The 57,094-nt window shown below is 43.0% G+C and carries 59 protein-coding genes and 1 pseudogene (2 of these 60 cut by a window edge); 14 read left to right on the top strand and 46 right to left on the bottom strand.

Annotated features, from left to right (window positions below; all coding sequences use genetic code 11):
- A protein-coding gene (locus CTT30_RS07970; protein ID WP_252036625.1) for an MBL fold metallo-hydrolase crosses the window boundary here: on the bottom strand, positions 1–618 show its 5' portion. 252 nt of this gene lie to the left of the window's left edge; 618 of the gene's 870 nt are visible here — the first part of the coding sequence; the start codon lies at positions 616–618; its stop codon lies off the left edge, out of view.
- Positions 619–727: 109 nt separating this feature from the next.
- On the opposite strand from CTT30_RS07970, the gene CTT30_RS07965 reads away from it, so the two are divergent.
- The gene (locus CTT30_RS07965; protein WP_239875843.1) at positions 728–1,600 is read left to right on the top strand and encodes a LysR family transcriptional regulator; all 873 of its coding nucleotides are present in this window, start codon (positions 728–730) and stop codon (positions 1,598–1,600) included.
- Positions 1,601–1,666: 66 nt separating this feature from the next.
- On the opposite strand, the gene CTT30_RS07960 is transcribed toward CTT30_RS07965, so the two are convergent.
- Entirely contained in the window at positions 1,667–2,740 is a 1,074-nt protein-coding gene (locus CTT30_RS07960) for a M23 family metallopeptidase (RefSeq protein WP_252034531.1), read from the bottom strand.
- A 468-nt stretch (positions 2,741–3,208) separates the two neighbouring features.
- Positions 3,209–5,098 (bottom strand): methyl-accepting chemotaxis protein, encoded by a 1,890-nt coding sequence (locus CTT30_RS07955; protein WP_252034529.1) that lies wholly within the window; start codon positions 5,096–5,098, stop codon positions 3,209–3,211.
- A gap of 298 nt (positions 5,099–5,396) precedes the next feature.
- Between CTT30_RS07955 and cobB the strand changes: the two genes are divergently transcribed.
- Positions 5,397–6,128, top strand: coding sequence for a Sir2 family NAD+-dependent deacetylase (gene cobB / locus CTT30_RS07950; protein WP_252034527.1), 732 nt, complete (start codon positions 5,397–5,399; stop codon positions 6,126–6,128).
- A 7-nt stretch (positions 6,129–6,135) separates the two neighbouring features.
- Here the strand turns inward: cobB and CTT30_RS07945 are convergent, their stop codons facing one another.
- The 6 genes from CTT30_RS07945 to potA all read right to left on the bottom strand — a co-directional run bounded on the left by CTT30_RS07945 (position 6,136) and on the right by potA (position 12,123).
- The gene (locus CTT30_RS07945; protein WP_252034524.1) at positions 6,136–6,930 is read right to left on the bottom strand and encodes a GGDEF domain-containing protein; all 795 of its coding nucleotides are present in this window, start codon (positions 6,928–6,930) and stop codon (positions 6,136–6,138) included.
- An 80-nt stretch (positions 6,931–7,010) separates the two neighbouring features.
- Positions 7,011–8,048: an extracellular solute-binding protein gene (locus CTT30_RS07940; protein ID WP_239836955.1), complete on the bottom strand. Its 1,038-nt coding sequence runs from the start codon at positions 8,046–8,048 to the stop codon at positions 7,011–7,013.
- 173 nt (positions 8,049–8,221) lie between these two features.
- A complete protein-coding gene (locus CTT30_RS07935) occupies positions 8,222–9,256 on the bottom strand; it encodes an extracellular solute-binding protein (RefSeq protein WP_252034522.1) in 1,035 nt (344 codons plus the stop codon).
- Between the two features lie 122 nt (positions 9,257–9,378).
- Complete coding sequence (gene potC / locus CTT30_RS07930) at positions 9,379–10,149, bottom strand: spermidine/putrescine ABC transporter permease PotC (RefSeq protein WP_252034520.1); 771 nt, start codon at positions 10,147–10,149, stop codon at positions 9,379–9,381.
- The gene (potB, locus tag CTT30_RS07925; protein ID WP_239836951.1) at positions 10,149–11,009 is read right to left on the bottom strand and encodes a spermidine/putrescine ABC transporter permease PotB; all 861 of its coding nucleotides are present in this window, start codon (positions 11,007–11,009) and stop codon (positions 10,149–10,151) included. The genes potC and potB overlap by 1 nt, the downstream gene beginning before the upstream one ends.
- Positions 10,990–12,123, bottom strand: coding sequence for a spermidine/putrescine ABC transporter ATP-binding protein PotA (gene potA, locus CTT30_RS07920; RefSeq protein WP_239836949.1), 1,134 nt, complete (start codon positions 12,121–12,123; stop codon positions 10,990–10,992). Before potA ends, potB begins: the two co-directional genes overlap by 20 nt.
- A 364-nt stretch (positions 12,124–12,487) precedes the next feature.
- On the opposite strand from potA, the gene CTT30_RS07915 reads away from it, so the two are divergent.
- Genes CTT30_RS07915 through CTT30_RS07905 form a run of 3 tightly spaced genes read left to right on the top strand, consistent with a single transcriptional unit; the run spans position 12,488 to position 14,800 of the window.
- Entirely contained in the window at positions 12,488–13,291 is an 804-nt protein-coding gene (locus CTT30_RS07915) for a DUF2189 domain-containing protein (RefSeq protein WP_252034518.1), read from the top strand.
- A complete protein-coding gene (locus CTT30_RS07910; protein WP_370689712.1) occupies positions 13,284–14,126 on the top strand; it encodes a glucosaminidase domain-containing protein in 843 nt (280 codons plus the stop codon). The genes CTT30_RS07915 and CTT30_RS07910 overlap by 8 nt, the downstream gene beginning before the upstream one ends.
- A 14-nt stretch (positions 14,127–14,140) precedes the next feature.
- Positions 14,141–14,800, top strand: a complete 660-nt coding sequence (locus tag CTT30_RS07905; RefSeq protein ID WP_252034513.1) for a DUF2987 domain-containing protein — start codon at positions 14,141–14,143, stop codon at positions 14,798–14,800.
- A 55-nt stretch (positions 14,801–14,855) separates the two neighbouring features.
- On the opposite strand, the gene ttcA is transcribed toward CTT30_RS07905, so the two are convergent.
- The 11 genes from ttcA to ccoN all read right to left on the bottom strand — a co-directional run bounded on the left by ttcA (position 14,856) and on the right by ccoN (position 24,870).
- Positions 14,856–15,788, bottom strand: coding sequence for a tRNA 2-thiocytidine(32) synthetase TtcA (gene ttcA / locus CTT30_RS07900; RefSeq protein WP_239836942.1), 933 nt, complete (start codon positions 15,786–15,788; stop codon positions 14,856–14,858).
- Positions 15,789–15,927: 139 nt separating this feature from the next.
- Positions 15,928–16,875 (bottom strand): universal stress protein UspE, encoded by a 948-nt coding sequence (gene uspE, locus CTT30_RS07895; protein ID WP_239836940.1) that lies wholly within the window; start codon positions 16,873–16,875, stop codon positions 15,928–15,930.
- Positions 16,876–17,004: 129 nt separating this feature from the next.
- A complete protein-coding gene (gene fnr / locus CTT30_RS07890; RefSeq protein WP_239836938.1) occupies positions 17,005–17,754 on the bottom strand; it encodes a fumarate/nitrate reduction transcriptional regulator Fnr in 750 nt (249 codons plus the stop codon).
- Between the two features lie 90 nt (positions 17,755–17,844).
- Positions 17,845–18,516, bottom strand: a complete 672-nt coding sequence (locus CTT30_RS07885) for a sulfite exporter TauE/SafE family protein (RefSeq protein WP_252034511.1) — start codon at positions 18,514–18,516, stop codon at positions 17,845–17,847.
- On the bottom strand, positions 18,513–18,677 hold the full coding sequence (gene ccoS, locus CTT30_RS07880) for a cbb3-type cytochrome oxidase assembly protein CcoS (RefSeq protein WP_239836935.1): 165 nt from the start codon (positions 18,675–18,677) through the stop codon (positions 18,513–18,515). The genes CTT30_RS07885 and ccoS overlap by 4 nt, the downstream gene beginning before the upstream one ends.
- A gap of 1 nt (position 18,678) precedes the next feature.
- On the bottom strand, positions 18,679–21,051 hold the full coding sequence (locus CTT30_RS07875; protein ID WP_252036585.1) for a heavy metal translocating P-type ATPase: 2,373 nt from the start codon (positions 21,049–21,051) through the stop codon (positions 18,679–18,681).
- Between the two features lie 7 nt (positions 21,052–21,058).
- A complete protein-coding gene (locus CTT30_RS07870) occupies positions 21,059–21,538 on the bottom strand; it encodes a FixH family protein (RefSeq protein WP_252036584.1) in 480 nt (159 codons plus the stop codon).
- 104 nt (positions 21,539–21,642) lie between these two features.
- Positions 21,643–22,620 (bottom strand): cytochrome-c oxidase, cbb3-type subunit III, encoded by a 978-nt coding sequence (ccoP, locus tag CTT30_RS07865; protein ID WP_239866423.1) that lies wholly within the window; start codon positions 22,618–22,620, stop codon positions 21,643–21,645.
- Positions 22,617–22,793 carry a cbb3-type cytochrome oxidase subunit 3 gene (locus CTT30_RS07860; protein ID WP_239866425.1) on the bottom strand — a complete coding sequence of 59 codons (177 nt, stop codon included), beginning with the start codon at positions 22,791–22,793 and terminating at the stop codon, positions 22,617–22,619. Before CTT30_RS07860 ends, ccoP begins: the two co-directional genes overlap by 4 nt.
- Before the next feature lie 15 nt (positions 22,794–22,808).
- On the bottom strand, positions 22,809–23,429 hold the full coding sequence (gene ccoO, locus CTT30_RS07855) for a cytochrome-c oxidase, cbb3-type subunit II (RefSeq protein WP_239866427.1): 621 nt from the start codon (positions 23,427–23,429) through the stop codon (positions 22,809–22,811).
- A gap of 13 nt (positions 23,430–23,442) precedes the next feature.
- Complete coding sequence (gene ccoN / locus CTT30_RS07850; protein ID WP_239866429.1) at positions 23,443–24,870, bottom strand: cytochrome-c oxidase, cbb3-type subunit I; 1,428 nt, start codon at positions 24,868–24,870, stop codon at positions 23,443–23,445.
- A gap of 258 nt (positions 24,871–25,128) precedes the next feature.
- Here ccoN and CTT30_RS07845 point away from each other — a divergent pair, with 258 nt between their 5' ends.
- Positions 25,129–25,491, top strand: a complete 363-nt coding sequence (locus CTT30_RS07845) for a hypothetical protein (RefSeq protein WP_252036583.1) — start codon at positions 25,129–25,131, stop codon at positions 25,489–25,491.
- Between the two features lie 110 nt (positions 25,492–25,601).
- On the opposite strand, the gene CTT30_RS07840 is transcribed toward CTT30_RS07845, so the two are convergent.
- Entirely contained in the window at positions 25,602–28,427 is a 2,826-nt protein-coding gene (locus tag CTT30_RS07840; protein WP_252036582.1) for a hypothetical protein, read from the bottom strand.
- Between the two features lie 368 nt (positions 28,428–28,795).
- On the opposite strand from CTT30_RS07840, the gene CTT30_RS07835 reads away from it, so the two are divergent.
- The 3 genes from CTT30_RS07835 to CTT30_RS07825 all read left to right on the top strand — a co-directional run bounded on the left by CTT30_RS07835 (position 28,796) and on the right by CTT30_RS07825 (position 31,648).
- Positions 28,796–29,647: an MBL fold metallo-hydrolase gene (locus tag CTT30_RS07835; protein ID WP_252036581.1), complete on the top strand. Its 852-nt coding sequence runs from the start codon at positions 28,796–28,798 to the stop codon at positions 29,645–29,647.
- Positions 29,648–29,713: 66 nt separating this feature from the next.
- Positions 29,714–30,733 (top strand): metal-dependent hydrolase, encoded by a 1,020-nt coding sequence (locus CTT30_RS07830; protein WP_252036580.1) that lies wholly within the window; start codon positions 29,714–29,716, stop codon positions 30,731–30,733.
- Positions 30,734–30,868: 135 nt separating this feature from the next.
- Positions 30,869–31,648 (top strand): substrate-binding periplasmic protein, encoded by a 780-nt coding sequence (locus tag CTT30_RS07825; protein ID WP_252036579.1) that lies wholly within the window; start codon positions 30,869–30,871, stop codon positions 31,646–31,648.
- A 52-nt stretch (positions 31,649–31,700) separates the two neighbouring features.
- Here the strand turns inward: CTT30_RS07825 and CTT30_RS07820 are convergent, their stop codons facing one another.
- Positions 31,701–32,033: a hypothetical protein gene (locus CTT30_RS07820; RefSeq protein WP_239866442.1), complete on the bottom strand. Its 333-nt coding sequence runs from the start codon at positions 32,031–32,033 to the stop codon at positions 31,701–31,703.
- Between the two features lie 208 nt (positions 32,034–32,241).
- Between CTT30_RS07820 and CTT30_RS07815 the strand changes: the two genes are divergently transcribed.
- Positions 32,242–33,249: a substrate-binding domain-containing protein gene (locus CTT30_RS07815; protein ID WP_252036578.1), complete on the top strand. Its 1,008-nt coding sequence runs from the start codon at positions 32,242–32,244 to the stop codon at positions 33,247–33,249.
- Positions 33,250–33,332: 83 nt separating this feature from the next.
- Here CTT30_RS07815 and CTT30_RS07810 read toward each other — a convergent pair whose 3' ends face one another.
- The 4 genes and pseudogenes from CTT30_RS07810 to CTT30_RS07795 all read right to left on the bottom strand — a co-directional run bounded on the left by CTT30_RS07810 (position 33,333) and on the right by CTT30_RS07795 (position 34,993).
- Entirely contained in the window at positions 33,333–33,701 is a 369-nt protein-coding gene (locus CTT30_RS07810) for a hypothetical protein (protein WP_252036577.1), read from the bottom strand.
- A 2-nt stretch (positions 33,702–33,703) separates the two neighbouring features.
- The gene (locus CTT30_RS07805; RefSeq protein WP_252036576.1) at positions 33,704–33,994 is read right to left on the bottom strand and encodes a hypothetical protein; all 291 of its coding nucleotides are present in this window, start codon (positions 33,992–33,994) and stop codon (positions 33,704–33,706) included.
- Positions 33,995–34,165: 171 nt separating this feature from the next.
- Positions 34,166–34,402: pseudogene (locus CTT30_RS07800) on the bottom strand (ISNCY family transposase); the annotation flags it as partial.
- Between the two features lie 252 nt (positions 34,403–34,654).
- Positions 34,655–34,993, bottom strand: a complete 339-nt coding sequence (locus tag CTT30_RS07795) for a hypothetical protein (protein WP_252036575.1) — start codon at positions 34,991–34,993, stop codon at positions 34,655–34,657.
- A 309-nt stretch (positions 34,994–35,302) separates the two neighbouring features.
- Here CTT30_RS07795 and CTT30_RS07790 point away from each other — a divergent pair, with 309 nt between their 5' ends.
- Positions 35,303–35,671, top strand: coding sequence for a regulator (locus CTT30_RS07790; protein WP_252036574.1), 369 nt, complete (start codon positions 35,303–35,305; stop codon positions 35,669–35,671).
- Positions 35,672–35,762: 91 nt separating this feature from the next.
- Here CTT30_RS07790 and CTT30_RS07785 read toward each other — a convergent pair whose 3' ends face one another.
- From CTT30_RS07785 to CTT30_RS07715, 15 genes are all read right to left on the bottom strand, one after another.
- Positions 35,763–36,149: a hypothetical protein gene (locus tag CTT30_RS07785; RefSeq protein ID WP_252036573.1), complete on the bottom strand. Its 387-nt coding sequence runs from the start codon at positions 36,147–36,149 to the stop codon at positions 35,763–35,765.
- Positions 36,149–37,408, bottom strand: coding sequence for a hypothetical protein (locus CTT30_RS07780; RefSeq protein WP_252036572.1), 1,260 nt, complete (start codon positions 37,406–37,408; stop codon positions 36,149–36,151). Before CTT30_RS07780 ends, CTT30_RS07785 begins: the two co-directional genes overlap by 1 nt.
- A gap of 580 nt (positions 37,409–37,988) precedes the next feature.
- The gene (locus tag CTT30_RS07775) at positions 37,989–38,237 is read right to left on the bottom strand and encodes a hypothetical protein (protein WP_255906442.1); all 249 of its coding nucleotides are present in this window, start codon (positions 38,235–38,237) and stop codon (positions 37,989–37,991) included.
- On the bottom strand, positions 38,207–38,635 hold the full coding sequence (locus CTT30_RS07770; RefSeq protein ID WP_255906441.1) for a hypothetical protein: 429 nt from the start codon (positions 38,633–38,635) through the stop codon (positions 38,207–38,209). The genes CTT30_RS07775 and CTT30_RS07770 overlap by 31 nt, the downstream gene beginning before the upstream one ends.
- An 8-nt stretch (positions 38,636–38,643) precedes the next feature.
- Positions 38,644–39,522 carry a DUF4747 family protein gene (locus CTT30_RS07765; RefSeq protein WP_252036570.1) on the bottom strand — a complete coding sequence of 293 codons (879 nt, stop codon included), beginning with the start codon at positions 39,520–39,522 and terminating at the stop codon, positions 38,644–38,646.
- A gap of 221 nt (positions 39,523–39,743) precedes the next feature.
- Entirely contained in the window at positions 39,744–40,205 is a 462-nt protein-coding gene (locus CTT30_RS07760) for a hypothetical protein (RefSeq protein ID WP_252036569.1), read from the bottom strand.
- Between the two features lie 450 nt (positions 40,206–40,655).
- Positions 40,656–40,826, bottom strand: a complete 171-nt coding sequence (locus CTT30_RS07755) for a hypothetical protein (RefSeq protein ID WP_252036568.1) — start codon at positions 40,824–40,826, stop codon at positions 40,656–40,658.
- Between the two features lie 9 nt (positions 40,827–40,835).
- A complete protein-coding gene (locus CTT30_RS07750; protein ID WP_252036567.1) occupies positions 40,836–42,197 on the bottom strand; it encodes a zonular occludens toxin domain-containing protein in 1,362 nt (453 codons plus the stop codon).
- 4 nt (positions 42,198–42,201) lie between these two features.
- Entirely contained in the window at positions 42,202–42,546 is a 345-nt protein-coding gene (locus tag CTT30_RS07745; protein ID WP_252036566.1) for a DUF2523 family protein, read from the bottom strand.
- Position 42,547: 1 nt separating this feature from the next.
- A complete protein-coding gene (locus tag CTT30_RS07740) occupies positions 42,548–43,816 on the bottom strand; it encodes a hypothetical protein (protein ID WP_252036565.1) in 1,269 nt (422 codons plus the stop codon).
- Between the two features lie 141 nt (positions 43,817–43,957).
- On the bottom strand, positions 43,958–44,182 hold the full coding sequence (locus tag CTT30_RS07735) for a hypothetical protein (RefSeq protein WP_252036564.1): 225 nt from the start codon (positions 44,180–44,182) through the stop codon (positions 43,958–43,960).
- Between the two features lie 34 nt (positions 44,183–44,216).
- Positions 44,217–44,441, bottom strand: a complete 225-nt coding sequence (locus tag CTT30_RS07730; protein ID WP_019278125.1) for a hypothetical protein — start codon at positions 44,439–44,441, stop codon at positions 44,217–44,219.
- A 3-nt stretch (positions 44,442–44,444) separates the two neighbouring features.
- A complete protein-coding gene (locus tag CTT30_RS07725; protein ID WP_095562279.1) occupies positions 44,445–44,759 on the bottom strand; it encodes a CTX-RstB family phage integration protein in 315 nt (104 codons plus the stop codon).
- Positions 44,750–46,009 carry a replication initiation factor domain-containing protein gene (locus tag CTT30_RS07720; protein ID WP_252036624.1) on the bottom strand — a complete coding sequence of 420 codons (1,260 nt, stop codon included), beginning with the start codon at positions 46,007–46,009 and terminating at the stop codon, positions 44,750–44,752. The genes CTT30_RS07725 and CTT30_RS07720 overlap by 10 nt, the downstream gene beginning before the upstream one ends.
- Positions 46,002–46,226: a hypothetical protein gene (locus CTT30_RS07715; protein ID WP_252036563.1), complete on the bottom strand. Its 225-nt coding sequence runs from the start codon at positions 46,224–46,226 to the stop codon at positions 46,002–46,004. The genes CTT30_RS07720 and CTT30_RS07715 overlap by 8 nt, the downstream gene beginning before the upstream one ends.
- Before the next feature lie 133 nt (positions 46,227–46,359).
- On the opposite strand from CTT30_RS07715, the gene CTT30_RS07710 reads away from it, so the two are divergent.
- Positions 46,360–46,728, top strand: a complete 369-nt coding sequence (locus tag CTT30_RS07710) for a DUF3693 domain-containing protein (protein ID WP_252036562.1) — start codon at positions 46,360–46,362, stop codon at positions 46,726–46,728.
- 159 nt (positions 46,729–46,887) lie between these two features.
- On the opposite strand, the gene CTT30_RS07705 is transcribed toward CTT30_RS07710, so the two are convergent.
- The 5 genes from CTT30_RS07705 to CTT30_RS07685 all read right to left on the bottom strand — a co-directional run bounded on the left by CTT30_RS07705 (position 46,888) and on the right by CTT30_RS07685 (position 53,457).
- On the bottom strand, positions 46,888–47,403 hold the full coding sequence (locus CTT30_RS07705; RefSeq protein WP_252036561.1) for a P-loop NTPase family protein: 516 nt from the start codon (positions 47,401–47,403) through the stop codon (positions 46,888–46,890).
- Positions 47,404–47,610: 207 nt separating this feature from the next.
- Positions 47,611–50,007 (bottom strand): hypothetical protein, encoded by a 2,397-nt coding sequence (locus CTT30_RS07700; protein WP_252036560.1) that lies wholly within the window; start codon positions 50,005–50,007, stop codon positions 47,611–47,613.
- A gap of 86 nt (positions 50,008–50,093) precedes the next feature.
- Complete coding sequence (locus CTT30_RS07695; protein WP_252036559.1) at positions 50,094–50,381, bottom strand: hypothetical protein; 288 nt, start codon at positions 50,379–50,381, stop codon at positions 50,094–50,096.
- Between the two features lie 189 nt (positions 50,382–50,570).
- Positions 50,571–51,788, bottom strand: a complete 1,218-nt coding sequence (gene alr, locus CTT30_RS07690) for an alanine racemase (protein WP_172857298.1) — start codon at positions 51,786–51,788, stop codon at positions 50,571–50,573.
- 37 nt (positions 51,789–51,825) lie between these two features.
- A complete protein-coding gene (locus CTT30_RS07685; RefSeq protein WP_252036558.1) occupies positions 51,826–53,457 on the bottom strand; it encodes a methyl-accepting chemotaxis protein in 1,632 nt (543 codons plus the stop codon).
- Positions 53,458–53,885: 428 nt separating this feature from the next.
- On the opposite strand from CTT30_RS07685, the gene CTT30_RS07680 reads away from it, so the two are divergent.
- Both CTT30_RS07680 and CTT30_RS07675 read left to right on the top strand, forming a co-directional pair.
- A complete protein-coding gene (locus tag CTT30_RS07680) occupies positions 53,886–55,727 on the top strand; it encodes a carotenoid oxygenase family protein (RefSeq protein ID WP_252036557.1) in 1,842 nt (613 codons plus the stop codon).
- A gap of 64 nt (positions 55,728–55,791) precedes the next feature.
- A protein-coding gene (locus tag CTT30_RS07675; RefSeq protein WP_252036556.1) for an FAD-binding protein crosses the window boundary here: on the top strand, positions 55,792–57,094 show its 5' portion. 308 nt of this gene lie beyond the right edge of the window; only the first 1,303 of its 1,611 coding nucleotides appear in the window; its start codon is at positions 55,792–55,794; the stop codon falls past the right edge of the window.

The raw sequence follows: 57,094 nt of genomic DNA, 5'->3' as shown, positions 1-57,094 counted from the left end.
AGACCAAAGCGCTTGGCTATCATCACTTTGAGCATCGGCCATCCACAAGTGAAGGTTCGTACCATAGATTGAAACATTTCCTAGCACCGCTTTTTCAGAAGGGATCCATAGATATGGTCGATGGGCAATGTCGCCATCATTACCATGGATTTCAATGGTATGACCGTCAATGGTTAAATTAGAGGCCGTATAGGCATCTGGAATGTAAGGTTTTACTGGCGCGTTAGCTCCCATACGAGGTGCCCAAACTTTCAGTTTGGTTGGTAGCTTTTCCTCAATGACTTTTCTCACAGCAGGTGTTGTAATGATTTGAGCCTCTGGGAATAATTCATGGAGAACTTCCGCACCAAAATAGTAATCAGGGTCTGCCTGACTAATAAAAATAGTTTTCAGAGGTTTTCCTGCGTCTAGAACCTTGGCTGCAATGCGAAGAGCATCTGCTTTTGTAAATCCAGTGTCGACGACCATCACTTCTGTGTCTCCGACAATGAGTGTTGAATTGACGTAGAAACTGTTTTGGTCAGCACTGTAAACATCAAAAGTGAGGTTCGATTGTTCTGCAGCATAAGTGTGAGTTGCAATAAGCATTGAAGCCGCAAGTAATGTCAGTTTTTTCATCATTCTCTCCATTAACAGGGTTGTGTGTGGACGGGAGAATAGTAGGGCATTGACCTGTTCTGAAAAATACCACAAAGTTAACAACATTATTTCTTAAATCGAGCATATTATGGATAGAGTGACTGCAGCAAAAGTGTTCATTGATGTCGCACAGTCGGGAAGCTTTACCGCCACAGCTGATAGGTTAGACATGTCGAGGCCAATGGTGACAAGATATGTTGAAGCGATGGAAGATTGGCTAAATGTACGGCTCTTGCACCGTACGACAAGGAAAGTCTCTCTCACTACTGCAGGAGAAGCGTGCTTTAAACAGGTTGAGCAATGGCTAAACCAGGCTGATAAGTTATTGGCTATTACGGATACCGCTAATGAGCTAACCGGAACGGTGAGAATCGCGACCAGCATGTCGTTTGGTTTTGCTCAATTAGTACCTGCAATTACTGATTTTATGAATCTGCACCCCAAAGTCAGCATTGATATCGATCTTCAAGATTCAGTAACCGATATGGCAGACAACCAAATTGATTTGGCGATCAGAATTGCTTCCAACCCAGATCCCTCCTTGATTGGTAAGCCCATTGCTGTGTGTGATTCTGTGATTGTTGCTTCCCCGAGTTATGCTAAACAAATACAAGTCAGTGAACCAGAAGACCTCTCTCAGCTGCATTGTTTGGGTTACAAAAACTTTCAGCGCCATGTATGGCATTTAAGTAAAGGAGCAGAACATCGAGCGGTGGAAGTGCAGTGTCAGTTAACAGCCAACGAAGCAACTGTTTTGCTGCATGCGGCAATTAACGGAGCGGGATTAGCGGTTCAGCCGAGATATCTCGCTGATGAGTATCTTGCAAGTGGCAAACTTGTCGAAGTGCTTCCTGAATGGAAACCTCAACAAATGAAGGTCTACGCTTTGTATTCTTCTCGAAAGCACTTGTCGGCAACAGTACGCTGTCTTATCGACTTTTTTGAACAGTATCTTTCCTAGATAAACTAGCTGAGCAAGCCAAAAAGCTATCCCCCAGGAGAATTGAGGGATAGCGATATATTATGACTAAGGGTTGTCGACACGGTACCAGAAACATTGTTTTGAGTTAGTTCTAGCATCTAACATCCACGTGTAGCTGCAATGGCTGTCATAGCTATAACGACCCACATCAATAGTATAGGGGCCAAATGACTTATCTTGTAATGATTGAAAACGCCCGTTATACAACAGCGAAAAATGCAGATGTGGCCCTGTGGATGAGCCACCTTGGCATAAGGCGACGTTTTTCTGGCTAGCATAGGTGCCGATTTTTTGGTTCTTAGCCACCCAAGCTCCATCTTGTACTTCGATCCCATCCATGTGGTAATAGTTTGTTGCCCATCCATTCTTTGCTGTCACTCTTAGTTGGCAACGAGAAAATACAGAAACGTACCCTTCATGTGCTGCTGTGACGCTATAAGTTTGTCCTCCCCAGCGCGGCCAATCATAAGAGACATCAAGCGATGAGAGCGGAAACCCTGATCCTGTGTGTGAGTGTGGACCATTGGGTATCCAGTTATAGCCAGCTCTCCATGGCCATTGCATCTCAGGGGGGGAGACGAAAGAGATATCTTCAACAAATGTTGGTGAGCCAAACTGTTGATAATAAAATGCCTGCCATTTAGGCCATTGTTCAATATTCTGCAGTGATGACACGATGGCATAGGTGGCAGCACGATCTATCGTGTTTGACTGCTGTCTGACGTGATAGAAAAGTTGCGAAAGGCGATTTGCTACATGTCGAATTTCACTTCTAAAGTGTTCTAACTCAGATATTGATAACGTATGAGCCGGCGACCATTCGTGAGATGCGGCTAGTGTGGCCAAGACCACCCGAGGATCCACGCCCATAGCACCACTCCAATGGTTCAGTTCTTCTTCTAATGCTAGCCATTGGGAGCCTTTAGCAAAGTGATCAGACATTGAAAAGGGGTATTTAATTGGTCTGTATACGAATCTTCCGTCTGGTATCAGAGTCGGGATATTGTGCGTTTCTAGAGTAGAAATATTAAGGTTTCCTGTGTCAATGACAGGCAGAAGTGAGTGTGTATGGCCTTGTATACTGAAAAGTAATAGCAAGACACCCAATAGTGTTTTCATGACGTTCTCCAACCAACTGTTATAACGGCAAGCTCCAATGTGTAGAACTTACGAGCTGACAGCTGATTCATTGAAGAACAACTGCTCGTGGACCTATCTCTTATGCATTGTTGGCTTGCGTGCGTATGACTGGCAAAATTGCCAATGTATTTAAGCCTTATACGGTGTAATGTTCTGGTTATATATTGAATAGAACAAAACGTGACCGTTATGAAAGTGTAATGAGTTGCCCGATTAGTGCCAAAATCGACTTTTGTCGTACGCTGTATAGAATATTGAACATAAGAAAGTCGGGTAACGAGTCATGAGGTGTAATGAAGAGATGAGCGTTCTGATCACAAAGGCTTTAAACGGATGTACAAAGATAATTACGCTGCGATGCATGGCATGGAAGAAGCTTCCATGCCATCCCCACAACACTGATGTTTATTACTTTTAGAAGATAATCACTGTTAAAGTGAATACCGTCTAATATTTGAAGTTTGCAACAATTTGCTCCAACTTATGGCTAACACCGGATACTTGCTCACTACAGCGTACTGAACCTGCAACGACTTTATGCGTATCTCCTGCTAGATGTGCGATTTCCGTGATGTTTCGGTCAATATCAGCGGATACCATAGATTGCTCTTCTGAAGCGGTAGCAATTTGAGTATTCATATCAGACATTTCATTGATACGTAGCGCCATATTATCTATCGCTTTTACCACGTCTTTAGTGCTCGCGTTAGTGCGGTGAGCTTGCTCAAGGCTGGTGGACATTTTGGCGACGGTTTGTTGGATGCCTGAGGTTAGTGTTTGAATAGTCGTTTCAATTTGATGAGTAGAATTATTGGTCATCAGTGAAAGTTGTCTTACCTCATCAGCGACTACGGCAAAACCTCGGCCGTTTTCACCTGCACGGGCAGCTTCAATCGCGGCGTTTAATGCAAGTAGGTTGGTTTGCTCGGCAATACCTTGAATGGTGGCGATGACCTGATTGATCTCCTTACTTTGCTCAGCTAAGTCTTCAATCAAGTTTTGCGAGTCTTCAATGTTTGATGACAGCGTTTGTATACTTTCGCTGGTGGAATGCGTTACCTTGAGGGCGCTATCAGCTTCATACTTCATGCTTTCAGCGTTTTGTGCTGCTGACTCGATATTGGCAGTAATTTCGTTGCTGGTCATTACGAGCTCGTTCACAGCAGTTGCTACTGACTCAGACTGTATTTTTTGCTGTTCTGCGTTGTTCATGCTTTTAGCGGCAGCGTGCTCAGAACTGCATGAGCTTTCACTCAATACTGTCATTACGTTTGCCAATTCTTTAATGTGACCATGTAACTGGGAGATAAATCGATCAAAAGAGTTAGCAAGCTGGGCCAGCTCATCATCCCCTTTGGCATTCATACGCACCGTGAGATCACCATCACCGCTGGCAATGTTCTCCATAAGTGTGTTTATAGCTTGAATTCGACTGAGTATGGTTCTTCCGATAAGGAGTAGCATACTGGAAAGTAAGACTACAATGGCTCCTCCAATTAAGAAAAGCTTATTTTTGATGTCTGAGGATTTTTGAGAAATGACTTGGCTTATCTCAGTTTGGAGCCCATTAATGGCTTTTTCGGTATTGTGAACGTTAGATCTGAGTGCGCCTCTAACCCCGTCGCTAGAAGTCAGACCTAGAACTTCACATGCTTCAACGAGCTTTTCGGCGTTTCGTTGGTATTGATTGAATACAGGCTGAAGATCAACAGGGACATGCTTACTAGTAGAGAACTTATCGATAGCGGCCAGCAGGGCAGCACTGGTTTCCTTGTCGGTATTCGCGAGATATCGGTAATCTGCTTCCATTAACTCAAGCAGCTCAACCTCTAAAGCGAAACTGTCTTTATCGGCCGCTGCCACTTTCAATGCTTTTCTTGCTTGTTCCAATTCTGAAATTAAATTCGAGGAGGATTCAACGCCCTCAATGGTATTCACTTGATCAACCAGTTGATGAAATTGAACCTGATACTGATTCAGAGTCGATATAATCGTTGATGTACGTTCTTCCATATCAAGGTTGTGGGACTTTAAAACGGCGGTGAGAGCCGTTAAACGTTCCGATAATTCTTCAAATGTTTTGTCGAAACGCTGTGGGTATTTCATATCTTTCCGTGCCAGAAAATCTTTTTCGTGACGACGTAACATGAGTAGGTCAACGGAACTTTGTAAGTTATCGATGGCAGCGTTTTCTAGAGACTTCAAGTTGTTAAAGCTGATTTGCTCGTAATAAGCGTACAAACCGACACTGACGAGTAAAGTTAAATTGATAAGAATAAGCTTAGCGCGAATGGAAAAAGAAAAAGCAAACTGTTCTGATTTAGGTGATCCGCTCATGGACACCTCCCTGTAGCCTGATGACGTTGGATATTCGCTTAAATTATGTACATTATGACAGTTTTGTTAATGCGAATATAAAACTAATAGCACTAGGGAAGCGTTTTGCAAGCTAGAAGGCCGCAAATATAATTTTTTATCACCTTCTACCACAGCTAAGCTGAGGCATTTCACTTATTCCTCCTCACATTTTTTGGAAGTTGAACCCTTAAAATACAACTATGGTCTAATCTGAACGACTATTGCTGATAAATCTCAGGTGGTAAGCTTATATCAAATATAATGAAAGGGATTAGATATGACGTTTCCTTACAACAACATAGTAGTACTCACAGGGGCTGGAATTTCAGCCGAGTCAGGAATCCAAACGTTTAGAGCTCAGGATGGCTTATGGGAAAATCACCGCATTGAAGATGTAGCAACGCCAGAGGGATTTGAACGCAACCCTGATCTTGTACAAGAATTCTACAACCAGCGTCGCTTCAAACTTCAGGAAAAGGGTATAGAGCCGAATGCAGCCCACCTTGCTCTAGGGCGCCTTGAAAAGGAATTAGAAGGCACTGTTACCCTCATCACGCAAAATATCGACAATCTACATGAGCGTGGCGGTAGTCAAAATGTAATCCATATGCATGGAGAACTATTGAAAGCAAGATGCAGCGAATCAAATCAGGTGGTTGAGCAGAAAGGAGAGGTGAACACAGGTGATCTTTGCCATTGTTGTCAGATCCCTGCTCAGATGCGCCCTCATGTTGTATGGTTTGGAGAAATGCCTCTACGAATGGGTGATATCTATGAATCGTTAGAGAAAGCTGATTTGTTTATTTCAATAGGTACTTCTGGGGTCGTGTATCCAGCCGCAGGCTTTGTACATGATGCAAAAATGCATGGAGCTCATACGCTAGAGATTAACTTAGAGCCAAGTGCCATTGAGAGTGAGTTCGAAGAAAAACGATATGGCAAGGCAAGTATAGAGGTGCCTAAGCTGGTTGAGGAAATTTTGGCTCTGCAGGAATCAGAGGTTAAATAAAATAAGCTCAATTGCTCTCGGCGCGTTTGCGTTGAGAGTTTTTCATTTCATACATAGCTTTATCAGTTTTTATCAGGTTTTCTTTTAAGGTTTCAGGTGTTGAGGACTCAATACCGTAGCTGAAGAGTATCTCTTCTTTAATAAGTTCCTCTTTGATTCGCTCGATAAAAGCTTCACCTTCTCCAGGGCCAACCACAATCACAAATTCATCTCCGCCGATACGAAAGGCCTTGTCTGTTGGATTAACCGATGCATTAACAGCTTGTGCAAAGCGAATAATGGTTAAATCGCCACTGGCGTGGCCATGCGTGTCATTGATTTGCTTTAGACCATCCAAGTCGATATATATTAAATCGAATCGTTTACGATCAATCGAGAACAATTTTTTTCGGTTAAATAGGCCTGTCAGTTCATCCGTGTAAGCGTGCTCGTTCATTTGACGAAACAGTTGGGTGACACCAAAAGCAATTAATAGGTAGGCAATTTGAATTCCACCATCTTCAATCAGCGTATGAGTAAACTCGTTATTGTCTGCCCATCTATCTAGAGCGGGTATTTCAGTCAAGATATCATACGCTTGATCAGCGATTAGTAGTATTAAGCCCCACTTTAGGAAGTTGTTATTGCGATAAATTCCCCGAGAAACAGAGTAGATAAAGAGAAGAACGAGCAGAGTATTGGTTTCGAAAAGAAGGTCACTATAGGATTCTGGATGTGTTTGATAACTGATTGCCGTAACCAATATCGCAAGACCAGAAAGTACGCAGAAGCCAGATAGGAACCTTTTGTATCTTACAATCATAGTGCCCTCGGCTTAGGTGAAACCAATAAAGCGGCCAGAGCCGCTTTATTAAGTATATAACTGAAAACAAGTTTACGTGTTTAGTTATCGACTTTTAGTTTTTGAAAGTACTCATCGTAAAGCACACTTGCCTCTCCAACTTCGTCTTGCCAAGTACCGCTGTCCATCACTTCCTGCGGAGGGAAAATGCTTGGATCATTTGCAAACTCTTCAGGCAGTAGTTTATGAGCAGTAGCGACTGGTGTCGGGTAACCGATTTCTAGAGCGATCTTGGCGGCATTCTCAGGACGTAATAGGAAGTCGATCATCTTATGGGCTGCATCAACATTCTTTGCTTCAGCTGGAATGGCTAGGCTATCCATCCAGAAGATCGTGCCTTTTTCTGGCCAGATAATATCAATAGATGCACCTTCTTGACGTGCCATGTATGCAGAACCATTCCAAAGCATGCCAAGAGACACTTCACCAGCTAAATATGGATTTGCAGGGAAGTCTGAGTTGAACACTAATACGTTTGGCATCAGCTTTTTCAGCTCTTCGTAGGCTGCTTTAATTTCGTCTGGGTTGGTTGTATTTGGCGAGTAGCCAAGCTTAGTCAACGCAATATGGAAAACTTCACGTGAGTCATCCATTAGCATTAATTGACCTTCCCACTTGCTGTCCCACAAGTCGTCCCATTTAGTAACGGAAGACTTATCTAGCATGTCAGAGTTAATACCAATGCCCGTCGCACCCCAGATATAAGGGATAGAATAATTGTTGTTTGGGTCGAAAGGCTTGTTCAAGAAGTTGGTATCAAGGTCAGTGAAGTGTGACAGTTTCTTCTTGTCGATTTCTTGCAGCATACCTTCTTTACGCATCTTAGAAACGAAGTAAGTAGACGGTACTACCAAATCGTAACCAGATCCTTGAGTCTTAAGCTTAGCGTACATGCTTTCATTTGACTCGTAGGTAGAGTAAATAACCTTAATTCCCGTTTCTTTCGTAAAGTCTTCAAGAACTTCATTTGGAATGTATTCAGACCAGTTATAGAAGTAGAGTTCTTGATCAGCAGCCATTGCAGGGGAAGCAATTAACGTCGCTGCGCAAAGTGCACTTGCATAGAATTTACTTTTCATTCTTTTTCCGTTTTGTTTTTGCTGAATCAGTCAATCGTCAACCCTGACGATATTTGGAGATTAAGCCGTGAGTAAGGATGTTTATCGTAACGACAAACCATACAGAGAAGAATTATATCAGCCAATAACGAAAATAGGCAGCTCATGCTGCCTATTTCGAAGAAAATGAATGCTTATTGACCTGATTTGAGCTTCATAAAGTAATCTTCATATTTTACCGTCATACTGCCAATGGCATCTTGCCATTCGACACGGTCAAGGTCTTCTTGAGAAGGGAAGAGTGGGGCGACATCTTTAAACTTCTCATTGGATACTTGAACTGCTGTAAGGTATCCAGTGTCACGCGAAATTTGTTCTGCAATCTCTGGCCTTAGGAGAAAATCAATCATCTTATGAGCAGCATCTACATTTTTTGCACCGGATGAAATTGCAAAGTTATCCACCCAGCCAATTCCTCCTTCTTTAGGAAATATAAGCTTGAGGTTCATGCCTTCACTTTGAGCGGCTGCCGCACTGCCATTCCACAACATGCCTACGCCGACTTCGCCTGACATATAGGGTGCACCCGGATTATCAGAGTTAAACACTAGTACGTTAGGCATTAATTTTTGCAGCTCAGCATAAGCTTCATCGATTTGCTTCGGATCGGTTGAGTTACCCGAATAACCCAGTTTGCGTAGTGCAATATGGAATACTTCACGTGTGTCATCCATCAGCATGACCTGACCTTCAAGCTCTGGATTCCACAAATCTGCCCAGCTTTGAAAATCATTAGGGTCATACATATCGGCGTTTACGGCTAGACCAGTAATCGCAACAACGTGAGGGATAGAGTAGTCATTGCTTGGGTCATAAGGTTTATCTAGATAGTTTTTATCCAGATTATTAAAGTTGCTAATCTTAGATTTATCGATTTTTTGCAGCATACCTTCATCGCGCATTTTGGCGACGAAATACGTCGAAGGTACAACTAAATCGTAACCTTGATTGTGTGTCTTTAGCTTGGCGTATAAGGTTTCATTTGACTCGTAAGTTGAGTAGATAACCTTAATACCTGTCTCTTTGGTAAATTGTTCCAGAAGGCTGCTACTGATATATGGCCCCCAGTTCATAAATACCAGTTCTTTGTTTTCATCGGCGAACACTGAACTTGAGAACAGTGAAAGCGCACATGCACTACCAGCTAAAAAAGTAGCCCATTTTTTCATTGACGTTAGCTCCAAACCAAACGTTGCCGAATGCTCTTGAGTAATCACGTAAGCATAAACGGCGGTCGATAGAAAAACAGAATGACATCAAGCCATTCTGTTTCGTGAAATAAGGTGTAAATCTATTTAACTTTTTCTCTCGCGAGTAACTGAGAAATCACGACTAAGATGAGTGACACAATCAGCATGACAGTGGCAAGCGCGTTCACTTCTGGAGAGATTCCCACTTTAACCATTGAATAGATCTTGAGTGGTAATATCTCATAAGTTGGTCCTGTCACAAATGAACTAATGATGACGTCATCCAGTGATAGAGTAAAACTCAGCAACCAGCCTGCCGCCACAGCGGGTTTCGCCAGTGGCAGAATGATTTGTTTGAGAATAATCCATTCACTAGCACCAAGGTCTTTGGCTGCCTCAAGCATTTTTACATCAAAGCCATTTAAGCGGCTGTAAATCGTAACCACAACAAAAGGTAAACAGAAGGTAATATGCGCAATCAACAGGGTGAAAAAGCCCAGTTGTGCACCCAAAACCAAAAACAGCGCAAGCAACGAGATAGCCATTACAATATCGGGTGACATCATAACCACGAATAACATGCCGTTGACTGCGCTTTTCCCTTTAAACGTATAACGGAATAGGGCAACGGCCGTTAGACTTCCGATCATTGTTGCTGCAGTCGCCGAAAAAACCGCGACATTCAATGAGTGCCAAGCCGCTTGCATTAAGCTGTCATTATTAATTAACGTTTCGTACCACTTGGTGGTAAAGCCTCCCCATTTCATGCCGAATTTATTGGCATTAAATGAGTTGACGATCAACACGATGATTGGCAAATACAGAAATGCATAAACCAATGCCATAAAGCTAAATCTAACTGTACGTCCCATTAGTTTAGCTCCACTTTTTTATTCAATAACTTACCGGCTCGGTAGTAGGCATAGAGCATGATCGCCATGGCAATAGTCAGTGCGATACTCGTCGCGGCGCCAAATGGCCAATCTCGAGCATTAAGGACCTGGCTTTTAATCACGTTACCAATGAGCAAGTTCTTCGCCCCACCAAGTAGATCTGCAATGTAGAACATGCCTAAAGCAGGCAGAAGCACTAGTAGGCAACCACCTATAATACCTGGCATCGTCAGTGGCAAAATCACTTTTGTGATCGTCTGAAATTTGTTCGCGCCCAGATCTTTCGCCGCTTCAATGTAAGTATCATCAAGTTTCTCGATAGCTGAATAGAGTGGCAAAATCATAAATGGCAGTAGGATATAGACTAAGCCGATCATCACCGCTGTCTCGGTATACATCAGACGAATAGGTTTTTCGATGATTTCCATTGCCATTAGGGATTTATTCAATACTCCTTGAGTCCCAAGCACAATCTTTAGGCCATAAGTCCGGATCAGTGAGTTTGTCCAAAAAGGCACAATCACTAAAAACAGCATGATAGGTCGCCATTTCTCTGGCATTTTTGCGATGATGTAAGCAAAAGGATAACCAATCACCAAACACAGTAATGTTGCTACAATCGCCATATAGAAAGAATGCCATAGCACTTTTGCATAGAGCGGATCCATCAAACGAAGGTAGTTATCGAACGTAAATGTCAGTTCAATCAGATTCGCTTCATCACGGGTCAGAAAACTGGTACCAATGATCATGAGGTTGGGCACAAGCACAAACAGCGCTAGCCAACCGACAATCAATGTGATGATGGCGTTCTGCAGATTAAGCTTTTTGCTTATCATTAAGAACCACCTCCCAGCTTTCAACCCAAGTGATCGCCACTTTCTGGCCTAATGAATGGTCAACATCAGGATCATCCTCATTGAAGAACTCACTCACCATAACGCGAGTCCCTGAGTCGAGTTCAATCACTGAGTCTAAGGTCATGCCTTTGTACGTACGTTCTGTTACGTGGCCAACAATCCCTTTTTGTTCGGATTCGTTAATTTCTTCTAATCGGAGATCTTCCGGGCGGAGCAGGACTTGAAGTTTGTCTCCTGTCAGAGCTTCGTTATCGTAGTAAACAATCGATTCAACACCTTCAATTTCAGCGCGAATTCGCTTCTCATCGATACGTTCTATCATGGTTGCGTCAAATACGTTGATTTCACCAATAAAGCGAGCAACAAATAAATTCTTAGGCTCTTCGTAGATCTCGCGAGGCGAGCCGTCCTGTTCAATGATGCCGTCGCGCATCACAATAATGCGGTCTGACATTGAAAGCGCTTCTTCCTGATCGTGTGTGACAAAGATAAAGGTGATGCCAAGCTGGCGCTGAAGCTGTTTAAGCTCTATTTGCATCTGTTTACGCAATTTGTAATCGAGAGCTGACAGAGATTCGTCAAGTAATAAAACCTTGGGTTTGTTGACTACGGCACGTGCAATCGCGATACGTTGTTGCTGACCGCCCGAAAGCTGATGTGGTTTACGTTGCGCCATTTTTTCAAGACGCACCATTTTCAATGCTTCGATGACACGCGGTTCAATGTCAGTGGAGGGGACTTTCTGCATACGCAAGCCAAAGGCAACGTTGTCAAAAACGGTCATGTGTGGGAACAAGGCGTAACTTTGGAATACAGTGTTGACGTGTCTTTGCTCAGCAGGAACATGAGTGACATTCTGACTATCAAGAATGATGTCACCATTATCAGCGGCTTCAAAACCGGCAATCATCCTTAATACAGTGGTTTTACCACAGCCTGACGGACCTAAAATGGTTAGAAATTCACCATGATTCACATCAAGGTTAAGATTTCTGATAATCTCTTTGCCATCAAAACTTTTGCTTATACCAGTTAAACGGATAACTGGCTGTCCTGCGTGTTGTTTAGCGTTCAACGTCTGTCTTTCTCCCAATCGGCCAACAGAAATGACCCGTAGTTACACAAATTAGAGGCGCGCATCATAATCACCAAAAGTGTGAAATCAAAGTATTTTCTTACCTTGAAACACAAAAAATTTTGCAGGTTAAGGTAAACATTTTTTACCATACTGTTTTAAGGCGACTCTAATGCTTTAAACATAGAAAACTTATGGCAAATTTAGGCTTTGATTGCGCAGTTAATGGTCAATTATCAATCATATGGGTAATAAAGCAAGCAGATGAGTACGAATCGATTTTGGACTTGGTAAGGTTTCAGTATAATGTCTGGATGTCGTAACATAACTCTTAATCAACAAGTTAGCTTAGTGCATGATGTATTAAGCGCTGGGTTCAATAATGAATAATGATATTGAAAAAGATTTCAATTTAGGTGGAAGTGTTGAGCGTGCTCTTTCTGGTGACTACGAACTTAAGGTAGGCGAAGTGCTCAGAGAAGCGTGGAGCCATACAATCAAAAACTTTTTGTCGTTTTCTCCCGCTATTGTTGTCTTACTCGTCGTTCAGTTAGCGATTTTCTATATCGCGCTTAAACTGCAGTTAGGTGAACCATCTATTCTCTTTGATGCGTTCACAAATCCAGAGGCGTTTGAGCCTCGTATGATCCAAGCCATCTTTATTGCTAATTTCAGTTATGAAGTGGTGAGTGCTCCTATTTATGCTGGCGTTAGCTTAATGGCGATGAGCCACGCAGCAGGCCTATCTACGAAGCCTCGCCATATCTTGAAGGGGCTTCAGCATACCATGCCTGTAATTCTGGCGACTCTGTTTAGCTTATTGCTTCAAGGTGTTGCTGGCATGATTCTGCCATTCCTTTCTATGTATCTGTCCCTTGCGTTCAGTAACTCTATCCTTCTCATTTGTGAGAAGCAGATCCCACCGATGCAATCTTTACTGCTGTCATTACGTGCGGTGAATAAAAAGATTTTTGTTTTGGCAGGGATCTACTCGTTGGTTATGCTAATGTTCGTTGCTGCAGCCATGTTCTATGGTCTTGGTTTGATTCTTGTTTTACCGTTCTTCTTTCACGTGAAGGGCATAATCTATCGCAATATGTTTGGTATCAAACTCAAGATTGTCACAACGGATAGACCGAAAGATGAGGATGACAATGACGACGATTCACAAGTGTTCAATGCGTAAAAGTGAATTCATTGCTATCGCTACAGCTGGCTTAATCGCCAGCTGTAGTTTTTATAGCTACGAGAAAAATGAAGCACAGGAACGTGAACGCAGGAAGCAGGCTCAAATGCCAGAGTATTCGATTTCATTTGACGGTCACTCTGTGGGTCAAGCGCCAGACTTTTCAGCTATCACGGATGTGAAGGCAAAGAAACAAGCATTTTTCGACTATTTACGCCCAGGTATCGCCTTTGAGAACCAACGTATCCTCGATGAACGAAAGCGTCTAAATAAGATACAAGCTCGCTTACAAGCTGGGCAGCTTTCGAGTAATGATACGAATCATGCAAAGCGATTAGGCGAGCTTTATAACGTTGAACTTGAACCTTTTGGTATAAACCAACAATGGCTGGATCAAATGTTTCATCGCGTTGATGTGATACCGGAAGCCTTGGTTTTGGTTCAAGGGGCCAATGAATCTGCTTGGGGGACCTCACGCTTTGCGATTCAGGCAAACAATTACTTCGGTCAGTGGTGTTACAGCACAGGCTGTGGACTGGTTCCTATGGCGAGAGGTGAGGGGATGACTCATGAAGTCGCTAAGTTCAGTTCAGTACAGCAGTCGATTCAAGGTTACTTTATGAATGTGAACCGTAATCTTGCTTATGAAGATCTACGAGAAATTCGTTATCAACGCCATCTTAGTGGCGAAAGCCTCACAGATACTGATGCAGCGATTGCTCTGACCAATGGCCTGTTGAAATACTCTGAGCGGGGTGAGGCCTACGTCAAGGATTTACAAGCGATGATCAGGCACAATCAGGCGTTCTGGGAAGCGCCCCTAACTAAAGAATAAGTACCGCATAATCAATGAAAAAACTACCGTTAGCCTTTTTAGCAGCTACCCTCTCAACTGTGGTGGCACTGCCTGTCTCTGCTCAAGAATACATGTTTACCTACTCGAAGCTCTTTACTCACATGAAGCAAAATGTGAAAGAAGGACATGAAGACGTCAAAGTCGGGTTCTTTTTCCTCAATGCGGATACAAAACAAAACTGCATTATCGAGAAAGCATGGATGGAAAAAGAAGAACACTATGAAGAGTTAAAGTCTTCTCCTTACCACGAACTGATCGTTCCATTGGATAACAATCTTAAATCAGCTAACCCTCTGGTTTTTGTTCAAACTCCAAGAGATCAACGCTGTGATTTCTCAATGGTTGTGATGACTAGAGAGCCGCTTAAAGGCAAAGTTACTTATGAAGACGTTGAGAAATTAATGCCACAAATGCAGACGATGCTCGAGGATCTGGGGGGAATGTTTGCGAGTTGGTTTACGCCCGACGTTGAAGGCGTGACACTGGAATTCGCTGACAAACTGAACTCTAAAGTTGAATTCTCTGATGGTTCTAGCAAACCTATCATGGAAGGTAAAGTTCAGGTTGCTTTATCGGATATTGGTAAGGGGGGCTTTATGATACTGCCACAGGAAACAGCAAGAGTATTACCGTATTTACCAAAAGCAAAGTAATACTCGGATATACAAAAGGGCCGTAAATACGACCCTTTTTTAATACTCAATGTGTTTAGATGTTAGTGACGTCAAGTTGTAAATTCGGATCAAACTCTTGAACTCTATCTTCGTCAACGATCTCTTGTGTTGGCATCTCTTCTTTATCAAAACCGATATCCCCGCCATTAATAACACCAGAGTCTTTATCGATAGACTTAAAATCGAATAATTCATGATCAGCTAAGTGACTCGGTACTACATTTTGCATTGCACGGAACATGGTTTCAATTCGACCAGGAAAACGCTTATCCCAATCGTTCAGCATCTGCTTAATATTTTGACGTTGTAGATTTGGCTGAGAACCACACAGGTTACATGGGATAATAGGATAACCACGCATATCTGAGAATTTGATAATATCTTTCTCACGACAATAAGCCAGCGGACGAATTACCACATGTTCACCGTTATCTGATACCAGCTTAGGTGGCATGCCTTTCATCTTTCCGCCGTGGAACATGTTTAGGAACAGTGTTTCTAAAATATCGTCGCGGTGGTGACCTAGAGCAATCTTAGTCGCACCTAGCTCGTTCGCGGTACGGTATAGAATGCCACGACGTAGGCGAGAACATAGAGAACAAGTTGTCTTACCTTCAGGGATCTTGTCCTGAACAATCGAGTAAGTATCTTCTTCTACAATTTTGTACTCAACACCCAAAGACTCTAAGTATTCAGGAAGAATATGGCCTGGGAAGCCTGGCTGCTTTTGGTCTAGATTCACAGCAATTAGCGAGAAGTTAATCGGCGCACTTTTTTGCAAACTCATCAGAATATCAAGCATAGTAAAGCTGTCTTTACCGCCAGACAGACAAACCATAATGCGATCGCCTTCTTCAATCATGTTGAAGTCTTGAATCGCTTGGCCTGTATTACGACGAATACGCTTTTGTAACTTGTTGAAGTTGTATTGTTGAGCTTTTGTTAGCTCTTGAGTTTGCTCAGTCATTCGCTTGCAGTCTTAATCAATCATGAAACCAAAATGAAGTGGGTATGATACGGATAAATGAATTAGATGCCAGTTCTAATAAATAGAAGGCAATAAAAAATCCCCTTAAGTTATCTTAAGGGGATGAGAAGAGGCTGAATTACACGGCGGTTTTTGGGTCCAGAGGGCTTATATAACCTTGTGGTTTGAGGGCTAATACATCACAGTTTATTTTATCAATAACATGTTCAGCGGTATTGCCGATGAAAACAGCAGATAAACCAGTGCGGCCAGTGGTTCCAATGATCACCATGGCAGCATTTAATTTTTCGGCTGCTTCTGGAATGACATCTTCAGGCAACCCTTGTTCCACGATTGTTTGTTGTTCATCATAACCATGCTTCTGGCGTAATGCTTTCATCGCTGTGAGGTGATGACCACGAACCGCATCACTGTAAGTAGTAGGGTCAAATTCGGGTAGTTCGATCGTGATATTAGCCGGAGTGATAGGGTAAGCATTAACTAGATAGGGCTTAGCACCAAGGCGCTCTGTTAAGCTTTTCATCTGCTCAACCATACTATCATTGAGTCCGAGATGAGTATCATTTTCAGAGCCTACATGAACAGAGGCGAGAATGCTTGCATCTTCCGGCCAATCCGCATTTTTCACCAGTAATACAGGGCAAGGGCATTTACGAAGCAGGTGCCAGTCTGTTGGGGTGAAAATTACTGACTCAAGGACGTCATGTTTACGTGTGCCTTTGATGACAATATCGTGGCTTCCCGCAAAAGTTTCAGCGATGATCGCTTCGTAAGGGCGATTGTGCCATACCACTTTCACTTCAAAATCAATATTGTCATTCAAATAAGGTTTCGCAACATTTTGCATCCATTGCTCGCGTTGGCCAATAACACCACGGCGCATAGCGTCTCGTTCGTCAACGGACAACATTGAAGTCATGTCATAAGAAAAATCGTAGATAGACAAGAAGAAAGTCACCTGACTGCGAGAGCGACTTTTAGCAGCGAGCTGCATAGCACGAGCTAGGGCAGGTTGTTCATCTTTATTGATGTCTGCAACCACTAGTATTTTGTTATAGATACTCATAGTAACTCCTTAGGAGTGGGAGAGTTATATGACTAATGTAGCCTAGCTGGGAGAAGATTTTTAGAAAAAAAGCTGGGAAGGTGGAAAAAATATGACGCAGCTCTGTTTTGAGCTACGTCATTGAAGTTATTAAGATTCTGTTGAAACTCCAGCTAACTCCATTAGCGTGTCGTGGTCAAGAATTGTGATGTACTTACCTTTGACACTGAGAATTTCTGATTTTTGGAAACGACCCAATAGGCGGGAGATGGTTTCTACAGTTAAGCCTAGGTAATTACCGATGTCACCACGTGTCATAGTCAAACGGAATTCGCGAGGGCTAAATCCACGCTGAGAGAAGCGAGTCGATAAATTATAAAGGAATGCGGCTAAACGCTCTTCTGCATTTTTCTTAGACAGTAACAAGATCATCTCTTGATCGCCTTTGATTTCGTTACTCATCAAGCGCATGATTTGCTGACGAAGTTTAGGCATTTTTCCTGAAAGGTCGTCTAAGGTTTCGTATGGAATTTCACACACCATCGATGTTTCCAGTGCTTGTGCAAAACTTGGGTGTAGATCACCGGTGATAGCATCAAAGCCCACTAAGTCACCTGCGAGATGGAAAGCGGTAATTTGCTCGTCACCTTGCTCTGTGATTGTATAGCTTTTGATTGTGCCTGAACGAATAGCGTACAGAGACTTTAGCTCGTCACCCGCTTTAAAAAGCTCTTGTCCTTTCTGGATTGGCTTTTTTCGCTCGATGATTTGATCTAGTTGGTCCAACTCGGACTCATTCAGTGTAAATGGAATACACAGTTGGCTGATACTGCAGTCTTGACAGTGAATAGCACATCCACCGGATTGGACGCGTTTTGTTGCAGGCTTTTCAGAAATCATAACAACCTTCAAGATTTGATATACATCAATATTTTAGCACTCATTAATCCTAAAGGGTAGTTAAAAAAGCCGCAGAAAAACAGGAGTATATCAAGTTAATGATAATATGGTTATTGCTCCGTAAGCTGTGTAGATCCCGTAAGATAAAATCAATAACGCCCCAAAGTTGCGAAAAATCGTCGACTGTTGCAGTTTGTGCAAATAGGTGGCACCAAAGCCCATAAGCAGCATCGCAGGTAAAGTTCCTACCCCAAATGCGAGCATGATTAACGCCCCGTTAACAGCATTACCTGACACGGCAGACCAAGTTAATGTTGAATACACTAACCCACATGGTAACCACCCCCAGATAAAGCCAAATGGAAGCGCATGAGCAGGGGATTTCAACGGCAATAGTGATTTCCCTGCTGGGGAAATGAATTTCCACAGTTTCTGGCCTATCTTCTCGACGTAAAGTAAGCCCTGCCACCAACGACCAATGTAGAAGGCGAGTACCATCATGAATACTGCCGCTCCCAGCCTCAACCAAGTCAACGCGTTGTTCAATGAACTGATTTCGGCAATAGAAGAGATAGCACCACCAACGATGGCACCGATACTGGCATAACTCAACAGTCTGCCTAGATTATAAAAGACAGGAACCCATTTAGAGCTGTGGGTTTGCCCCATGGTAAGCACTGAAGCAATGCCTCCACACATTCCCATACAGTGGCCTGCACCGATGATCCCTATCAGTAGAGCGCCCAGCCAATCGGGTGTCATTTGTGGGGACTCTTGTTCTTCTCGTCTTCATCAAACAGGATGTTATGACCTTGTCGCTCTAGATCCTCAAATTGATCGCTTTTAACTGCCCATAGGAAGATTGCAATAGCGACACACACTAATACGATAGCAATTGGGATCAGAATATAAAGGCTTTCCATCTTATTTACCTTTCTCTTTGAGCAAGCGTAGAGAATTAGATACTACAATAATTGAGCTTGCAGACATACCAACAACTGCAAAATATGGTGCAACAAACCCAGCAACTGCTAATGGCAGAATCAACACGTTATATCCAAGAGACCATATTAGGTTTTCACGGATGATTTTACGTGTTTGCAAAGCCAGTGTTCGAGCTTCAAGAATCCGGTCAAGTTGGTCACCCAGAAGGACCATATCTGCTGAGGCCTTTGCTACATCAGCACCGCCCCCCATAGCAATTGAAAGGTGTGCTCCTGCAAGAGTAGGGGCATCATTAATGCCATCGCCAATCATCATTGTCACATCCGTTCCATCCACTTTTTTCAGATACTCAAGTTTATCTTGAGGTTTGGCTTCGGCAATAACGGTTTCGATACCGATTTCTTTAGCGACAACATTTGCATTTGATTCAGAATCACCCGTTAACAGAGTGACTTTGATGCCTGCCTGCTTGAAACGTTCGATGAATGTTTTGGACTCAGCCCGAATTGGGTCTTGGTATGTGAAGGTGGCAATGTGCTGATCATCAAGGCTTAGGTAAACGGAGTTAGGTTCCGCTTGAGCTTGTTCGCCTAATATGAAGTGTGCACTGCCAATCTTAACTTTTTTGCCTTGATGTACACCTTGAATGCCAGAGCCAATCATGTTTTCAACATCAGTGACTTGAATATCAACATTTTGATATGATTTAAAAGCTCTCGCGATCGGATGATTTGCGTGCGATTCCAGTGAGGCCGCGAGCGCTAAGGCTTCTTCTTTTGAGGTATCAGAGAAGGTGTTTACTTCACTGATCACTATATCGCCATGTGTTAGCGTGCCAGTTTTGTCGATAATAAGATGGTTGACTTTACAGAGAGTCTCAAAGACGTGGCCTTTTCGAAGTAATATACCGAGGTTACCCATTCGAGAAGTCGCACAAGTTAATGCGGTTGGTGTTGCCAGAGATAGTGCACAAGGACAAGTTGCCACTAAAACCGACAGCATGATCCAAAACGCGTCGTCAGGTTTAGTTTGATGCCAGAAAAACCAAGTGCCTGCTGCAATGACCAATATGATAGCGACAAAGTAGCGAGCGACAACATCTGCAATTTGCGCGATTTTAGGCTTTGATAGCTGGGCTTCATCTTGTAAGCGAACAATATTGGAAATCATTGAGTCTGCTTTTGTGGACATCACCTCAAGCTCGAAAGATTCTTCACCATTCAAGGTGCCTGCATACACATGGTCATCGATATTCTTGACCACTGGTACAGATTCGCCAGTTAACATGGATTCATCAATATGGACACGCCCTTTAATGATTCTCCCGTCTGCAGGAATGTGCTCTCCCGGAAGAACGCGAATTTGGTCACCGAGTTTGAGCGTTTTTACAGGGACCTGATCGCCATCCAGCTTTGTTGCAATAGCGGGGATAAGCTTTAGAAGGTTGCCACTTGCCGCTGCCGCTTTACGCCGAGCACGCATCTCAAGAAAACGACCTACGAGTAGGAAAAACGCAAACATAGAGATGGACTCAAAAAAGACTTCACCTTGCTCAGTGACGGTTGCTACCAAGCTGGCAAAGTACGCGAAGATCATGGCCAATGAGACGGGGACATCCATGCCTAGCGTTCGGCTGCGAATGCTTCGCCATGCATTGAGGTAGAATGGAAGGGCAGAGTAGAGCATTACTGGGGTTGCGAAGATTAAACTCACCCAACGAAAGTAGCTTTTAAATTCAGGCTCTAAGTCACCAAATACTTCCAAATAAAGTGCGACAGCCAGCATCATTACTTGCATGGTTGCCAAACCAGCAATACCCAGTCGATAAAGGTATTGCTTCATGGATTCATGATAGGCGGCTTCTTGTTTGTCTGCTTCAAAAGGTGCAGCTTTGTAACCGAGCTGATGAATACTAGAAAGCAGTTCGCTGAGTTTAGTTTGGGTTTTATCCCATGCTAGGATTGCGCGGTTTGTCGTAGTATTGACTCGAATAGAAAGAACGCCAGTACGAGTGGAAACTTGCTTTTCAATTAGCCAAGCACATGCTGCACATGAAACGCCTTCTAGTGACAAGGTCACTTCGGCTTTGTCTTCGGCGTTTCTCACAAACTCAGATTGGACTTCTTCGTTATCATAATGAATCAGTGCCTGAAGTTGTTCAGGCACCAAATCGGCTTTTTCCGCGGGGGCAGTACGATACTGGTAGTAAGAGACTAAGCCACTATCGACAATCGTTTGGGCGACAGTTTCACAACCAGGGCAGCACATTGCCCTGATTTCTCCTAAGATTTCGACTTTAAAGTCCGTGTTGACTGGTACTTCTTCACCGCAGTGATAACACGATTCACACATAAGCTGATCAGTTTGATAATTCTACAGGAGATGATGAAGGGAAGGTGACTCGGCCTTGAACCAACCAATGTTTATCATGTGGGGTGAGTTCAATAAACCACGGCCCCTGAAGCTCAGAATTTAGAGATAAACGGTATTGACCCTTTGCATCCGATGTCAGTAGCTGGCTGAAATCGCGATCTGGCAGAGTTCGGTGCGCGAACATAGCTGTGATCGCAGGAAAATGGTCTAGCTCGCCTTTGTCAAACTGAATGATGACATCATTACCATCGGAAAAGACCTTTGCTGACAAGCCTAAATCTCTTGCAACATTGATCTTCGAAATGTCGATGTTGATTCCTTTTCCTTTTTTATAGTAATCCTCAGTCACCAGAGACACCGAATTATTAGAAAATACGATGACAGTGATGATTGTCCAAACAACGACGGTTAACGGCAGGATGATTAGGAACCACGGCCAAAACTGCTTATACCAAGGCTTTACCATAAAAAAGTTCTCGATTAATAAAATAGAATCAGGGAGTTAACTCTAAAAGAAAGACAGCCCCATTACCATCTATAGAAAGTAAGGGGCTGTTGTTGAAATGTAACTTATTGTTCCGAGTTGCTTAAGCTCCAGACGTAAGCTGAAACGAGTTGGACTTTATCTTCGCCCAAAATGTCTTTCCACGCTGGCATCACACCAGAGCGTCCATTCATTACTGTTTCAGTCACATCGGCGCGAGAGCCACCGAACAACCAGTCCTGATCAGTCAAGTCAGGAGCACCAACAGCAGGGTTACCCTTACCATCAGTACCATGACACGCCGCACACACAACAAAGCGCGCTTTACCCGCTTCAGCTTCACGTGCGTTAACAGAGCGTCCAGAAAGGCTTAGCGTGTAGCTAACGACTTCTTTAACACCTTGCTCACCAAGCGCGTCTTTCCATGCTGGCATCTGACCGATACGACCTTGCATTACTGTCGTTACAATCGCTTCTGGCTCACCACCATATAACCACGCATCATCAGTCAAGTTAGGGAAACCTTTTTGACCACGAGCGTCTGAACCGTGACACTGAGAACAGTTTTGCAGGAACAATCGTTGACCTACTTTCACTGCTTCATCGTCAGCGGCGATTTCTGGGATAGGGCGCAGCTCAGAAGAGCCATCAACGTACGCCAGACGCTTGAACGCTTCACCGAAGTAAGTTTCAGCATCGTCTAGCTCTTTCGCGTATTGCACAAGCTGTTTGTTTTCTTGAGCTCTAGCGATAGATGCTTTTGATTCTTCCACGGTTGTCACTAGTTGGTCAGAACTCTGCCAGCCCAGCACACCTTTGAAGCTACCCATACCTGGATATAGCGTGAAGTAAACTGCTGCGAATACGAATGTACCAACAAACAGATATGTCCACCATTTAGGTAGTGGGTTGTTTAGCTCACGAATACCATCGTATTCGTGACCCATATCTGCACCTTCTTCAACGCCCATTTTATCTTTAAGGCACCAGAAGAGTAGTGCAGCACAGCCGACCAGTGTTCCGACTGTGATGATGATGATCCAAAGACTCCAAAATGTCGTCATTGCTTAGTCACTCCTTGTTCTTTTGAGGGCGTTTGCTCTTCATCGGCAAAAACAAGGTTCGCAGCTTCATCGAAGCGGGCTTGACGACTCTTGCCATATGCCCACCAAACTACACCTATAAAGCACACGAAAAGCACTATGGTCCAAATACCATGAATAGTACCGATATCCATAATTTCACCCCTTTATTACTTCATTGCGTGACCAAGAGACTGAAGGTAAGCAATGATGGCATCCATCTCTGTTTTACCTTCTACATCTTTAGACGCGTTTGCGATTTGTTCATCCGTGTATGGAACACCAAACTGATCGCGGAAGACGGTTAGCTTTTTCTCTGTGTTCTTGCCATCAAGAACGTTGTCAGCCAGCCATGGGAACCCAGGCATGTTTGACTCAGGAACAAGCTCACGTGGATCAAGTAGGTGAACTCGATGCCACTCGTCAGAGTAACGGCCACCAACGCGTGCTAGGTCTGGACCTGTACGCTTAGAACCCCATAAGAATGGGTGCTCATATACACTTTCACCAGCAACAGAGTAGTGACCATAACGCTCTGTTTCAGAACGGAATGGGCGGACCATTTGGCTGTGGCACACATTACAACCTTCACGGATGTAGATATCACGACCTTCAAGCTCTAGAGCTGTATATGGTCGGAGGTTATCCACTGGCTCAGTTGTTTGTTTTTGGAAAATGAGCGGGGTGATCTCTACAAGTGCACCCAAGCTGATTGCAAAAACAATAAGAATCGCTAGCAAACCGACATTGCGTTCAACAATTTCGTGGCGATTGTTAGAATTAGAACTCATTCTTTAAATCTCCTTATGCCGGCTGTGGGATAGCTTTAAGGCTATCTTTTGGCGCTGTGACAGTCTTATACGTGTTGTACGCCATCAAGAACATACCAGTTAGGAAGATGAAACCACCTAGGAAACGTACGAAGTAGAACGGGTAAGATGCCTGTACAGATTCAACGAAGCTGTAAGTTAACGTACCGTCAGAGTTTACTGCACGCCACATCAGACCTTGCATTACGCCAGAGATCCACATTGCAACGATGTATAGAACCGTACCGATTGTTGCCAACCAGAAGTGCGCGTTGATCATGCTCACAGAGTACATACGCTCTTGACCAAACAGGCGAGGAACTAGGTGGTATACAGAACCGATAGAAACCATTGCAACCCAACCAAGTGCACCAGAGTGTACGTGGCCGATAGTCCAGTCAGTGTAGTGAGACAGTGCGTTAACTGTCTTAATTGACATCATTGGACCTTCAAACGTAGACATACCGTAGAACGATAGAGATACGATTAGGAAACGAAGAATTGGGTCATAACGAAGTTTGTGCCAAGCGCCAGACAGCGTCATGATACCATTGATCATACCACCCCAAGAAGGTGCGAATAGCACCAGAGACATCACCATACCAATAGACTGCGTCCAATCAGGAAGCGCTGTGTAGTGTAAGTGGTGAGGGCCTGCCCAAATGTATAGAGATACAAGCGCCCAGAAGTGAACGATAGATAGACGGTAAGAATAAACAGGACGTTCAGCTTGCTTAGGAACAAAGTAGTACATCATACCAAGGAAACCCGCAGTGAGTAGGAAGCCTACTGCGTTATGTCCGTACCACCATTGAACCATTGCATCCACAGCACCAGAGTAAATCGAGTAAGATTTGCCCATGGAGACAGGGATCGCCATGCTGTTAACGATATGAAGAACCGCTACTGTAATGATGAAGGCTCCGAAGAACCAGTTCGCTACGTAGATGTGAGATGTATTACGCTTGATCAATGTCCCGAAGAACACGATAGCATAAGATACCCAAACCACTGCGATAGCGATGTCGATCGGCCATTCCAGTTCCGCATACTCCTTACCAGAGGTCATACCTAACGGTAGAGTAATTGCTGCGGCTAAAATGATTGCTTGCCATCCCCAGAAGGTGAAGGCAACAAGAGGGCCACCAAATAAACGAGTTTGACAGGTACGCTGTACAACGTAGTAAGACGTTGCGAACAGAGCACTTGTACCAAACGCAAAAATAACCGCATTAGTATGCAGAGGACGTAAACGACTGTACGTCAACCACGGCGTATCAAAGTTTAGCTGTGGCCAAACTAATTGAGCGGCAATCAAAACACCAACGCCCATACCGACAATACCCCATAGAATAGTTACTAAGGTGAATTGACGGACGACCGTATAGTTGTAGTTTTGTTCAAGCTGCTTTTCTTGGCTCATTTGCATGCTTCCAATTTCTAATTAACTACACTTTACTTCCAACACGACACATGTCGTAATGCCACCCAAACCATTAAAGAAAATGACGCCGAAACAGTCGGTTAAACTTTCTTGCCGATTTTTAAAAAAAGTGGCATTTTCAGCCGCCAACTATACTGCATTTAACAATTCAATGACAGGGTAGTAACCTTACGGCTGGTCAGGTTTTGACCTTTTATTTTAAAACTTTGAAGTTTGTTACACGGAGAACTCTACCGAATGGCAGCCGAAAAACTGACACGCTCCCGTTTTGCTCAAATAATCATCATGTTAAGCCTTTTAATTACAGCGTTTATTTGGCGAACACTCACTTATCATGAACAGAGAAATGTCGATTGTGAGTTGAAACCAAGTTGTACTTTTAATGTTAAAAACAGTTCTATCAATGCATCTCTGGAAGGCTCAAAAGTGATTGTCGAACAGCCTATCGGAAATTGGCATCTGAGTAGTGAAAATTCACAGCTGAAAATCGAAAATAAAGATGACAATTGGGAGATCGAACTCCCATCGAAAGAGGATTTTGAACTCACTCTTCAAGATCTCGAAGAGGCTCAAATTATTGGTATCAAGTTCCGACTTTAGGTTTAGAAAACCCAGCATGCCAGATCTGTAACTTAAGAATTGAAGTGATGGCCATTTACCTGCTGAGTTATTTGTGGAGGTAAATGGCCGTTGATTAAGTGGTCAGATTATTACTCGTTCTGCTTACTTTCCTTATCCCTTTCTTCATAGGTCACACTCGCCGGTTGGTTAGAGTGAAAAACAATTTTGAGATTCTGTGTAGCATTATATGGAATAGTTATCTGTGTTGAATCAGTTTCATAGTTTACATCTAGAGTATTAACGAAAGATTGAACGGAATGAGTCTCTCTTAGAGGTAATATTAATGAGACGATTTTGAACGATTCACCTGCTTTAAGGTTTTTTGAAGCACTAAACCATTCCCTATTCTCAGGATCCCATCGGTTTTCTGTCGATCTTATGTCAATATCTTCAGCTGAGCTATCGAAGAATATCAAAGTGTCATTGTACTGCAGCTCTCCTGTAGGCAAAGGGGTTGGTAACATTTTCAGTCCACCTCTAAGAAGAACCCAGTTATCTCCCTCTAGAGATTTAAACTGTGGCAATACCTGATAAATTGCCCCGCCTTTATGCTCTCCAGAGTAAGTTGTGGTAGGGGAAAGTGTGTCTAAAACGACAAGAGCGCCGTTGTGAAGAAGGACAGTTTCCCGCTGAGTTGTGACTCCAGGGTACTGGTACTTATGGTATTTCACTATGCCATAAGCGGCATCTTCAGACAGTTGCTGAGTATTGTAATGCTCTAATTCGTAATCAAATGATGGGCTGTACCCCATAACTTCATCAAATTGATCGGTACTGCCAGATGCAGCAACTTCCTTGGAAGGGTAAGGCGCTTCTGGGTAGTCGTATTGAGCTGGATTAATATAGATCCCACTTGTTTTATTGGCTTCTGACCATCGTTTCAAACGAGTGACAGTATGTGCACCATTGAAGTTATGATTATCAATACCGGAGCGGTGATCAGCGGCGGCCTTATGTTGTGTATAACTCAAGTCCATCAACATGTATGGGGCTCTTGGGTGATGCCCAGTCGATAGAATTAACTTATCTTGTACATCGACATAGTTACTGTCTCCTCGACCTAATAGTAACCCGTTATACTCGCAGCATGAGGTAATACGAGGCGTCGTTCGAGAGAGTAAGTCGCCAGAGTTTGGTTTTGCTAGCTCAATATCGAAGGCATCAATACCCAGTGGCCAAAGGTCGGGGACATATTCTTTCCCTGTAAATGGTCCATGATCTTGATACATAAAGGCTTGATATTTTCTCGCCATGTATAAGTAGTGAGGGTGACGCCATAGCCGATAGCCCATTTTTAAAACCCATGGGAGGTTATCACCAGCTGATATTTTGATCTGACCAGAAGAAATGCTTTCCATCGATTTACCCCATTTCGCAGACTGTCCACTAGGCATAATGGTTCTCGACATACGATCCATCATTCTTAACAAGTGTTCAGATTGAATAACATCGCTTTCTAGGCCGTGCCTTAATGCTATATTCAGAATGATCTGAAATCCGGTATTAACATCGTAATGGGGAGAGTTATCGCCATCATAAGATGTTTGGGTCACGTTCAGCCAAAAAGCAGAGAAAGCTTCTTTCATCTTGGGGAATAGGGGGGAGTTTTTATAGAGCAAACTCACCGTAGAGGCGACATCCATAGCAAAGACTTCTTTGTTGTAGCCTGTTGTGTAATAAGGACCGTCGTAATAGGGACCTAAGCCTTCTAAATTTTGGTTTACAAAGTCCTCAAAACGAGCTCTAAAAGCGGTAGCTTCCTCAGTATTGCTATGGAAGGCATCTAGCCTATCTAGTGCCCAAGCGTAGTCCATATAACGTCGGATTGGCGTTACCTGCCTTAGATCGTTAACTTGTCCGTCACTATCTTCGATTACCTGTGCAGCAATTAACCGGGCTTTCTCTGCTTCTGCATAAAAACGATTGACGGCGTAGTCACGCCAGTGAGGAAAGAACTTCTCATCCGTGATCAAAGTGATCATGCTACGGAGTGCGGCTTTGGAGTCATCCTGATTGTTATTTAGGGCTATGAGCTCATCAATAACCTGCTCACTATTACCGGATTTATCCTGCTCAAACAGATAAGCAATATAATCATCTCGTACAGTTTTCAGTTGATTCTCACGAGACAATATTTCTTCGTCACTCTCAAAGTGGGGCACATAGTCCATAGGGTATAGATAAGCGTTATGGCTAGGCGCTTGCTCTGGTGAGTTGGCTAATTCGTCAAGTTGATTACCATCACCATCTTTTGGTATTTCAGCAACATCGAGACTGTGATCTAAGCTGAATACAAAACGATCAATGGCGAACCCCTTTTCTCGGTCACTGATTGAAAAAGTTAGGGGTTTTCCTACTTGTTGTTCAGAAACAACGAAATTAGTGTCTATTTGGAACCAAAAAAACTTTCCTTCAGAAGGGTTAGTTTGGGGATGAGACTCTTTAGTACTATCTTGGGATTGCCGGCTCCCATCACGTAGTAATTCTTCAGAATCAAAAGCCTTAGCGTAGAAGAATGAATCTTCGTTTCCGTAAGATGATCCGTCACCAATTTCAAACATTGAACGTCGATAGTAGAGTCGGTAAGTGCCTGGTGTGTTAAAAACAACCTGATATTGAACGGTTGATTGCTGCATTGGCAGTTGGTAGCGAAAATCAGCAAGCAGAGCGCGATCTTGTGAGGGGGGATAACTTGAGTCTGCGGGTAAAACAGACGTCCCAAAATCTGAGGTAAACTCGTTGATTCCTACTACATTGAACCCATCGTTTTCACCATTATGGCGAATGATGTGATGGTAATCTTCGGCTTCAAATGCAATATAATTGCTCTCTGCTTCCTGATAGAAGGTAGTAGCCATAGTGAGTGATGTAAAACACATGCTCAACACACTAAGCCCCGTTGTTAATGTCTTCATCCTTTTGTCCTTTTCATCCTTTTAAGGATTTTCAGTAGTAGTTCAAAAGTAGAAGGCTTGGAAATGATTCATTATAAAATTATATTTTTTATCCAGTTCAATATGCCTAGATAATCTCAGGTTCTGACCTGATACTACACAGTAGCCATTTGACGCAAATTCAAAGACTTAAAACAAACAACACCAAAGAGAGGGAACTTGGTCTGAGAGCAGGGGGTGGCTGCTACTCTTCATACGTTAAATGAATGCAATGACGTATTGTGTGTACATCCAGTATGGTAGTCTTGCCAAACTAAACACCAACATTTAATTCTAAAACGGTAAAGGCGGTGGAACTTTGGCTATTGATTGGCATTAGGGAGACTGGAATGCGCTTAATTCTATGTTTGATGACAATGTTTTTGTCAGCTTCAACATTTTCTCAAACGGGTATACCTAAGATGAGTGCTGAAAACGGTTATATCGAGCCGTTTAAGATGTTCGACAATGTTTATTACATCGGGGATAAGTGGGTTTCTTCCTATGCGATAGATACATCAGCAGGTTTAGTGATTATTGATACCCTTGATTTTCCATACAGTAAATGGATTCCCAAAAACTTGCAGAAGTTGGGATTAGGCGATAAATCGGTGAGCTATATTATTGTAACGCATGGACATTCCGATCATGTGGGTGGGGCAGAGTTTCTGCAATCCATCTACAATTCCAAAGTGATCATGACAGAAAAGGGCTTAGAGCTAACTAAAAAGCAATCGGAAAAGAGTAAAGGTGAGAATAAATTCATGCCACCGAAAGTCTTTAAATTTGCCGAAGATGGATCTGAAGTTTTGTTAGGAGACACAAAATTTAAGTTTTACATCACGCCAGGGCATACCGAAGGTGACTTGTCGATTGATTTCTTAGTTAAAGATAATGGAAGCGAATATCGCGCTTTTGTCGTTGGTGGGCATGGCGTCAATTTCCAAAATCCTGCTCTCGCTAAGCTATACTTCGCGAGCATGAAGAGAATCAAAAAAATCGCCGAAAGTAGCCCAGTTGTAACGGTTAACTTGTCTAATCACCCTCATAAAAACAACCTGTTTGCCAATCGAGATAGATTGAAAGAGGCAAGTCCCAATAACCCTTTTATTAGCGAAGATAACTTTTTCAACTTTGTTGACCAACAAGTAGACTTAGCTACAAAGGAACAACAGAAAGCGAGCAAACCAAAAGTTAACTGAGCATTATCCCATTGAAACTCGGACAATTTCTGATGATTCAATCTTAAAATACAGGCTTGGAGAAAGATGGATCCGCTAACACAGGGGTTAATTGGGGCGGCGTTGCCTCAGTCAGTATGCAATAAAAAACACGTACTCGTTGCCGGTGGTTTAGGCCTGCTTGCAGGAATGTCACCAGATTTGGATGTGCTGATTCGTTCTTCTAGCGATCCTTTATTGTTTCTGGAGTACCATAGACAGTTTACTCATTCACTTTTCTTTATCCCTTTCGGTAGCTTGCTTTGTGCTTTGGTCTTGCATTGGCTCTTAGCTAGAAGGTGTGGGCTAGCGTTTGGTCAAAGTTGGTTATATTGCACACTTGGTTATAGTACCCATGCGTTGCTTGATGCCTGTACGTCCTATGGCACTCAGTTGCTTTGGCCTTTTACTCAAGAGCGGTATGCATGGAACATGGTGTCTGTGGTCGACCCCATTTTTACTTTTCCGATCTTGATATGCCTTGCCGTTACGTTTCGAAAGCCAACACCTTGGGGAGCAAGGATTGCTTTGCTATGGGGTTTGACCTATCTATCTTTGGGCATCATACAAAAAGAAAGAGCTTACAACGAAGGCTTGCAATTGGCTCAGGAGCGAAATCATTCTCCAAACCGAATAGAGGTGAAACCGAGCTTTGCTAATATACTGGTGTGGAAAGTGATTTATGAAACAAACGGACACTATCACGTAGACGCCATTAGGCTAGGTAGATCTGCCAAAATTTACAGCGGGGAATCAATTGCCAAGTTAGATATTAATAGAGATCTTCCATGGCTCAAACAGAATTCACAACAGGCTAAAGATATTGAACGCTTTCGCCGCTTTTCAAACGGTTATCTAGCCCTACATCCAAATGATAAATTGAGTGTTATTGATGTCCGCTATTCCATGATCCCTAACCAGTTTGACCCAATGTGGAGTATCAAGCTTTCACCTTCTTTAGCCCCAGAACAGCATGCTCGATATGTTACAAACAGAGAGCATTTCACGACAAAGAGGCAAGATTTTTGGGAGATATTGCTCGGTCTCGGAGGTGGTGCTAGTGAATAACAAATCCTTTGTGTTGTCAGCTCTGTGGCGGAGCAGTAAAACACCCAATAATACATTTTTGTTACGGTAAAGAATTTCAGGACATTCATACCAATACACTCTATGCTTTCTTTAATTAGATAAAAAGGAAAGCGTATGAATCACTTTACTCGCAGACTTTGTTTATTTTTGGCAGCCGCTTCCATGTCTCTTTCCGTTTGGGCCTCAACGACTCTTAGACTGGCATACTCGGATGTCGAATCTTATCCATTTCAGATGGGGAATGGGGCTAGTGTCGCTAATCCTCCAGGACTAGCATTGGATGTAATCAATCATGTTGCATTACAATTGGACTTGAACATTGAATATGTACGCCTACCTGGAAAGCGAGTTCTACAAGATATAGGGACGGCAAAAGTCGATGGGGGTTTCATCTTTTCTTTCAATACACAGCGTGCACAATATGCTAGTTATCCAATGAGTGATAACAAGCCTGATGCCAGTAAGCGTATTGCAACCATAGGCTACTATTTTTATACATTGCAAAATCATACCTTGGAATGGGATGGACAAAGCTTAGCGGATACAGATCAAAAAGTCGGTGCCCACCTAGGCTTTTCTATCGTCAGAGAGTTAAAGAAAAAGCAATTGAAAGTACATGAAGTAAAAACAACGGAGCAATTGTTTACCATGCTTCAATTAGAACGTTTATCGGCAATTGCTGTACAAGATACAATGGCACAACAGTTTTTGAGTAGCCAAAAGATGAACAACATTAAACAAATTGAACCGGCAATCACAACCAAAAATTATTACTTGGTATTGAGTCATCAATTTGTTAAAAAAAATCCAGAACTTGCAGAAAAAATATGGGAAGCGATTGAAGCATCTAGAGATGAAGTGTTCTTAAAACAGAAGGATAAGTATATTGATTGATTTGCCGTGAGTTACAGTGTCACTTTTTAATGTTGCAAGTAAAGGACTAACGTTAAGCGTATTCAAACAGTAACTGGCTTTGGTCCTGTTTGTCTATTAGATCTCGGATTTCCTGAACAAAGTAGTAATGCTCCTCATAGAATTTATCACCTAGCAACAATGTATGTGGCACGATGTCCACCACTAATTCGAGTCGTGAACTTGGCAATAAAAAGTGGGCCGTATCTTGTCTTAGGCTGACTAGTAAGTCACCAAGTTTTTTTAGTTCAGCCAAAATGACATTTTGTGCCAACCCTTTTTTGTGCAAATGGGTTTCCCAAAACCAGATGATCAAATGATCTTCACAAGCAATCGCCTTACTGTCTGGAAGAGGCATGGTTTCCATGGATGCAACCTTATATTTGTGTTTTACTCACGGAGTGAGCTTCAATGCATAAGCAATAATAGCAAACCTTATCAAAATAATTGAATATCAAAAAGTAATGCTTACACAGTTTTACATTACAGATATGAGAAATCGCCAAAATTCCACGTTATGAGCTAACTTTTACAGTACAAGTAAAATTATTAGTTTTGTAAGGGAACAAGCCGATATGATTGGTTTTGTTAGAAACGTAATAACTCTCAGCCTACTACTGTGTACTATCAGCATATCCGAAGCCAAACTTCGCTTTGCCGTTGTACCCAAAGAAGAGCTCAACCCATTCTTTGATGCCAGTAGGGAAGGTTGCATGGCTGCGGCCAAAGAGTTAGAGAATGTGGAGTGTATTTATCGAGGTCCCAAATCGGTTGATGTGCGAAAGCAAGACAAGATCATTGCTGAATTGTTAGATGAGGGAATAGATGGCATTGCCATCGCTGTATCTCAGTCGGAGTTTATGCTTGAAAATAGTATGAAACAAGCAAAGGAGTTCGGTGTACCAGTAATCACTTATGACGCAGACTTCGCACAAGAAACCCTAGCTAGCTATCCAGAATTAAGAGCTGCTTATATAGGCACTAATGATTATGAATTAGGAGAGGCGTTAGGTGAGCAACTGAAATCTCAACTCCCTAATGGTGGTACAGTGATCATTCAAAGTGGACGTCCAGATTCACCAAATTTAAACCTAAGAGTGATGGGAGTACGCTCAGCGCTATCAGGAAAGCAGTACTTAACGCCTCCAGGTGAGCGCTTGAAAGGCGAAAATGGCTGGACAGAGTTCAGTCAACCCCTATACAATTTTGGTCAATTTCATAGAGCATTAGAAGACCTTAAGAACGTACTCAATTCCTATCAAGAAAGAAAGATCCATGCAATTGTGGCAGTAGGGGGCTGGGCTCAGTTTTTAGAAGAGTATAGAGATGTTGCTACACCTCACAAAGATGCCATACTAAACAAAGAAATCATTATAATCACGGCTGACACTGCTCAAGAGCAATTGGAATACCTAAAAGATAATTTAGCGCACGTCAATATAGGTCAAAACCCTTATGAAATGGGTAGGCAAGCCATCTTAACTCTCTATAAGCTTGCCAATGAGCAGCCAGTAGAGGAGGTGATGTATATCCCGATGACTTACTGTACCCCCGAGAATTATCAGAGCTGCACTAAGCACTAACAAGAAAAATAAGACCACCCAATATTGGGCGGTCTGATATAACCCCTATATCTAATGCTAAGTGTCTAAGATGTTTCTTACTATTAATCTTCGCTGCTTAGATAGAATGGAAGCAGTAACAGAACAATGATAAGTCCATAAAATAGTGGGAGAAATGCTACGCTCAGACCCACAAATATGGCTTCTGTATCACCAAAAACATTTCCAAAAGTTCGGATGACACCAATCATGACACCTAACAAGCTGCTCACAACACTCCCATAAATAGCGCACCGAATTGCTACAACGCGAGAACTTAAGTAACCAACAGCTGTTGCAAACAAGGTAGGAATTATAACAATCATAAAGCTAGTTAAATCGATAAACTGAATTGGATCACCGAGTAACGCCACATCATTAACAATAAAAATAGTTGCCAAAATAAAGGCAATTTTTACTCCCCATTTGATCATATTTACCACCAATATCCGTACATCATGGTGTTTGGATCTCGAGGTAACTTCAGCATAGAATCTCTGTCCTGCATATAACGTCGAACAAAGTTTCTTTGTTTAGCACCGGATGATGGAAGCTCACTGATGGGCGAGATTAACCGTTTAACTTGCGGATCGGTAATAGGAGTGCCTCTTTCTAAAGCCTCACGTAATTCAGGTACAAGGACTTTGTACCATTTATTGGCATCTTGTTTGCCAGATACACGGCCGTAAATGTGTTCTGCCGCTGACGTAAGAAGTGAAGTAGCCATGACAACCTCTATTTTATAAATAGTTCTTCTAAGTAAATGATAAGCAAGAACTATATCAAATGTTCAGAGGCGATATAGAGGTTTGTGTGAACAAAGTGTGTGCTTGGTTTCATAAATGAGGGATTTAGCCCAACTTAGCAAACTAGGCTGAATGATTTATTACCTTTCTTTGAGACTGCACTTAGGGCTGCGTCCTTCAAACCAATCGTGGTGTGAGCCATCAATTTGAACCAGTTCTCCTAAACAATCACGGCGATAACGAGGTTGGTAAACGCGAGGCTGACGTTGTGAGTGTGGCACCCAGAGACCATCGGCGATCATCCATTGACGCAAGGTCTCATTGGAAACGGGTAAGTTATGGTTTTCTAATAACTTTTCTTGCGCTAATGCCGGGCCGAAATCCACAAACCTATGTATAGAGCTAAGGCAATTACTTTTACAATGTATAATTGAAGTTTTTTGTTAGGGGTATTTGGATACATGAAAAAGTTTTCTATTAGTTATTTCTGGTTCAGCCAACGCATCTTTACAGGACTGCAACAACTTATACGTTGACCGTATAGTGGTAGAGAAAGGTGCGGGACTATCAAATAAAATGGGAGTCGATGAGCTCCCTTTTTTGGAGATTTGCTACGGATAGAGAGTTTAAATGAAAGCCCTTTAGTCAGATATTCCGATAAAAGCCAGTTCATTTGAATGAGGCTTGGGATTACTCGTGTTTACTGCAACATTTACTTTTTTACCCGTGGTTTTGGCGGTGAGTGCAACAGACAAAAAACCACTCATAGCTCTACTATCTATATCTGTGTGAGTCCAATTTTTGCCGCCACATTCGTTTTTATACTGTATGACTAAACTATTTTGCCAGTATAAGCTGTCGTCTCTTTTCCCTTGTACATATACCTGAACAATTTCCGAGTTATCACAGGTTACAACTTCAGCGTTTACAACCACTGGCATAGATAGCAAGGGCGACAAAAAAATTAGTTTTCTAAACATTAAAGAACTCCAACAAAATCAACGGCGAATAGACAGGAAAACTACGATGTGAAACACCGAGTAGACTTTTTAGTTTTCCATCGTGAATTGTACATGCCATAACAGTCAGTTATCAACAGAAGCGATCTCATAACGCGTATAAACAAAAGGAATTATTTGTTGTGTTGTGAGAAGAACGATGATGGGCAATAGTTGAGTTATGTTGTTCATACCATCAATAGTGCGCATTATGTGCCCTTATGTTCAATGGAACTGGTATCACATTAATTTATGAATTAATAAACTCTTGCACTTTAGCGAGAGTAAATCATGAAGTATCACGAAATGACAAAAAATTATTGTTTTCGTGAATTTGAATGCGGCTTATCCATCGAAGAAACTGCGAAATTATGTTTTAAAAGTGTGAGCACCATCAAGAAGTGGGACGCAGGACAAGAGATACCGAGAGAGTGTAAAAGGCTTATGAGGATGCATAAAAAGCTAGAATTATCGCATCATGACGATTGGTTCGGCTTCAGTGTTCGAAGCCATCTATTAGAACTGCCTACAGGACAACGAGTGACACCTCAGCAAATACTGGCAGGTATTGCTTTGCTAGAAATAAATTCAGAATTGGAAATTAAAACATCCACAAAGCTTATCAAGCTAGCTAGGTGTATTAGTTCCATAAAAGGATAGGGAAGTAATTCCCCCTTGCCCAAATTAAGGGGGAATCGGTTTATTAGCATTAATGTTGGTGAAGATTAAGAGTTTGTACCACTTAATAAAATTACGGTATAAACCCCGTTAACTTTAAGAAAATTAAATTCAGGATAAGAATAATACAACTCCACATCCCTAACGCATTTACCCACATAAAAACCTTAAATTTTATTGATTTGGTGGTTGAGCGTTTACGTATAAATGGATACTTGAACCAGTAATCAAAGCATCGGCTAGCTATCTCCCAAGACAACTGATATTTAGGACGCATATAGCCATAATCGTCGTAGTACTTATCAAGGTCTTTCGCGAGTTGCTTGTCCATGAAAATAATATGTCTAAAACTACCTAGAGAGACAATCGCATTCATTATCACAGCAGGTATAGCCCAAACGGTGGCATAGGTTCCAAAAATCAAGCCTAAAGAAGCAGAAAGCAACTCGTACCAAGCCATTAGATTTCTTCCTCTATACTTGCTATTACGTCATCTGCAGCTTCATATAGGAAATACAGCCCATCTCCAATAGATTTTCCTACTGTAGATCCTACTACACCACCGATAGCGCCTCCTACAACAGCGCCACCTATTGCAGCAACGGCCAATACAGGAGCTGAAGCTGTCACACCAACAGCAAGTACAAACAGTGAAGCACCCGCAGTACCACCTTTAGCTCCACCATACCAACCGCCAATAAAGCCCCATACTTCACGGGTCGTTGTTTTTCCACAGTTCCCCGTACTATCGACCTTACATGCCTCATAGATATTATCGACTCCACTTACCGCTCCAACAGTGAGACCGATGTAACCTAAGCCCTTAGACGCTGAAATACCAAGTGCAATATTGCCGATCCGTTTCCCTAAATCTTTGACAAACCCTGCCTTGAGAATTTCATCGGCATTATGAACCATTGATCTAGAGGAGAGCTTGAGATTGCGCTTCACTTGCGTGTGAATGGGAAGCTGAACACTGCGTTTAGACAACATCGCAAAGGAGCCATCCAGCTTTTTAAATAAGGCGGCACGCTGCTCAAAAAATCGATTATTATTGACATAGCCTACTTTTCGCTTGGTTTCGAGGTGCTGAACATGCAGAGTATTGATTTCTAACAACACATTCTGAATATTTTTCAGATTCTGTTCGACCAACGCTGAGGTTGCTCCTACTCCGGTTGCCACTTGTGCATAGTAATCTGTAGGCAACCCATCATTACGGATCCGTTCATCGAGCTGATGAGAGAATAAATCAAAGTGACGATTGAGTGTGGCGACTTCTTCATCCGCTAGCTTGCCTAACTCAGCACTGGCAATTTTGGCTTGTTCTAGCCATTCATTAAATAAGCGTTGGTCATCTGGTGTTTTCGGCTCTGTCGTGGGTAATAAAACAATCTCTCCCTGACGCACTGGCTCATTCAAATGAGTATTGCACTGCTTGATATACAGCTTTTGCTCTTCTTTGGTTTCAGCCGTAAATAGGCTCGCCCACAACGCCTCTTGGGATTGTGTTACAGGCGATTGCATCCAACCAAGTTCAAATACTTGTGCTGCTTTTTCACGTTCAGAAATGACTCTTTTTCGGTTTTCTGCCCATCGTTGTTCATCACTTTCTGAGTACGTTAATTCGGCCTTACGTTCTAGGCGTTGACGTGCTGCACGCTCTCTTGTGGTTTCTTGTCTGACTCCTGGTGCTACAGGAGCGGATTCATATCTCATGGGAATCGACTTGACTGAAAAATAAAGAGGATGATAACAATATTTTCAATGATTTATAATTACCAGCAAGATGAAGTGATCATTTCACCAATCAAACGGGCACTTTGACAACCCAAACAACCATAGTGAAGGTTTAAGCGTTTTGAGTGGTATTCAATCGAATAACTTCTTATAGGGTAGAAAGCCTCAAAATTTTGAATGTAAAGTATTAAAGGTTTGAATTGTCTCATAGAGACTGCAGGATGGGATTTTAAATGGAAAATAGAAGATCAATTCAGAATTCGAAATTAAAATATCCACAAAGCTTATAAAGCTAGCTAGGTGTATTAGCTCCATTAAAGGATAGTGACATCACCTTAATAATAAGGGGGAGGTTGTTTATTAATCAGTGAGGGTATAAGTTCTCTTCAAGATTTCACTCTTGTCCAAACCTCTCATCATATAGAAAAGTGGGGGCATACATGATGGCTCAATTTAGAGCGAACCTAAGTAACATTGAAAACTTGCCACGGTAAATTATTTGCCTACAAGTTATAGATAAATAGAAAATACAACAGCTAAGCTGTACATAAAATTGACTCTACGTCTTGCCTTCTTCTAATTTCTTTTGAAGATCTGCTACTTTCTGGCGAAGCTTTCTCTCTTCTTCTTCTGCTGCCAACATTTTCTTAATCTTGCCGCCAATATCCTTTGATTGATAATCATCATACCAATACGAGACGGTAAATAGTGCAATGACAGAAGCTAACGCTGATACCAAGGCGTAGATAAATACGAAATAGGAAAAGTAATAAAATACTAGAGTGGCCGTATTAAGATTCCCCCCCACAATGTAACCAATATATGGTCATATGGCAGCGTTATTTCATAAGCTTTATTAATGAGAGCCAAAAGTATAGAAACGATTTGGAGGAATATAAAATGCGCAAATGTCGCGTTAACTTCCATAAACGGAGACGCATCTTCGTCTTCAGAAGTTCCTGCAATAGTCGCTTTAAAGTGTTCATCACCAATGGCTACCCACATTGCAAACCCCCCAAGAGTAAAGCCAAGGAGGTTCGGCATGATACTTAATACAGAATCCCACCAACCCACTTTAGACCAATGAGGATAAAGTACGGCTGCTAAAAGCACCGAAGCATAAAAGTAGCCACTCGTAAAAATGGCTTTAAAGCCACCATAAGAGGACCAATACTTCTTAAACATGTTAGTGGGGTTCTCAGACATAATTCCTACTAAATCCATTCGAGCACGCGTTTCTTTATGTTCTCAGCAATTCTAATCAACTCATCATAAGTGCTAGAAACTGCTGGATCGTAAAAGTTGTCTTCTACTAGAGCGTGTTCTTTTGTGTTAAATTCTTCTTTCTTACCAGATTCATTGTACCTTTTCAGATTAACCTCACCATTTTTAGCAGCAACTTTAGCTTCAAGTTTGGTGATTTCATCCAATAAAAGCTCTTGTTCACGAGTCGATTTCAAAATACGCTCTTCACTAATTGCGTTTATTTTCGAGAGTCGTTTTTTAACTTTCTCTTCAGCTTTCTTTAAGGTATCAGGGTTAGGCATGCTAGTGACCATTCTTAAGTATTTGATACCTGATAACGAAAGTACATTGTCGATCGCGTCCGTTTCAGGAACTACGGTCACGTTAACATCTCCGTATTTATCAGTGAATTTAGGACTATTGAAGATAGAATCAAATAGCTTTTGAGCATAGTTGGGGCTAAACCCCTGACCTTCGTAGAGAGACTCAAAAATCATTAAATGACAATCTGGGTAGAAAATAAAACTAAATCTCGACATATTCGGTTTTAAATGATCTGGTAAAGATTTAATTTTTAGTAAATCTTTTTCTGTAGCAACCTCTTGTGAGGTTATGTCATACCAGTCTGCGTCTTTATCTATATGCGTGTACTTAACAATCTCACCAAGAATAGGTCCATCTTTTATAGACTTATCCTGCCTGTTTATATGAACAACAGTAGCATAGGTATCACCACGTAATTTGATTGCAAGGTCAGTTTTTTTTAAATCAAAGAACATGTTTATATAGTTCTCTGGTGAGTGAGGATGACTAACAATATTTAATGCTGAATATGACAGTTTTTTCATTGATGTAACCTTATTAAACAGTGAGGTGTGCTATTTGTTGCATTACTCTAATCTATGAAAGATACATTAAAAAGACAGTACTGCTTAAATTATGTTCTAGATCATATATCTACACACACTCAATAATCCTCTTGCTTACTATAGTACTGTTTGCATGTACAGTAAAGTTCAGAGTTAGACTTTCACCCCGTATTACTATACGGGGCGTACTCAGCCCACCACTAGAGTGCTTTTCCTAGCGTCTTTAACGTTCTTTCCCAATGCTGTCTAACAGACGTGTATTTCTTTGTGGAGAAAGAGTAGACCACGTTATTGAACATGATTTGCACGTCTGAGTTACCTGAGAACTCTTTTTTGACGAAGTTAATGCCTTGTTGTGATTTGGGTATCCAATAGGCACGTCCAGAAGAGCATCGCTGAATAAAGTTAACCCATTGGTACTGAACTTTCATTTTGGTGGTTTGACCCTCATCAATACAGAAACGTCCATGGCCGGCAAAAGCGACAACCGATGGGTTATTGTGATTTGAAACGAAGCGAACATAGTAGTTGTCATCTTCTCTGGACCTTACATAGTGAGCTAGGCCATCAACGGTCCAGTAATCTTGATCATCTGGTTTAATTAAGTCGGCATGCGCTAGATGTGAAGCCAATGACAAAAGCAGGAATGCATACTTAAACATCTCATTTTCCCTTATAGATGTGGTTGATTTATTGATTTCGAAAATGTTCTACAGGAAAGGGATTTAAATATCAAACCAATTGCATTAAATCATTGATCACCTAAAGCTTGTAAGATCTAGGAGTAGGGGAGTATGACAATGACGCACCAAGCTCAACGCTTCTCCTCCTCAGTTTTCGTCGTCGTCGCTTATTCACTGGTGCTGTTATTGTGTTCGGGTAGGTGAAGCATGGAAGGGTAAGCTTGCTCGGCACTCGCTAAGCTTAGATGTAATATGTCCTCGTCCATGTCGCATTCGATTGTGCATTCACTAAGACACTGTCAGAGGCTTGGCAGGACGAAGGTTATTTTTCCTTTATCAAGTGATGTGCACTGACCGCGCCGCCCACCAATGAAGCCATTGTAAAGTGAGTCGAGCGGCTTGGTGTTTCGCTTGCACTTCGTGCATTGCTTATCCCTGCGGGGCTTTAAATCGAGACTTAACGAGTCTGGCCGTCTCCCCAAGGACCCACATAGTGAAGTCATAGAAAAGTAATGCAGCGGTCACGCCAGCAAAGCTATAAAAGAAGAACGATTCAATAATGAACTCAATTTCTGCTTCAGTAAAAGTAATGGTTTCCATAAGAGATCCTCAAAAGAGTTTGATTTCAGGTGAGCCAGACTGAGAGCCGCGCTCTATCGGCTCTCTCAGAACGGGTTTACAAAAGACATTAAGACTGGCCGCTTGCTTAGTCAGTTTTAAAAAGCAGTCATCGTAGTGAATAAATTGAATGTCATTGGCGGTCAGGAACGAGTCATTAAGGTGATAAGTACCTAACGGTGTCACAGCCTCCAATGTGACAAAGAAATCAAAGCCCTTATCACTGCGTTTGGTGGAATGGCCTGTGTAGTACAGTGATTGAATGTCATAAATGCCGAGCATATTGCGAAGCATAGTTAAACGAGCATCTGGATTAAGGGCACCACCGTCAGGCGAATTCCGATCCCCACCATTAGATACAGAAGAATTACTTTGAGCACTCGCTTCACTAGACTCATCAGCTTGCGCGGAAACGGAATCCGAAGACTGAACCGCTTGCGTTTGCGTATCTTCCTCAGAATGACGATTAACCAAACCGGATATCGCATAAATTAAATACCCCAAACCAAAAATGATAACCAAGCAGACCGCCAGAAACTTAGGGCTGCGAAAAAGAGTGTTCATCTGACCGGATGATTGCGCTTTTCCGGTACTTGTAGACTTGTACAAAAGGAACGCATCAAGCGGAATTTTTTGCGTGGTTAAGTTCGAGTGCGAGCCTTTAGGAATGGACGGTGTTGTGACCGTCTTGTCATGTCGGAAGATGTAAGGCTTACGCTTCGCCCAGAAGTAACCATCACGCCCTTTGTGGAAGAAGCATTCCTCAGCACAGGCTTTGATACCAGAGTCAATTTGCTTCCAATCAGGAGAAAGGAGTTCAATATCCCAGTTGTAGTGACGATGACGCATGAACCCCTCATTAAAGGTGAACGGATAAATAATCCGGCCTTGTTCGTCATACTCAGCATGGCCACAATCATCAATATCACACGGGTCTAACTCCTCCATGTTGACCGGCACATAGCGAGAGTTGAAAAAATCCTCATATCCCTCAGGCAAGAGAGGAAGGAATTCTTGAAGCGGTCTATACCGTATCTTTTTGATATCAAAGCCAACCTTTGGAGAATAGATATCCTGACACTCATCAATAACAATCAGAGCCCCCAGAGGAGCCCAGCAAAAGAAGTATTGCCACAGCTCCAACCCCCGCTCATTTTTGCTCGATATGCGAATTAATTTGCTGGTTGAAGGGAACTTGATATCAAGGCGTTGTTCCATGATATGAAGTGGTGCCATGCCTTGAATGTTCGTCACCACCACGCGACCCGCTTTCAATGCCTTCAAGACCGTAAAGTAAGCTACATAAGAAGATTTATACGCGCCATTGGCGCCCGTTCTGATACGTATGGCCATAGAGTTACATCCTCGATATCTTCATGACAAAGCCAGTCGCGAGAAAGTTGAAATAAACGTTAATTGCTTGAGGTATCTTGAAAAGAAATGCGTAGTAACGAAGCTCTCCAGGCAAAGCGTTGAAAGCGGAAATAATGAACTCAGCAAAGCCGATTTCATTGAGTAAGAACTCAGCCGTCCGATAAGACATTTCAATGTATTTAATGAGCATGTAGAGACGAATCTTTACATACCAAGCGTTGAGATAAATGAAGATTTGCTCGAACCAGTTTGGCGCATTGGAAAAGAAATCAATCACCGTCTGACCAGCATCACCAAGACCTTGAAGAAGAGATAAAATAAATTCCATATCAGTTACCTAGCTGACGAACGCCAGCAACGATGGCGACAAAAAGGATCGCTGTCGCAATCCAATGGGAGACACTTACCAATGCAGGAAATACGGCAGACATACCTGTTATCGTCTGACCGCTTGCAATGGTGAATTGAGTCGAATGGTTGTTAAACTCACCGTTCTTTAGTCTGGATTCATCAAGACTAAAGACGTTCTTAAACTGCTTTACCTTCTCATCGTATTGCGCTTCCAGCTCCTTTGTCTCAGCTTCTAGCTCCTCGATAGCACTAGGCTGATACAAAGGCATATCACCAAAGTCGATTTCGCCTTCTGGTGCACGATGCTCGTAATCACCCTCAGAGAGTGCGTCTTTAATGTCATTCAGGCCAGTGCGCAGACCGTTAACCGCATCCTTCACATCGTTATTGCTGCCAAACATGGTGGCACTGTTATATATCGCATTAGTGAGGTCATTGCGTACCCCTGAGATGGTGTTGTTGAGTGAACTGGTTTGGTTATTAATTGTCGATTCAAGACCACTAATCTCACCTTTAATCGTGCCCTGAAGTGAGCCAATTTCAGCGTTGATACTGTCTAATGTGTCGGTGTAATCGCGTGATGAAATGCCGTCTATCTTCTGGTTGATTTGATGAAGGTTCGTTGCAGCACTGCTAGTATTGGTCGCAATCGTACTGACCTTGGTATTGATACTGTCCATCTTGCTGGCAATAGAATTGGAATTAGACTGAATGGTGTTCAATGCCGCATCCATATCAGCAAAGTGTTCAGTGCGAAGCTGCTCTAATTTATCAAACGTTTGTTGGCTCCAACTGGCCGATTCAAGGCTGACACGTGACAGTATTTTATTATCAGACACCTCATAGCTGTGACTCATGGCCGCATCCCAAACCGCCTTTAAACTGGCGGGCATATTGGAATCATTCCCTCCATCATCACCACCGCCATTGTCACCATCACCGCCACCGTTATCAGGGTCAGGAAAATTACCACCTGGCACCACACCATCATTATCAGGACAAGGCTCCCCGTTGGTAACAAAATCACCATGACAACTGTCGTTACCAACAAGACAGAGAGAAATGTCCTTCAACACAGATTTACAAGAATTGGAGCAAATATAAGGGTTGTCACCGTATTTACTGTAAATCCAATTAACACTGTTATTCTCGATGCCAATAGGACAAGAAGCCTTGGCGGGAATGGAGATAAGCAAGGCAACCATCAGAGACAGGACAACGAGAAGAGTATTGATTGCGCTGCGCATAGAAGAACCCAGAAGAAAAACGCCCCCGAATCAGGAGGCGTTAACACCAGAAGTAAAGCCAAATAAGAACGCTAGAAAAATTGAAATGGCGATAAGAATCGTCATTACGTCCGATATAAGGCTAACCACGTGCAAGCCCTATTAACGCATGCTAGAAGTAATACGACCCAAACCAAAGCCAAGAGCGGTAAGCGTAATGATACCGATAACTACAATCTCATAGTTGGCCTTACCCGCTGCAATCGCTTGATTCAGTGCGGCAGTGACTGGGTTCTCGTTTGCAAATGCTGACGCAGAAGCGACAAGCATACCTGCTCCAAGCGCCGCTTTTTTAGAGTATTTTTTAACTGTATTAAAGTATTTCATAGTGAGATTTCCGTTGTTAGTGAGTAATTTAGGGCTATTTACGCCCCATAGTTTTTACGATTCGTCCCAACACATGACCCGCTACAAATGACAGTAATAATTGGCCTGACAGCTGCACATAAAGGTCAGAATCGATAGTGAGTGACCCTGAGGTAGTCAGCGTTAGTTCTTTGACTTCCTCAGCGGTCAAAATCATGTAATCGCACAGATTCGGTGAACTGATGAAGTAGCCGCTATGTTCGATTACACACTTAGCCATGCGTTAAGCCTTGCCACTAACGGGCTTGATATCGACAACAATGTTTCGTGCCGGATTCTGAGGGTCAGCATCAAGATGAAGCTCACACGTCATTGGAAATTGCGTTTCCAGCTCCTTAAATGCAGCGACCAGAGACGGGTTAGGGTTCATGGCAATTTGCTTTTGCACCAACCCGACAGGCTTACATTCGCCTTTCTCTGATTTCCAGCCCTCATTAGGGGCGAGGTAGTTCACCTGCGCGAAGTTGTAAGGACGGTCATCCTTTTTGGATAGACCTTGAGAGTGTTCACAACCGATGACAACAACTGTTAATGGCATAATATTTCTCCAGTTTTTTCTAGATGGAAGTCCCGACCGACTGGAAAGTTAATGCGGTCGGGGATGTCTGTTAATTCGAGGCCCTTGGTGAGGGTTTCGAGTATGTGTGCATCGTCGTCGTACAGTTGGCGCATGGCATTGACCAGCTTCCCGTACTGAACGCGAGCGTGTTTGACCGCATTTTCGAACGAGGTCATAAACTGAATCTTGGTGGTTGAAATCCGAATGGGTTCGACGTCATCCATCAAAGAGGCAAGGGCAGGGTAAGCACCGGCAAAGTAGGGGTCAGGTTCAATCAAAATATCGAGAGGAATGACCCTGTAACGATTGCCTATCTGGACTTCAAAGCGGTTCCAGTTTGGGTACTCTTCACACTTCATTTGCGCGGCTTTGTCATAAGCACGGAAAACCTTGCCGTTCTCACGAGCCCCCACATAGAAGGTATGACCCGCATCAGGGACAAGGCCGCATTTCTTACGGTCTTCTTTGCTCATGCCTTTACCACCCCAGAACTCGCCCCAACTTGGTGGCGTACCACGAGTAATGAACTCGCCATCAATGTATTTCTGTTTGATATCGTTAATGGATACGTTGCCTTGAAGGTCATCCAGTGCCAAATCAACGCGCGTCAGTTTGGCGCCCACCATTTGTTTCAGTGCCTTGTGTAACGCTTCCATGTTAATGGCCTCACAGCCTTTCCCTGAAAACGACACGTAGTAACCAAAGTTGGCCGCACCCCAAGCCACCAATCCGGCCTGAGTGCCATTGCAAAGTAACTTTGCAGAATAGCGATATCCTGAAAAACCACCTCGACGTTCTAATGTCCAGACATTGGACTTTTCATAGCTGATTTCATTTTCAAGCAGCTCAAGAAACGATTCGATTTCCCCGTGGCACAGCGTGTCGAGCATATCGATACCAATATTGGAGATAAGATGCTGGTAACACTGGTTAAATGACACATCGGTGTTGACCACCAAATCTGCCTCGACCAGTTCCTTATCCAGCGCAGCAAAGTACAAATCACGATTAGCGAAGTTTTCCGACTCAACACAGCCTAAGACCTGAGCCAAGTTTTCCGCAAAGTGCATGATTTGGGTTTGCTCACGATGCTTGATAGCCACTGCGTTCTGAGACTCAAACTCATTGATTTGCTCAAGGCAGAAACGTTGTTTGGCCATTTTCTTACAGCGCTCTAAAAGGAGCGGGGAGCCGGAAAAGCTCACGTAATCAATCACCGTTCTATTCATCACGAAAGATCCTATCAAAAGCGCCATTGGCACGAAGTTCAGGCTCGTTTTCGTGTGTAATTTCAATCAGTTCACGGTCTGACTCACACGCATAGAGATACATTTCGTGTTTGGTTTTGAAGTATTCCGGCATGCCATCAATCGAGCACCAAAAGCCATCAGCGTGGTGCTCAAAGTACACGGGATTTTTACGAGTGGGTTTTGATGCGAAGCTCATAAGCAATGCCTAACACGGTTCAGTACAGGAATTTCTGTATTAGTTAATACAATAATCTCTGTACTGTCCATACAGGAATTTCAGTACTAATAAGCTAGAATGATCACAATTGGGACTCATAGGGAGTTTAGAAATGTACACAGAAAAGCTCATCGATGCTTATAAAGAGCACATGAATTACGTCCAATATAAGCAAGTCGCATCTGATTTGGGTATTAGTGTTCAAATGCTTACAGAAATAAGAAAAGGCCGTGCATTTCTTAAAGAAAATCTGGCACTTATGATTGCGGACACCATTGGTGAAGAGCAAGAAACGGTGTTAATCGGTTTGGCCGCAGATAAAGCGAAGACGCCACAGGAGCAAGCGCTGTGGGCGAACATTGCAAAAAAGTTTAACGGGCGTGGTTTACAAGGATTATCAATGGCTTGCGGAGGCTTGATGTTGTGGATTGGCAGCCCTAACGAAGCCCTAGCTAAGTGCGCATTATGTATATTATGTTAAATTAAATGCTAATCTACGTGAAATCTGACTCTTTTATTGCCATTACTCCTCTCTTTTTGAAATCCATTCAACATAATTGGATTTACCATAAAATACCTAATATACAACTTAACCATCTATCGATGATTAAGTTGTATATTACGAATCTTCTTAAATTCATTACTTGATGTGGTCACGCGCAAAGCTGTTTAACTCTGAAATGGATCGGATGACGTGTAGAGATTTGTTTGTCGAAATGGATTCTAACCTATGCATGAACTTGTCATTCCAAAACTTTGGGCTGAGATTTAAGAATCGATAACTTTGGATTGTGCCATTCCAGATTGAGCTTCCATCTGGCCAACCTTCAGGTTTAACTATTAACCCTTTTAAAAGCCGCTTGGTGACTAGCCAATAACTCGTGATGTACGGAAGATCGATGTAAACCAAGGTGTCAGCTTCATCTAGTCTTTGGTTGAACGACTCTATTGGCCCAAGTCCGTCTATTATCCAACTTTCGGTTTCGAGGATATTGTTATGGGCTTCTTTGAACGTTTCTGCATCAATCTGCTCACCATTTTTCTTGTAGACGATCGAATCAAGTTGATGCAATTCAATGCCTGTCTCGCGTGCCAATTGTTTGCTCAGCGTTGATTTTCCGCTTCCTGGCTTGCCGAAAACTGCGATTTTCTTCATGTTACCTCCCTATTGTAGGACTGACCCCACGAGGCAGATACAGAAAACCCACCTCGATTCGGTGGGTTTTAAAAATCTAACGCGTACTGATTCCCACCATTCCTACGGAATGATGATAATTCGGTTTGAGTGGCGTTTAAGATCTCTATTCATACTTTCATCCTCGTATACACTCTGAGCAATGTCAATGTGTTCGTTATTCAAAAATTAAGCTTTGTCTAAAGGTCCAAAACTACTTTGATACAAGCCCGAGAAGGTTTCTAATATTAGGCTTTGCTCGCTACACATTGCTTTATATGATGAAGCGTAAGCCCCCTCTGCTATTTTTCTAAGTAACTTGGCGCCGTCACAAGGGGTATATAAATTATTTGAACATTCGACTAACTCTTTTCCAGAGGAATGGTAGTCTGTCTTTAGACCGCTTTCTTGAGGAAGAATGACATAGTTGACACCAAACTCTTGAGCTATTGATATTGAACCTTTTCCTTCAGCTAAAACTAGGTTAACTTTCTTTATCAGGTAGTTATTTACACTAGCCGGCAATCTACCTACTGTTACAAATAGAGCCCTATTTGAAGGACTGTTGAGAGTTTCAATCAAATCAGGGCTATCAATAGAGATAGAATCATAAGAGCCCAAATCAGGGATGTGTTTGTCTCCCACAACAAGTACAACAGCTTTATTACTCAAGTTTTCGAATGCGTAGTGTTGTGTTTCAATCAGATCTTGACGATGTTCTGCTGGTACCTGATGGTAACCATAGTTGTAAACCAGATAAAGTTGATCGTTATTCAGTATCGAGTTAAGTCCATGCTGGATAGCTTGAGGTAACTCAGACTCTTTTATCGCATTGTCGGAAATCAGTGTTCGATAAATTGCGTTGTCATCTATGCCACACGGGTAGTCTTTTTCTTTGCCATTTTCATAAATTGTACGCTTATCGGGCTTGTGATCCTTATCCCTCATGTGTACCTCAATAACCTCACCGGAATCATAGTCTGCAACCTGTGCATAAGAATCCCTTGCACCAGACAATAATAGGGTTTTACCTCGATGAGTTCTTTCATCGATAAGCCTTTCAAAGTCAAACGACTGCTGTTCCCAGTCAGGGCAAAGCTTTTTAAACTTATCTTGTGCGGTATCTTTACCTTCTTGAGTGAGAACGAAAGTAAAAGTGCCTTCAAGTGGGTATTCGGAATAGTTTTCAAATAACCCTGTCTTTTCTGGGCCGTGGGTATCATCGGACATTGTGTAAACTACCGCTTGACCTTCACTAAATGCTGTTAGCGCCTCACCTAGCTCAGACGCATTGGTTGGACAACCTTCAATGTTAGATGCGAGCTTAAGTACGGTTTGATTTTTTGCGTTTTTCTGGACTATGGCCCCTTCACCGCCAAACTCTTGATAAAACGATTGTAGTTGACTGTCTATTTTGTAGTCGTCTTTCCATTTGGCTTTGAAGCTCACCGTCTGAGTAAAGCCCGTACTTTCCTCGTCATCGTCCGTGAGGATTATAAATCTTGGTGGCTTATTGAAGTAACTTTTGAATTCATTAATGGCTCTAAGGTTAATTCCTTGCTCACCAAAGTTAGGGGAGTTTGGAAAAAAGAAAATAAAGTTGTCAAACTTTGTACAGTATTGGCGTAGCTGTTCCTCTTTCGTGATTGGGAGGATCAATACAGGAACATTGTCAGGAATAGAATGACTCTGCATGACATTAACCATGGTTTCACTAAGCTGATGTTGTTTGAATTGACCCCATATATCGCCAAATGGGTGAACGGCTTTAAACTGCTTTAAAGGGGGCCATACTTCAGCGCCCTGCTCTGTTTCAGGTCGTTTCTCTAATGCTGACGTTCTTGCGGCAACAATGTCGTCCATTTCCAGTTTAAGTGCGTGTTCGTCGAGCCATTGAGTGGTCACCGCATCTAGCTGATCTTGGCTAAGTTTTTCCAAGCGATATAGAAAATGTTGATCGGGTGCTGGTGCATCTTCTCGTTTATATGGCAGCAAGACACTCGTTAACTGGTTTGGCGATAACAGATCGTCATTCAGTTTCGAGGCTTCAGATAAGGTTGCCTGAAACGTTGAACGCCCTTCTCCCGCTATACGATATTCACGGCTTAGCTTTCCACTAATGAAGTGATAAAAGTAGCCCTCTGTCGGAAACGCCAGTTTACTCTCGTTTGCTTTTATCGCTAACTTTACCGGTATAAATTCGGCGTTAATGTGTTTGGTACCTTTTGGTTTAGGTATAACGTCGAAGCAAGTCGTATGATGTTTGGCAAAGAGTTCATGGTGAAGCACCTTTTCTTCATTTTGAAAGCAATGAGCTGTCAGAACACTTTCTTTCTCTGGTGTTTCCTCCTTTCCCCATTGTGACACTGGCGCTTCAAGCTCAGTGCGCCCCAAAGACCATTGTCCAGTCTGGAGAGAGTTTAGCTCCTCGCTCGTGCAATGGATTTTTACGTTGATTTCATATTCTGGTTCAGGATCAGGCGTCTCTTGTACTGGCTGTTGAGGTTGGGCATTGGCGCCATCTTGCTCTTCTTCAATTGGGGCGTACCCCGCTCTCACGAATTTTTTATTATTCTCGTACTGCATGCTAATTAGCCTATGATGTTGTGGTTATTTATTGTTGTAATATTTCTTTTATCAGGCGGTTAACGTCCTTGCTTGATTAAATCGGGTTAAATGCCTGTACTTCTGATTTCTCGTAGTTCGTCTCTTAGTCTTAACTGATTGTTGCACTTGGCAAGTTCTTTAAGGTGGGTGATTTTCGCTTGATAAAGCGGCATGCGCTCCGCAGTGATCTTAGAACAGATTGCCCCGAGCTCTGAGTTAGCCAACTTCATGAGCTCAGAACGCATAGGGCCTTTACAGAATTTCTTGATGGTGTTTTTGAGGACAACTAACTCGCCAGTCGCGATTTGTTGAGGTGAGCTTTTAGCAATAATTGCAGCTGCTTCATTTTCCATATTTGTCTCCCTGACAATAGGTTTAAAGAAGCATTATTCTCATATCAAAATGATTGAATATAAAATGAAAAAGTCTAAAAAGAAGTAATGATGTCGCTAACCCTATATATAGCCAGCGTTTATAGCCAATTTGAAGTTTATCTAAATGGCTCACTAACGCTGGCTTTGAACCGCTTTATGTGATCTTGGTTACGGTATGTAAAGCCTTGGATTGGCCGTTCCCCAAACGGTATAAAGCTCTGGGAATATCAATTCAGCATGTTCTTCCATTTCTCCGACACTGATTTGTGCATTCGCTTGTTGGCCAAACAGTGTGACTTCTTGTCCCGTAATTACACCTTTAACATCAGTAACATCTACCATCGTCGTGTTCATCGATGTTTTCCCTACAACCGGAGCACGTTGCCCATTCACTATGACATGGGCTCGGTTACCCATTTTTCTCGGGTAACCATCAGAGTACCCTACGGGTAAATTGGCCAATACACTGTCACGTTTGGTCACGTAGCTACTGTCATAGCCGACGGTAGAATTGGCAGGAACATTGTGTAAAGACGCGACTCGAGTTTTGAAACTAACAATTGAGGGATATTCCGGGTTAGTTGGCAGATCGCCATACAGTACCCCGCCGGGTCTCACCATATCCAGTTGCGCTTCAGGAACGTTCAATGCCGTATAAGAGTTTGATACATGGAGTAATACATCATCCCTATTCAAGTTAGCGTTTTCGATCAGCCATGCTGAGCTTTGATTGAAATCTGCGAGTTTGCTTCTCACTTCGTCAGCATCATAATTTGGGAAATGCGTCATGATGCCCACGATATCGATGCCTTGGTGCTTCGCAATATCAAGTGCTTCTTGCTTACCTTTTTCGGTACTCATATCAATCCCATTTCGAGACATGCCGCCATCATTCAACGCTAAATGGACTTTGATTGTTTTGTCTGTGCTTAGAGATTTGATCTGATTCGCCTGCTCCAAGCTGCCGATAAGCTCTTCAATATCAAGATCCATGGCTTGTTCAATTTCCTGAATGTCAGCAGATCGAACACGAACTAACTGGCCTTCAAACCCACTATCTCGAACAGTCCTCGCCTCAGCATTACTTGCGATTGCGATGCAAGGGACATTGAGCTCAAGAATGGTCGGCATTAAGCCGCGTATTCCATTGCCATAGGCATCGGCCTTCATCACCACACAAAGCTTTGTTTGACTGCTGAGATGGGAGCGAAACTGTGCCATGTTTTGTTTGAATTGACCTAGGCTAATCTCAAGCCATGCGTTCGATTGCTGTACTTGATTCATTGCTGGCGGCGTGTCAGGCAACGCTATAGGTGCAGCGATGGAGCCCATTGGAAATAGTGCAGATGCGACTGCAAGTGAAACCAGTGTTGCGCGGAAAACCATAAAACCTCCCTATTCCAGACCGTATTCGTCTGACTCACTAATCCAATTTGAATTTACCCATCGCTTGCTGGAGCGAGGCGGACAGGCGGCTGAGCTCCTGACAACCCTGTGCAGTGCTTTCAGAGCCAGCAGAAACAGATTGAGCAGACATGTTAATACTCTCAATATTTGAACTGAGCTCTTCAGCCACACTATCCTGCTGATTACACGCGCTGGCTATTTGCGTTCCCATGTCAGCTATTTCTGAGATGAAGCCACGAATCGCGGTCATAAGTTCTTGAGACTGATTACCTTGCTCTACGCACGTTTCGATTTGCTGACGCGAACGGTCGGTTGTCTCTTTTGCCTGGCTGGCAATAGCCTGAAGTTTCTCGATGATGGCGGTGATTTCACTTGTGGAGGCCTGTGTACGCCCGGCGAGTGTACGAACTTCGTCAGCTACAACAGCAAAACCTCGTCCAGATTCACCCGCTCGTGCTGCCTCAATAGCGGCGTTTAGTGCGAGCAGGTTGGTTTGATCGGCAATGTCTCGGATCACATCAACAATGGTATTAACCTGGTTCGATTGTTGTTCAAGCTCGGCAACACTCTCACCCGCTTCGCCCATGATCTGTGCGACATTTTGAATTGAACCGACCATTGCTTTGGTATTGCGTGCCCCTTCCTGAACTTTGCCATTCGCGTCATTGGCTTTTTCAGCAGAGACCTCTGTGGTTTGAGCTACATTTGCCACAGAGGATTTCATTTCCCCCATCGCCGTCGCAACGTGGGTGACCTGTGATTGCTGATCTTGCATTTCACGCGCTGACTTGTTCGATGTATGCGTCATGTCATCGACTGCGCGCCCGAGCTCGCGAACCACTGTGACGCTCTGGTTGATTAAGTCTCTGAGGTTGCTTTGCATTCGGGTCGAAGCATCAGCTAGCTCACCTAACTCATCGTTACCGATCGCTGAGCGATCCAGTGTTCTAGACAGATCACCCTCTGCGATTGCATTGGCTTGCTTAACAACGACAACTAAAGGACCGCATATAATTCGGGTCAGAAACATCGTCATAATAACCATGACGGCGACAATCAAAACATTGATGATCATTGCTGAACGGCTTAAGCCATCGACTGACGATAAAATCGCTTCCCGATTGCTGTTCATTGCACCTTTGAGAATGTCGACCAATATATTAATGTCAGCCTCGATGCTCTCAAACTCACCGAGTGAGTTAGCCAATATGGGGTAAGCGGTTTCTTTGTCCATGTTGGACATGGCTTGATTGAATGAGTCCATCGTCGCCAGATAACCTTGCCACTTCTTATCTAGTCGCTTGAAGGTTTGTTCTTCTTCACCAGGCCAAACGGTCTTTCCGTAGGCGCTGAGCCCTTTATTAATTTCCTGACGAATGTTCTCGTTGCTTGAAATGGTGGATTGAACTTTTGCAGGATCACTCATCGCAAAGGCGGCAAACTGAGCTCTTCGCCATAACGACATCTGGTCTCGAATAGAGTCGACTTTCTCGACAGCAGGCAGTGTATCGTCGGTATAGTTGAGGAGTTCGGCTTTAATGTTCCTTAGTTCACTCAGCATTAAAAAGCCGAAGCCCAAATTCATTGCGGCGATAACGACAAACGCTAAGGCAATTTTTTTGCCGATCGAAAGGTTCTTCACATGCATACGTTAGGTACCTTACATCTAAGTTAAGAGTGCCCTGTGTATGACATCCTTCTCTCTTCAAGGACTTTGCGGTACACGCACTCTTTATTCAGCACGAGTACAGCCAGTCACAGCTGAATGCTCATACTGTTTTAATACTCAATAAAGATAGGCAAGGATAATGTGAATAGCGAGTAGCAATAGACAATGCTTATGAAAAGATAGTGATTAGAACAAATTTAGTGACGTTGTCACTAATGGTTTTGAGAAATTGAATAATGATAAAAGTAACAGATTTTCAGTATGTTATTGATGCTTCACTGTGTAACCGACTAGAGTCATTGCACCACTTCTCTGCCACAATTCATAATTTTTAACATTCCTCAATACACTTTATAAATCTCATCTACTTTCCAATATATGCATGCAGTTACTTATTGATGAGAACTATGGAAAGACGTACTTTTTTAAAGGGATTAGCGGGTGTCACACTAGTGCCTGGGCAGCTGTTCGCTTCACCGACTGTGAATCATTCACTTTTTCCAGAGTCGATAATGCAAGCCGACTTCACGCCCTCTTCGGGCAACTTAAATCTGCTTTACGGACAATTACCTGATGACATCATGGGCCATGTGTTCTTTGCTGAAGGCATTCCACTCGAGCGGGATCATCTTAGCCCGAGTGGTCGTGGTGCGCTGACCCGCTTGGATTTCTCCCTTGGGCAAGTGTCGTTTATGCGCAAAATGATCGACACCCCCTCTGCTATCATGCAACAGCACATCCACTATTGGCCTGATAGATTCAAATTGCTCGGTGGTATGGCGTATTACAGCCCTTCTATGGGATTTGTTAACTACTGTAATACCGCACCCAACTACCTTGGTGATAACCGGTTCGCTTTAAGTTACGAGGGCGGCGTTCCTTATGAATTTGATGCGACAACATTAGATCTTATTACGCCCATCGGTCATTACGATGAATGGCGTAGCAGTTTACCACCATGGATGGACGCACTGACGCCAGACAAATGGCTATTTCCTCAGGTACGGACCACTGGTCACCCATACTTTGATCTCGAATCAGACGAGTGTTTTACCATTAACTATGGAGGTAACGTTTCAAATACAGGCACCAAGAATGGATTTATCCGGCTCCTGAAGTGGGATAAGAAAAGCGCCCTTCAAGGTTGGGATATCGTCGGACGAGATGGCCGACCAGCATTTATCGCTGCGACTGCGCATTCACTGGGTGTCACCCGCCATCATGTCCTTATCTTTGAAACAGCTGCACAAGTTGAGCCGTTAAGAATGATAGGCATCCGCTCAGTCAACGCTCAGCAACATCGTACGCCTGTATGGGTTATTCGCAAGAAAGACTTGCTCTCAAGTAGTGACATTGTCACAGCCGATTACATTGAGCTTAACTTTGATACCTCGGATGTTATGTGCAATTACGATGATCATGAAAACGAAATTACGCTGTATGGGCAGTATCTGGGCGCGATGGATAAATCTGAGCCGCAATATACCAGAGATAGATTGCTATTCGGTGGAAGAGTCAGTGATTCACTCGCAGGTTATCCTGCCGCACCGATGGATGTCGGTGGCCTAGTTCGAGCTCGAATTCAGGTTCAATCTGATTCCGTGCGTGAAATTACGGGTGATTTTCGTTTAATTCGAGATGACCAGCTTTTCTGGGATATGAACGATCCCGCTTACCGAGGTCATTTCCAATTCCCTGAACAGTTTGACCATATCTACTGGGCCGCTGTGGGCTATCGCAAAGATCATGTTGTTGAGCGTGTCGCGGATGCATACGAGCAATACCCTAACCGTCTGTTTACTAATGACTCGTTGCCTCAAGAAGACCAACCTTCCGCGCTCGTCCATATGGATTGCCAAAAGATGGCAGTCACCAACGCTTATCAATTTCCTGCTGACTGTGTAATACGAACGCCTCAGTTTATGTCTAGGCCCGGTAGCCACGCGCAAGATGACGGCTACATCTTTACTGCGGTAGTTCGTAAAGAGCCAACCAACACCATTGGCAACGGTAAAGAAATCTGGATTTTTGATGCGAAAAACCTCTCTCAAGGCCCGCTTGCCATTTTAGGTCATTCCCAACTCAATTTTGCGACAACGAATCATGCGCTTTGGGTTCCAGAGATAGGGCCAAGACCGATTGACGGATACCAAGCCAATGTTGGCGAGTTCTTCCGCAGTCGAGTTCCTCAACATCGACGTGCCGTTCGGGACGTTATCGAACAACAAATATTGCCACGATTTGGCTGATACCCATTGCTATTTCGAGCTGATGAAGCTCAATGTCACAGTGTTTTTAAATAAGGAATATTTAATGAGAATAAGAACTCTCGCGCTCGGCGCTACTTTAATATCGGCTGCATTAGGAACAGCCTTTGCGCTTCAAACGAGCGAGCCCGAACGTGAAATCTCCAACTATCAAGGGACCTATACCTGTCATCCTGAAGCGGTTTATGACCCACAATCCATTGAAGGCGTTCAGGCTATCATTAAAGATGCACTGATACGCGGTAAAAAAGTGATGACGGGTAACCGTAAGTTTGCCAGTCAGATTGATGCTGCCTGCGCGGGTGATGACCAAGTTCAACTCACGCTGAAGAATATGGATAAGATCGTTCATTTCGATGCAGCGAATAAACGAGTCACAGTTGAAGCGGGTATGAGGTTTAACGACTTAAATGACTTTCTTCGTAAACAAGGTTACGCGATCAACATGGTCACTGAGTTAGCCATCTTCACAGTCGGCGGTATGCTTGGCAGTGGTACACATGGCTCAACATTGGAAAAACCCAGCAATATGCTAGCGGACTATGTGACAGAGCTTAAAGTCGTTGATGGTCAGGGAGACGTTCGTGTGTTGAACGGCGATTTGCTCAACGCTGCTCGCGTCAACTTGGGCGTGTTAGGTGTCGTCGTTGAAGTCACGCTGGCTATCGAGGAAGCGTTTAAAGTCAAAGCAGAAGTTACAGGGTATCGTGACGATTCTGGATTGGAAGATGTTGTTCTGGACATCGCTCGCAACAACTACTCAGCCAATATAGCTTGGTTCCCTGGCCTTGGCCGCTATACCACCACCTTATACAACCCTGTTCCATTGGAGACGCAAGGTGAAGCGTATAATGCTCAGGCGGATGTGTCTGATGCAGAGGAGTTTTTCTTCGGTTTGCTATTTAATGCCGCTCACGAATTTCCGGGCACTGGATTGCAATGTCTAGCCGCCGTTGCGCGTTATAACGCCAGAGCGAAGTCTTACTTCCGCGATACTCATACTGGCAAGAAAGTGAGTGAACCTATTGGTTACTCTGATCAAATGCAGTACTTCAAATGTAAAGATCCCAACAAATGTATTTGGGACAGACTTCCTATCGCACTTCAGGAAGTGGCCATTGATATTGAGCGTTTGCCTGACTGGATCAGTGACGTACGTGAGATTGTCGCGGCTCATCCAAAAACCTGTTTCCCTCTCAATGGCATTTATTTCCGCTTTGGTAAAGCCTCTGACAGCTATATTGGTATGAGTGCTGGTCGCGAAACCGCATTTGTGGGTATTGAATACACCTTGCGTCAAGAAGGTAAAAAGGAACCGAAGAATTACTTTGTGAATCTGGAAATAGAGC

Origin of the sequence: Vibrio coralliilyticus (assembly GCF_024449095.1) — a bacterium.
GTDB classification, from domain to species: domain Bacteria; phylum Pseudomonadota; class Gammaproteobacteria; order Enterobacterales; family Vibrionaceae; genus Vibrio; species Vibrio coralliilyticus_A.
This window is presented reverse-complemented; position numbering and strand designations above follow the sequence as displayed.

Bases quoted from the DNA above. Each gene is read 5' to 3' on its own strand.
- CTT30_RS07965 (WP_239875843.1), top strand. From the start codon at position 728: ATGGATAGAGTGACTGCAGCAAAAGTGTTCATTGATGTCGCACAGTCG.
- CTT30_RS07960 (WP_252034531.1), bottom strand. From the start codon at position 2,740: ATGAAAACACTATTGGGTGTCTTGCTATTACTTTTCAGTATACAAGGC.
- CTT30_RS07955 (WP_252034529.1), bottom strand. From the start codon at position 5,098: ATGAGCGGATCACCTAAATCAGAACAGTTTGCTTTTTCTTTTTCCATT.
- cobB (WP_252034527.1), top strand. From the start codon at position 5,397: ATGACGTTTCCTTACAACAACATAGTAGTACTCACAGGGGCTGGAATT.
- CTT30_RS07945 (WP_252034524.1), bottom strand. From the start codon at position 6,930: ATGATTGTAAGATACAAAAGGTTCCTATCTGGCTTCTGCGTACTTTCT.
- CTT30_RS07940 (WP_239836955.1), bottom strand. From the start codon at position 8,048: ATGAAAAGTAAATTCTATGCAAGTGCACTTTGCGCAGCGACGTTAATT.
- CTT30_RS07935 (WP_252034522.1), bottom strand. From the start codon at position 9,256: ATGAAAAAATGGGCTACTTTTTTAGCTGGTAGTGCATGTGCGCTTTCA.
- potC (WP_252034520.1), bottom strand. From the start codon at position 10,149: ATGGGACGTACAGTTAGATTTAGCTTTATGGCATTGGTTTATGCATTT.
- potB (WP_239836951.1), bottom strand. From the start codon at position 11,009: ATGATAAGCAAAAAGCTTAATCTGCAGAACGCCATCATCACATTGATT.
- CTT30_RS07915 (WP_252034518.1), top strand. From the start codon at position 12,488: ATGAATAATGATATTGAAAAAGATTTCAATTTAGGTGGAAGTGTTGAG.
- CTT30_RS07910 (WP_370689712.1), top strand. From the start codon at position 13,284: ATGCGTAAAAGTGAATTCATTGCTATCGCTACAGCTGGCTTAATCGCC.
- CTT30_RS07905 (WP_252034513.1), top strand. From the start codon at position 14,141: ATGAAAAAACTACCGTTAGCCTTTTTAGCAGCTACCCTCTCAACTGTG.
- ttcA (WP_239836942.1), bottom strand. From the start codon at position 15,788: ATGACTGAGCAAACTCAAGAGCTAACAAAAGCTCAACAATACAACTTC.
- uspE (WP_239836940.1), bottom strand. From the start codon at position 16,875: ATGAGTATCTATAACAAAATACTAGTGGTTGCAGACATCAATAAAGAT.
- fnr (WP_239836938.1), bottom strand. From the start codon at position 17,754: ATGATTTCTGAAAAGCCTGCAACAAAACGCGTCCAATCCGGTGGATGT.
- CTT30_RS07885 (WP_252034511.1), bottom strand. From the start codon at position 18,516: ATGACACCCGATTGGCTGGGCGCTCTACTGATAGGGATCATCGGTGCA.
- ccoS (WP_239836935.1), bottom strand. From the start codon at position 18,677: ATGGAAAGCCTTTATATTCTGATCCCAATTGCTATCGTATTAGTGTGT.
- CTT30_RS07875 (WP_252036585.1), bottom strand. From the start codon at position 21,051: ATGTGTGAATCGTGTTATCACTGCGGTGAAGAAGTACCAGTCAACACG.
- CTT30_RS07870 (WP_252036584.1), bottom strand. From the start codon at position 21,538: ATGGTAAAGCCTTGGTATAAGCAGTTTTGGCCGTGGTTCCTAATCATC.
- ccoP (WP_239866423.1), bottom strand. From the start codon at position 22,620: ATGACGACATTTTGGAGTCTTTGGATCATCATCATCACAGTCGGAACA.
- CTT30_RS07860 (WP_239866425.1), bottom strand. From the start codon at position 22,793: ATGGATATCGGTACTATTCATGGTATTTGGACCATAGTGCTTTTCGTG.
- ccoO (WP_239866427.1), bottom strand. From the start codon at position 23,429: ATGAGTTCTAATTCTAACAATCGCCACGAAATTGTTGAACGCAATGTC.
- ccoN (WP_239866429.1), bottom strand. From the start codon at position 24,870: ATGAGCCAAGAAAAGCAGCTTGAACAAAACTACAACTATACGGTCGTC.
- CTT30_RS07845 (WP_252036583.1), top strand. From the start codon at position 25,129: ATGGCAGCCGAAAAACTGACACGCTCCCGTTTTGCTCAAATAATCATC.
- CTT30_RS07840 (WP_252036582.1), bottom strand. From the start codon at position 28,427: ATGAAGACATTAACAACGGGGCTTAGTGTGTTGAGCATGTGTTTTACA.
- CTT30_RS07835 (WP_252036581.1), top strand. From the start codon at position 28,796: ATGCGCTTAATTCTATGTTTGATGACAATGTTTTTGTCAGCTTCAACA.
- CTT30_RS07830 (WP_252036580.1), top strand. From the start codon at position 29,714: ATGGATCCGCTAACACAGGGGTTAATTGGGGCGGCGTTGCCTCAGTCA.
- CTT30_RS07825 (WP_252036579.1), top strand. From the start codon at position 30,869: ATGAATCACTTTACTCGCAGACTTTGTTTATTTTTGGCAGCCGCTTCC.
- CTT30_RS07820 (WP_239866442.1), bottom strand. From the start codon at position 32,033: ATGGAAACCATGCCTCTTCCAGACAGTAAGGCGATTGCTTGTGAAGAT.
- CTT30_RS07815 (WP_252036578.1), top strand. From the start codon at position 32,242: ATGATTGGTTTTGTTAGAAACGTAATAACTCTCAGCCTACTACTGTGT.
- CTT30_RS07810 (WP_252036577.1), bottom strand. From the start codon at position 33,701: ATGATCAAATGGGGAGTAAAAATTGCCTTTATTTTGGCAACTATTTTT.
- CTT30_RS07805 (WP_252036576.1), bottom strand. From the start codon at position 33,994: ATGGCTACTTCACTTCTTACGTCAGCGGCAGAACACATTTACGGCCGT.
- CTT30_RS07795 (WP_252036575.1), bottom strand. From the start codon at position 34,993: ATGTTTAGAAAACTAATTTTTTTGTCGCCCTTGCTATCTATGCCAGTG.
- CTT30_RS07790 (WP_252036574.1), top strand. From the start codon at position 35,303: ATGAAGTATCACGAAATGACAAAAAATTATTGTTTTCGTGAATTTGAA.
- CTT30_RS07785 (WP_252036573.1), bottom strand. From the start codon at position 36,149: ATGGCTTGGTACGAGTTGCTTTCTGCTTCTTTAGGCTTGATTTTTGGA.
- CTT30_RS07780 (WP_252036572.1), bottom strand. From the start codon at position 37,408: ATGAGATATGAATCCGCTCCTGTAGCACCAGGAGTCAGACAAGAAACC.
- CTT30_RS07770 (WP_255906441.1), bottom strand. From the start codon at position 38,635: ATGTCTGAGAACCCCACTAACATGTTTAAGAAGTATTGGTCCTCTTAT.
- CTT30_RS07765 (WP_252036570.1), bottom strand. From the start codon at position 39,522: ATGAAAAAACTGTCATATTCAGCATTAAATATTGTTAGTCATCCTCAC.
- CTT30_RS07760 (WP_252036569.1), bottom strand. From the start codon at position 40,205: ATGTTTAAGTATGCATTCCTGCTTTTGTCATTGGCTTCACATCTAGCG.
- CTT30_RS07755 (WP_252036568.1), bottom strand. From the start codon at position 40,826: ATGGAAACCATTACTTTTACTGAAGCAGAAATTGAGTTCATTATTGAA.
- CTT30_RS07750 (WP_252036567.1), bottom strand. From the start codon at position 42,197: ATGGCCATACGTATCAGAACGGGCGCCAATGGCGCGTATAAATCTTCT.
- CTT30_RS07745 (WP_252036566.1), bottom strand. From the start codon at position 42,546: ATGGAATTTATTTTATCTCTTCTTCAAGGTCTTGGTGATGCTGGTCAG.
- CTT30_RS07740 (WP_252036565.1), bottom strand. From the start codon at position 43,816: ATGCGCAGCGCAATCAATACTCTTCTCGTTGTCCTGTCTCTGATGGTT.
- CTT30_RS07735 (WP_252036564.1), bottom strand. From the start codon at position 44,182: ATGAAATACTTTAATACAGTTAAAAAATACTCTAAAAAAGCGGCGCTT.
- CTT30_RS07730 (WP_019278125.1), bottom strand. From the start codon at position 44,441: ATGGCTAAGTGTGTAATCGAACATAGCGGCTACTTCATCAGTTCACCG.
- CTT30_RS07725 (WP_095562279.1), bottom strand. From the start codon at position 44,759: ATGCCATTAACAGTTGTTGTCATCGGTTGTGAACACTCTCAAGGTCTA.
- CTT30_RS07720 (WP_252036624.1), bottom strand. From the start codon at position 46,009: ATGAATAGAACGGTGATTGATTACGTGAGCTTTTCCGGCTCCCCGCTC.
- CTT30_RS07715 (WP_252036563.1), bottom strand. From the start codon at position 46,226: ATGAGCTTCGCATCAAAACCCACTCGTAAAAATCCCGTGTACTTTGAG.
- CTT30_RS07710 (WP_252036562.1), top strand. From the start codon at position 46,360: ATGTACACAGAAAAGCTCATCGATGCTTATAAAGAGCACATGAATTAC.
- CTT30_RS07705 (WP_252036561.1), bottom strand. From the start codon at position 47,403: ATGAAGAAAATCGCAGTTTTCGGCAAGCCAGGAAGCGGAAAATCAACG.
- CTT30_RS07700 (WP_252036560.1), bottom strand. From the start codon at position 50,007: ATGCAGTACGAGAATAATAAAAAATTCGTGAGAGCGGGGTACGCCCCA.
- CTT30_RS07695 (WP_252036559.1), bottom strand. From the start codon at position 50,381: ATGGAAAATGAAGCAGCTGCAATTATTGCTAAAAGCTCACCTCAACAA.
- alr (WP_172857298.1), bottom strand. From the start codon at position 51,788: ATGGTTTTCCGCGCAACACTGGTTTCACTTGCAGTCGCATCTGCACTA.
- CTT30_RS07685 (WP_252036558.1), bottom strand. From the start codon at position 53,457: ATGCATGTGAAGAACCTTTCGATCGGCAAAAAAATTGCCTTAGCGTTT.
- CTT30_RS07680 (WP_252036557.1), top strand. From the start codon at position 53,886: ATGGAAAGACGTACTTTTTTAAAGGGATTAGCGGGTGTCACACTAGTG.